The following is a 49,324-nucleotide window of genomic DNA, read 5'->3' as shown; positions in this document are numbered from 1 at the left end:
CGAGTGAGGGAACTCACGCCCCGGCAGACGCACCTTACCCTGAAGGAGGTAATTGCCAACCTCAACCCGCTGATCCGGGGATGGGGCAACTACTTCCGACTCGGGCACATGAAAGGACGCTTCGAGGTACTTGACCAGTGGATCCGGATGCGAATCCGGTCCATCTGGCTCAAACGAAAAGCACACCGTAGCTACAAAGCCAGCAGTGTGCTTTCGAATGAACGCCTGGAAGCTCTTGGGTTGGTATCCCTGCTTACCCTCTAGCCCAGCAGGTGTGAAATCTGCACCCCGGTGACGGGGGATGACGACTCACTCCCTGTTGTAGGGCTACGACCGGCGGAAGCCGGATGCGGGAAAACTGCACGTCCGGTTTGACGAGGGGGCGTTGGCCGAAAGGCCAGCCCCTACTCTATTTACGCCCGCCAGCGTACTTCGCGCCCTGCGTCGTCCACGTAGTCGATCTCCGCCGACTTCGCCCGCAGGTCGACCGACAGCCTGCAGCGCCGGTCGCCCTGCGCCCACTGGAGCCGCACCTCATGGGCAGGGGCGTCCAGCACCCAGAATTCCCCGCCGAACGCAGGGTATTCGTTCCGGAAGCGGATCAGCCGGAAGAGCCGCTGCACAACATCCTTCTGCACGGCCTCGGCGATCTCGGCCAGAGTGTAGTTGTGCCGGTTGGCCGCACGGTAGTCGCCGGTGGCCAGCACGGCCTCCTCGTCGTTCTCCCCGGCCAGGAGGCCCACGTAGTAGACCTGCGGCACACCCGGGGCGAAGAGCTGGATGGCGCGGGCGGCGATGTAGGCGTCGTCGTCGCGGCCCAGCACCTGGTAGTAGGTGCCGCCGATCTGGTGCACGTCGAAGCCGCCCTCGCCCTTGTGCCGGTCACCGACGATGCGGCTCACACGGGAGCCCCGGGCGATGCAGGTCTCCACGACCTGCCGGGCCTCCGCCAGGTCGATGAGCCCCTCCAGGTCAGGCAGCACGGGGATGCCGTCGTGGCAGTCGAGCATGGTGAACTGGCGGTGCGGGCAGACCTTCAGGTACGACGCCAGCCGCTCCCCGGAGCCCGTCAGCAGGGCGGAGAGCACCGTGAAGGGGAGGACGAAGTCATAGACCCAGAAGCCGCGCTCGGCCAGCTTCCGCTGCAGCGGCAGGGGCGCGTGCACCTCCGGCAGGAGCGCGATGCCCAGGGAGTCCGCCAGGCGCTTGATCTCGTCCAGCACGTCCCAGATCTCGGGCTCGACGAAGAAGCAGCTGGTGCCCAGCTTCTTCACCACGTAGCCCACGGCGTCGAGCCGCACGATCTTCACGCCGTTGGCGGAGAAGCGCGTGAACCAGTCCCGGAGCAGCTGCCAGGTCAGCGGCGAGCGGAGGTCGAGGTCGATCTGCTCCGAGGGGTCCTCCTTGCCGAAGGTGGTCCAGACCGAGATCTGCTCGCCCGTGTCCGCGATGGTGAAGGTGGAGTATGGCCGGGGCCGCCGGAGGAACATCCGGTCGATGTCGGCCTGCACGGGCCTGCCGTCGGGCCAGATCTTCTCCAGCGTGATGAAGAGGTCGGCCCACCGGGACGCGCGGCCGTGCCGCAGGAAGTCCTGGAAGTAGGGCGACCGCTGGGAGATGTGGTTGACCATCACGTCCACGAGGATGTCGTGGTGCCGGCCGATCGCCCGCACGTCGTCCCAGGTGCCGAAGGCGGGCTCGATCTCGCTGTAGGTCAGCGGGGCGAACCCCCGGTCGCCTGAGGAGGGGAAGGGGGGCAGGATGTGCACCCCGCCGCCGAAGAGGCCGGCGAGGTGCGTTTGAAGCACGTGGTTCAAGGCCTTGAGGTCGCCGCCCAGCGAGTCCGGATAGGTGATCAGTTGCACTCGGTTTTTCACAGGCATCGATTGCTGCTCCCTCGCGAGTTGCTATTAGGAAACAGTATAGCGCATACCTCGGGTTGCGGAAGGGCCCCCTGCGCGATGGAACCCGGGTTCTGCGTGCAGCCTCGCAGATCCCGAAGGCTGCGGACGTCTTAGACTTCAGCGGTCTGATGGCAATCCTCACGGCCGGGTCCATGGCCTCACGATCTGACTGCGGCGGACGGTGTGAACGAACGCTGATCATGCCGAAGAAGGCGGCCGTCAGGACGGGCAGGAGCAGCGCAAAGAGGAGTGCCATCCAACCACGGCGAAACTGTCGGGCAGTTGCCGTGTAAGTCGCTGCCAGCGCCTGCATCACGCTGCGCCTCCCCCGTCAGCCTGGAGCCGCCGGCCTCCCCGCTCTCGGACCGGGAGGAAGGTACTCCGCCTGGCCGCCGTTGGGCGCCGGGCCAGGGAGATCGCCGAGCAGCGCCTCATCACGGAGCGCACGGTGAAGGCGCACTTCACCGCGATCCTCACCAAGCTGAACGCGAGCCGCCGGGCCACGGAGATCGCCCGCGCGCCGGCGCAGGGACTCATGGGGTCCGCACGCTGAAGGGAGTGGTTGCATGAACACGGCATGGACGTACCTGGAGAAGCTCACCCGCTACCCGCACCGGGCGGTGGGGAGCCGGGAGGAGGCGGCCGCGGCCGAGGAGGCGGCGGGCTGGCTGCGCGCCATGGGCTACAGCGTGGAGGTGCAGCGGTTCCGCGCCCCCCGCGACACGCTCTACATCGGCCCGGCGGTCATCATGGCAGGGTACCTGGCTGCGGGGGCCCTCTCGTGGTGGCATCAGCCGTACATCGGCGTGCTGCTTGCCGTCGTGCTGCTGATTCCCCTGGTGGGTGAGATGTCGGGCAAGGGGCTCGACCTCGACGCCTACACGCCCAAGGTCACCTCCCAGAACGTGATCGCCCGCGCCCCCGGACGGGGCGACGAGCGGCTGACCGTGGTGGTCTCGGGCCACCTGGACACCCAGCACGCCACGTGGCTCTTCCACCCGCGGATCTCGCCCCACGTGCAGACCTACCTCAACCTGGCCTACGGGTCGCTGGGCGTCATGTTCGTCGGGCTGGTGCTCCGTGCGGCGCTTCCGTCGGCGGGCTGGCCGCGTCTGCTTCTGGCCGCGGGCGGCGTGCTGCTGGCGCTGCACGTCGCCTTCCTGCTCGCCTGCGCCTTCAGCGGCGGCTACATCAACGGGGCCAACGACAACACGACGGGCGCGGCGCTCACGCTGGCCCTGGCGGAGCACTTCGCCGCCAACCCGCTGCCCGGGGTCCGCTTCCACTTCGTGCTCACCGGGGCGGAGGAGGTGGGCACCCGCGGGATGAAGGCGTTCCTGCGCCAGCACCGCTACGACCCGGCGACCACGTACTTCATCAACCTGGACAACCTGGGCGGCGGCACCCTGACCTACCTGGAGGGCGAGGGGATGACGATCTACCACCGCTTCGGCGCCGACCTGGTGAGCCTCGCCCGCACCATGGCGGCCGAGCGGCCGGGCCGGGTGAAGGCGAAGCCCAACCTGCTGCTGCCCACCGACGCGATGATCCCCGCCGCCCAGGGGTACCAGGCGATCAGCTTCCTGGCCTTCCAGGGCGACGGATCGCTGCCCAACTACCACTGGTACACCGACACAATCGAAAACGTCGACCGTGAACTGGTGGAGTTCGCCGAGGGGTTCATGAAGGAGTACATCCGGCGGCTGGTCGCCGCACGGGCATGAAAAGAGGCCAGGGCGGTCTGCCGCCCTGGCCTCCGTCGTTCACCTACACCCTGAGGGCCTCGCCCATCTCCTTGAGGAGTACCGCCCGCTCGTCGCGCACCGCCGGGGCGCCGATGTTGAACCGGTCCAGCAGGGTCCGGATCTCCGCCAGCGAGCTGAGCCGGCCGATCAGCACCTGCACCAGCAGGCTGAGGCAGCTGCCCCGCGACATCGGCAGGCCGCGCCGGCGGTCGTCGCGGTAGATCTGGCGCGCCAGCGACCGCACCAGCTCCTGGGACTCCTCCAGGGCCGCCTCCAGGTCCTTGATGTTCTTCACGCCCAGGTGCTGCAGCTCCTCGACCCGAGCCTCAAGCACGGCCCTGGTGGGACCCATCAGCGGGCGGGAGCGCATCTGGGAGATCTCCGCATCCAGGGCCTGCACCAGCGGGCTGTTCCGGATGAACGTCTCCAGCGAGATCGGGTCCAGCGCGACGCTCTCCGGGTTGCGCTGCAGCTGGGCCACCACCCGGGTGGAGTAGAGCGTCAGCTCGTCCCGCAGAAGCATGAACTGGTCGTCGGCCAGCTCCAGCAGGCCGGCCAGCATCGAGAAGCGCCGCCGGAGGCTGTTGGGGATTCCGCCCGCCACCTTGTAGCCCAGGTCGTGCTCGATCTCCGCCCAGGCGTGCTGCAGGATGGAGCGCACCTGGATCTCGCAGCGCAGGCCGGCAAACTGGGCGTACTCGGGCTGCGCCAGCATCTCGGCGGGCAGAGAGCAGACCCGGTGGACCGATGAGTAGCCGAACCAGTGCGGGTCGTAGGGACGCTTGTCCTCGGAGTGGTCCAGGTCGACGTCCAGGTGCCGGTCGATCACGCGGACCACCCGGTCCACGTCGTCCGCGAAGTTGGTGACCACACGCAGGCCCAACAGGTCGGTTACCTCGGTGAGGTGCTCGTAGTCCTTGCCCGGGCGGGTCAGTTTCTCGGCCAGCGCGTCCGGGTCCTTGACGCGGTAGGTGATGGCGTTGATCGGGATGTTCCGCTCGCTGAGCAACGTGGTGAGCACCCGTTGCATGCACTGGCCGAACGCATGGTAGAGGGGCTGTTGCGACCGAAAGGCTTCCACCCATTCGCGTTGCTTGCCGTTCATGAGCTGCATCACTCCTCCACGCATCCGAGGTCCGCCAGTGGATGAGATTCACCAATATTGCCGAGACTCCTGCGCGCAAAAAGGGGGCGGTCCGATCTGGACCGCCAGAGTAGAAATAACACACAGAGGGGGTTCAACACAGCTTCAGTGTACCGTACCCGCGTTACAGGTCCGTAACAGAATCGCGACAAGCTCATGAAGTAACCTATGAACTGTTCGCGGCGTGTGAAACTGTTCGCGGCCCGCCCAGGCGCTGACTGCGACCGCAGAAAGTACCAGCCAATCCCGAAAGGGCTGCATGCTATACTGTTGATGTTCTCGAACATACTTGCGCGTTGAAGTACTTGGCGGCCACGAAGGGCGACTTCGTGGCTGCGATTTCTCCGCGGATCTCGAGGGGGGGTTCGGATATGAATCTGCGCCAACTGCGTTGGCCTGTAGTTCTGGCTGCGCTGGTGGTGACGCTGGGCGGGCTGTTCGGCGGCGGGCACCTGGTGAGGAGCCGCACGGTCGACCAGCCGCTGGCCGCTGCGCTCTCGGGCGTGGACGGGCTTGAGTCCTACCGGGTGGAGCGGGTTGGCGACATCCAGGAGATCGTCCTCCTTCCGGGCCCGGGGGCGGACCTGAAGGAGACTTACCGCGCGGCGGAGCGGCAGGTCCGCCAGATTCTGAAGGACGCCCCCCACGCCATCGTCGTCGCCGACCGGCGAGGCGAGAGTCTCTCCGCCGTGGCAGATCGGCTGGACCTGTACGTGGCGGAGGGCGTGGCGACCGGCGCCTATGCCGCGATGGCCGACCGGATCGCGGCCGAAGTGGCCCCGATCGGGGCGGAGGCCGAGGTCGCAGTGGACAGCCTGCGGGTCTACGTGGCCGTGCGGCTCGGCGATGAGTACCTGTACAGCGTGGTCGACCGGCCCGCACAGCGGACGGGCGCGGCTGCCGGAGGGGGTGCGGGCCAGTGAGGAACTTTCCCGTGAAGGAGGTCGCCCTGGGCGTCTCCGCCGCGCTGCTGGCCTACCTCGCGGTCAGCGGCGTCAACGTCCTCCCCGTGCTCTTCCTCGGCGGCCTCGTGCTGCTGCTCTACCAGACGGGGAGCCTGCGGAACCCGTCGGCTGCCCGGGTGGCAGCAGCCACTGCCGTCACCGTCCCCGACGTGCGCTTTGAGGACATCGGCGGGCAGTCCGGGGCGAAGAAGGAACTCCAGGAGGCCATCGAGTTCATCCGGAACCGGGAGCAGATCGCCCGCATGGGCATCCGGCCGCTGAAGGGCATCCTGCTCACGGGGCCGCCCGGCACGGGCAAGACCCTGCTGGCCAAGGCGGCCGCCCATCACACCGACTCCGTCTTCCTGGCGGCATCGGGCTCCGAGTTCGTCGAGATGTACGCCGGCGTCGGCGCGCAGCGGGTGCGCGACCTCTTCCGCCGGGCCCGGGAGACCGCCCGGAAGGAGCGCAAGGGCTCGGCCATCATCTTCATCGACGAGATCGAGGTGCTCGGCGCCCGGCGGGGCTCGCACAGCAGCCACATGGAGTACGATCAGACCCTGAACCAGCTCCTCACCGAGATGGACGGCATCGCCGTCGACGAGGAGGTGCAGGTGCTGGTAATGGGCGCCACCAACCGGGTGGATATGATGGACCCCGCGCTGCTGCGACCGGGGCGCTTCGACCGCACGGTGAGCGTGGACCTGCCGGATAAGGAGGCGCGCCTCGCCATCCTGCAGCTCCATACCCGGCAGAAACCGCTGGGCGCGGACGTGGACCTGGAGGCCATCGCCCGCCAGACCTTCGGCTTCTCCGGTGCGCACCTGGAGTCGCTGGCCAACGAGGCCGCGATCCTGGCGCTGCGCGAAGGCCTGGACGAGGTGCGGCAGCGCCATTTCGTGGAGGCCGTCGACAAGGTGATGCTGGGCGAGAAGATCGACCGCAAGCCGACGCAGGAGGAGAAGCGCCGGGTGGCCGTCCATGAGGCCGGCCACGCCCTGGTGGGCGAGTGGGTCGAGCCCGGCTCGGTGGCCACGGTGACGATCACGCCGCGCGGGCAGGCAATGGGCTACGTCCGCACCGGCCCCACCGACGACCGGTACCTGTACACCCGGCCCATGCTGGAGGGGCGCATCCGGGTGGCCCTGGCCGGCTTCCTGGCCGAGGAGCTCGTCTTCGGCGAGGCCTCCACCGGAGCTTCCAACGACTTCGAGCAGGCGACGCGGCTGGCGCGGCACATCGTCCACGCCGGGCTGAGCCCGCTGGGGATCGTCGACGCCCAGCACTCGGGCGGCGAGCTGGAGAGCGCGGTCGTCCGCCAGATCATCGCCGACCAGCGGGAACAGGTCACGTGGTTCCTGGCCGAGCGCCGCCCCGTGCTCGAGCAGGTGGCGGACACCCTGGTGGACGTCGAGGTCATCGACGGCGACCGGATCCGGCAGATCCTGGCCGACGCCCCGCCCCTGCCGCCGATCCACGGCCCGGCCCTGCCAGAGAGCGCATGACGCTCTCGTACATGACGGCTCCACACGCGGAGCGGCACCTGCAGGTGCCGCTCCGCCGCGCGTGCCCATTGTGGCCCGCTGCCCGTGGTGGAGAACGGCCGCAGCTGTCAATGCACTTCCGGAGGCTGCCAGGGCCTGGGCGACTGCTCCCGGGCTCCACTGAAGTCGGGGGGCTGCCACTCGGGAGGCACATCGGGGCTGACGCCGGGGCTGTTGCCGCCCCAAGGCTGCGAAGCGCCGTCCGGCGACCTCTGCCACCCGGAACGCCAGCCGGCCCCCTGCTGCTGGGCCTTCCGCTGGTCGGGCCCCTGCGGTTGCCCCTGGACCTGCCGCTGATCCTGTCCCTGCGGTTGCCCCTGGACCTGCCGCTGATCCTCTCCCTGCGGTTGCCCATGGACCTGCTGCTGATCTGGACCCTGCGGCTGCCACTGACCCTGCTGTTGGACCGGGCCCTGCGGTTGGTCCTGGCGCCTCCCCTGGCCCTGCGCCTGGCCCTGGCCCTGCTGCACCTGGCCCTGCCGTGGATCCTGTCCCTGCTGTCTACCCGGACCCTGCTTCTGGCCCGGGGCCTGCCCGCGGGGCTGCCGCTGCCCGGCGCCGGCGCCGGTGACCTTCTCCCTGAGTCCGGCCTCGGCCCGGGCCTCCCGGAGCACCGCCTCCATCTGCCGCTGGATGCGCTGGGTCTCCTCCAGCACGGTCTTCAGCTGCTTCAGATTGGCCTCCAGCTCCTCGGCCAGCTCCTGCTTTGCGGCGTGCAGGGCCGTGAGGATGTGGGCGGCGGCGTCGCCGTACATCTCCGGGGTCGGGTACTGTTCCCGCTGCTCCGGGGGCTGTGAGCCGCCCTGATCGCGCTGCCGCTGCGGGGTGCCGCCGTCTTGCCGGCCACCCGACGGTTGCTGACCGGCGTCACCGGCCTGCCGGCCGCGGGACTGTTGCTGCCGGTCGCCACCGCCTTGCTGGTTGCCAGCCTGCTGCTGCTGGCCGTCACCGGCCTGCTGACTGCCGGCCTGCTGCTGGCCACCGGACCGCTGCTGGGAAGCGCCATCCTGCGGCTGACCCGCCTGCCGCAGACCGCCGCTATCCTGCGGACCCCCAGACTGCTGCTGACGAGCACCACCGTCCTGCTGGCCACCGGCCTGCTGTTGGGCACTGCCATCCTGCTGTCCGGCCCACTGCTGCTGATGAGCTCCGCCGTCCTGCTGGCTGTTCCCCTGAGGTCCGCCCGCCTGGTGCTGCTTTCCGCTGCCGTTCTGGGGACCCGCAGACTGCTGCTGGCTGCCCTGGTCCGGTGGGCAGGCCGACTGCTGCTGGTTGTCATCCTGCGGCCCAGCAGTCTGCTGCGACCGCGCGCCACCGGCCTGCTGGCCGCCCGCCTGATCGTTTCCGTCGCCGCCCGCAGGGCGCACGGACCTGCGAACCGGCAGATGCCGAGGGTTGCGCTGCATGTGACCGCCTCCTCCGTTGACTACGCCTATTGGCTCTGCTGCTGCGCATCAGGGCCCATCCCGCCGCACTGACGCCGCTGTCTCACCCAGGAAGCCGCCAGCAGCAGTGCGGGTACGCCCAGCCCGAGACTGAGCGAGATGGGCGTCCAGATGTTGATGGAGAACTGATCTAACCAGTTCAGGTTGGGGACCAGGCTCATCAGGATGTGAGCCGTCAGCCCCAGGGCCGGGAGGATCTGGCGCTGGTTCTTCAGCGCCAGGGCGCACCCGGCGCCGCTGGCCGCCATCCAGAGGTGCGCGGAGACCTTGACCAGCATGCCCACCAGCCAGATCGCGAACAGGAGCACGTCCAGCCGCTCGACGAACTCGCCGATCGCGATCTGCTGCACCAGGGAATAGATCGGAAAGGAGAACTGGGCGACCAGCTGGTGTCCGAAGACCGTGATGGCCAGGGCGGTGAAGGCCGTCAGCATCAACGCGGCCAAGCCGGCGCCCAGCACCAGCGAACGCCCCACTCGCTCCTCCCGGTCCACCAGCGCCGCCACCGCCAGGAAGGACCAGGACTCGGCGAACCAGCCCATGGCGGGCCAGCTGGCCTGCAGGAGCTGCAGTGGGCTCCGCTCGTAGAGGGGGAGGAGGCGCAGCGGGTGGATCAGCCCGGTGAGCGTCGAGATGCCCAGCAGGATGACCATTACGGTGGCGAGGGCAAAGAGGTACGACAGCCGCGCCACGACCTCCACCCCCGAATAGGCCCCGTAGAGGGTGACCAGCAGGAAGGGCACGGACAGCGCCCAGGCCGGCGTGGCCGGCAGGATGGCCACGGGCGTCACCTCTACCACGTCCCGCAGGGTGGCGGCGGCAACCACGACGCTGAAAACGGAGACCATGAGCCCGACCAGGCGCCCGAGGACCGGTCCCAGCAGGTGCCGGGTCATCTGGGCCAGCGTCTGGTGCGGGTGGCGGCGGACGAGCAGGCCGAGCATCAGCGAAACCGGGAGGGCGGACAGGAGGAAGGCCACGGGCGGAGCAAGCCAGGCGCCGCTGTGCCCGAACTTGGCCATGCTGGAGGGCGCGACGAGCACCGCTGCGGTGAAGTGCATCGTGTAGGCGAGGCTCAGCAGCTGCTGCGAGCTGATCCGGGCCAGACCGCCGGTGGAGCCCTGTGATCGGGACCCTTGCGCCATCTCGCCTCCTCCTCCGGGTGCGCCGCCCCTTGCGCGTAAACTGCCGCTGCGCATCAGGTGCTCATCTCCCCCCGCCGGCGCCGCTGCCTCACCCACGAGGCCAGCAGCAGCAGGCCCGGTACGCCCAGCCCGAGGCTGATCGACAGGGGGGTCCAGGCTTTGGTGGAGAACTCGAAAAGCCAGGAAAGGCTGGGAATCAGGCTCATCAGGATGTAGGTGGCGAGACCCAGGGCCGGGAGCAGCGCGCGCTCGCTCTTGATCCCCAGGGCGTAGCCGCCGCTGCTCATCGCCACCCAGAGGTGCGTGGACGCCTTCACCAGCATGCCCATCAGCCAGATCGCCACCATAAGCACATCCAGCCGTTCCACGAACTCGCCGATGGCGATCTGCTGCACGAGGGAGTAGACCGGAAAGGTGAACTGCGCGACCAGTTGGTGACCGAAGACCATGATGGCCACCGCCGTGAGGGCCATCAGGGTGAACGCTGCGAGGGCGGCGCCCAGCACGAGGGCCCGCCCCGCCTGCGAGCTGCGGTCCGCCAGCACGGCCAGGGGGAGGAAGGACCAGGCCTCTGCGAACCAGCCGATGGGGGCCCAGACGGCCTGCAGGAGCTGCCCGGGGGTCCGCTCCCAGAAGGGGAGGAGCCAGAGCGGGTTCATCATCCCGGCCAGGGTGGCGAACACGAGCAGGATGATGAGGCCCTGGCCGAGGACGCAGAAGTAGGCCAGGCGGGCGAGCACCTCCACCCCCGAATACGCCCCGTAGACCGCCACCAGCAAGAAGGGCAGGGCCAGCGCCCACGCGGGCGTGGCGGGCAGGATCGCCACGGGCGTCACCTCCACGACGTCGCGCAGGGTGAGTGCGGCGATGACCAGGCTGAAGACGGAAATCGCCAGGCCCAGTATGCGCCCGGGCACATGCCCGATGAGGCCGCCGCTCAGCTCCGCAAGCCCCAGGCCCGGATGGCGCCGAACCAGCAGGCCGAGCATCAGCGAGACCGGAAGGGCCGCGAGGAGGAAGGCCACGAGCGGAGCCAGCCAGGCGCCGCTGTGCCCGAACTTGGCCAGGGTGCCGGGCAGGACGATCATCGCTGCAGTGAAGTGCAGCGTGAAGGTCAGGCACAGGAGCTGATAGTGGCTGATCTGCGCCCGCGTACGGGCGCAGCCTGCGCTGCGGGGCCGCTCTGCCATGTCGCGCCTCCTTCCGGTGTGCCGCCGCTCACCCCTCGGGCCCCGAGCGGGCCTGCAGCGGGTCGCTCATCAGACCGCTGGTCTCCAGGTCCAGGTGCACCGTCACGGTGACCGGGCTCTGCCGCCAGGTCTTCCCCCATTTCTCCACGCCCACCTCATGCCATACCGCCGGGTGCAGGGCCCGGATGCGCTCGCCGAAGAAGAGCGGGTCGACCTCCGCCTCCTGGAGCTTGCGGATGACCCGGAGGGTCAGGTCGTGGAGGTCCTGCTCGGCCCTGGCCAGCAGCTCGGCCCGCACGGACTCCTGCATGAGCGAGCGCGGGCACTGCATCTCCGAGACGCGCAGCCTGCCGTGGAGCGCCACGTTGTAGGCGGGCTGCTTGCCCTGCAGGGTCACCCGGGTCCGCACCGAGGCTCCCGTGATGCGGAAGGAGACGTCCTCGGCGCCAGGCTCCTCGCCGCAGGGGACGGTGATCACGCCTTCCCGGCCGTGCCCGCGCAGCCACTTGATCGCCCGCACCTCCTGCGCGTCCAGGTAGAGCGCCACCCGGTCCCCCCGCAGGATGGCGGCGCCGCCGAGGTGCGCCAGGTACTTCTGCCCCAGCTGAGCGGCATCGCTGCTCTCCACCAGCTCCACCACGGGAAGCATCGGTGAGCGGTAGTCCGTGGCCAGGGCGGAGAAGAACTCCCACAGGCGCATCTCAAGCCCGACGCGCGCCTGCGCGATCTCCGTCAGCGACTTGCTGACCAGCGCCTCCATGAGCGGCTCGGTCTGCAGCAGCGTGCGCACCGAACCTCGGGCCATCATGATCATCCCCTGCAGCCTTACTTCAGGCGCCCGCAGGATGAAGTCCAGCGTGTCGCCCAGGCCGTGTTCTGCCAGCCGTTCCCCCACGACGACCAGCAGGGTGTGGGTGAGGTTGACCCGCCGGGGCAGGTGCAGCTCGATCTGGCGGAGGATTCCGGCGAAGCTGCGGCCCCTTTCGCTGACCACGATCGTCTTGGGCTGAGACCCGTTGCCCTGTTGCTCCTTGCCCCCTCCTGCGGCCCCGGGGCCCGCCACCGCGAGGGTGACCTCGTAGATGGCGGGCTCGACCATGTCGATGCCCAGGGCGATCACCAGGGCCACGTCATTGAGCTCCCTGCGGCTCCAGCAACCGGAGAGGAGCGGGAGAAGAATCAGGAGGGCGATGACGCGCTTCACTCGGACCCCCCTTCCCGCTGATGGGGTTCGGGCTGGGGCTTCTGACCCTTGGCCGCCCTCCGGGTGTCCAGCTGCTCGATCATGGCCGGGCGCCGGGTGTGTGCCCAGTGCGGCAGGCGGAGGATCGTGTCGTCGCGGTCGACGGGCAGCAGCGGGCCGAACGGGGCCAGGTAGGGAACGCCAAAGGAGCGGAGGCTGAGCAGGTGCATCAGGAGGGCGGCGCCGCCCAGCGTCAGCCCGTAGACGCCGTACGTGCCCGCCAGCAGCAGCATCGGAAACCGCAGGATCCGGATGGCCAGCGACGTGGAGACGTCGGGCAGCATCAGCGACGCCAGGCCCGTCACCGCCACGGTGATGATCATGGGGGCGGAGACGATGCCAGCCCGGATCGCGGACTCGCCCAGGATCAGGGCGCCGACGATCGAGACCGACTGCCCCAGCTGTGTGGGCATGCGCACACCGGCCTCGCGGATGATCTCGAAGCCCAGTTCCATGATCAGCGCCTCCAGCACGGCCGGGAAGGGCACGCCCTCCCGGGCCGCCATGATTGAGAGCAGCAGGTTGGTGGGGATCATCTCGCGGTGGAAGGTCGTCATGGCGACGTAGAGAGATGGGCCGAAGAGGGCGACGAACGCGAACACGAGCCGGAGGATGCGGAGCAGGAAGACCGCCGGAAAGCGCTCGTAGTAGTCCTCGGGCGAGTGCAGCAGGTCGGCGAAGGTGGCAGGAGCGACCAGCACGTACGGGCTCCCGTCGACGATGACCGCACAGCGGCCCTCCAGGAGGCCGCCGGCCACCACGTCGGGCCGCTCTGTGGCCCTGATGAGCGGGAACATCGTCCAGGGCGTATCCTCGATGTATTCCATGAGCTGGCCGCTGTCGAGCACCCCGTCAACCTTCACCCGGCGGATGCGCCGCATCACTTCGTCGACCAGCGACTGCTTGCAGATCGTGGCGATGTAGGCGATGGCTACCCGGGTGTGGGTGAGCTCGCCGATGGTGATCAGGTCCAGGCGCAGGCGCGGGTCGCTGATGCGCCGCCGGATGAGGGTGGCGTTGACCTGCAGCGACTCGACGAACCCCTCGCGCGGTCCCCGGATGACCCGCTCGCTCTTTGACTCTTCGATTGCCCGCTTCGGCCCGCCGGGGAGGTTGATGGCCAGCGCCGTGTCCGACCCCGCGATGAAGACAAGCGTCCGCCCCTCGGCGATCCACTGCGCCGCCTGGTTGATGCTCCGAGTGTCGGTGGCATCCGGGGCGCTGGCCAGCCTGAGACGCACGTGCTCGGCCAGGTCGGTGCCTGTCGGGACCTGTCCCTGCGCCGGCTCCGGCGGATCGATGAGCCCCTTCAGGCTCCGCTCCAGAAGCTGGTCGTCGACCAGCGTCTCCAGGAAGACCGCCAGGGCCAAGGGACCGCCGCCGAGCTGCAGCTCGCGGTAGATCAGATCCTCGGACTGACCGAAGTAGAGGCCGATCACCGCCCGGACCTGCCCCAGGTCGCCGGGGACGGGCAGATGGCCGCTCCGCCGCAGCAACTCGAGGAGCTTGGTGCGGGCGTGCCCGGAACTGGCCGTCAGTCCGGCCAGACGTGCCTCTTCGGTCATGCCCAGGGAGCTCAGGTAGGCCGTGAGGTGCCGGGACTGTACGACCTCCCGCCGCTGCCGCAGGGAGCGGGAGGCGCCGCCGCTGTGCGCGGAAGCGCGATACCGCAACCTTCACCACCCCCGGATGCCGCTTGCGGTAGTATGCGCCCGCCGGATGGCACATCATGCCCGGCGCGCAGGAGAGGACCGGCAGCCCGGCGAACCCTCGGACGGAAGGGGATGGTGCGCGCGTGAACGCAGAGCTGGTATTCGTGGGTACCGAACTGCTCCTCGGCGAGATCCTGAACACCAACGCCCAGTACCTCAGCCAGCAGCTCTCGCTGCTGGGCGTGGACGTCTACCACCAGCAGGTGGTCGGCGACAACGCCGCGCGCCTCAGGGCGGTGCTCACCCAGGCCCTGGGCCGTGCGGACCTGGTGATCGCCTGCGGCGGCCTCGGCCCCACCGACGACGACATCACCCGCGAGGTGGCGGCGGAGGTTGCGGGCCGGGCGCTCAAGCTGGACGAGGGGCTGCTCCGGGGGCTCGAGGCGTGGTTCGCCACCCGCGGCCGGAAGATGACCGAGAACAACCGGCGGCAGTGCATGGTGCCTGAGGGGGCCAAGGTGCTGCCCAACGACCGGGGCACGGCGCCAGGGCTGATCATCCCGGCCCCGGGCGGGAAGGAGATCGTGCTGCTGCCCGGACCGCCGGGCGAGCTGCAGCCGATGTTCGCACGCCACGTCGTGCCGTACCTCACCGCCCGGAACGGCGGCAGGCCGATGCGCCTAGTCACCCGCACCCTGCGCTTCGTGGGCATCGGCGAGTCTGCCCTGGCCGACGGGCTGAAGGACCTGCTGGCCGGCCAGACCGACCCGACGATCGCGCCCTACGCCAAGACCGCCGAGGTCCACCTGCGCCTGGCCACCCGCGCCGCCGACCAGGCGGAGGGGCTGGCCCGCATCGCACCGGTGGAGGCGGAGATCCGCGCCCGGTTCGGCCGCTTCCTCTACGGGACCGACGACGAGGACCTGGCGGCCGCCGTGGGCCGGCTGCTGGCCGACCGGGGGCTCACGCTCGCCACGGCGGAGTCGTGCACCGGCGGGCTTGTGGCCAAGCGCATCACCGACGTGGCCGGCTCCTCGGCGTACTTCCGCATGGGCTTCGTCACCTACGCGAGCGAGGCGAAGGAGCGGTTCCTGGGCGTGCCCGCCGACCTGATCGCGGCGCACGGTGTCGTCAGCGAGCCGGTGGCCCTGGCCATGGCGCAGGGGGCCCTGGAGCGGGCGGGGGCGGACGTGGCCGTGGCCATCACGGGCGTCGCCGGACCGGGCGGCGGGACGCCGGAGACGCCGGTGGGCACGGTCTGCTTCGGCCTCGCCGCGCGCGGCGGGGCAGAGGACGGCCGCGGCGCGGGGGCGCTGCCCGGGGGGGCCTGGACGGAACGGCTGTGGCTGCACGGCGACCGCGAGGGGGTCCGGGAGCGGGCCGCGGTGCACGCCCTCGCCATGGTGCGCCGCTACCTCACCGGGCAGCTCGGATAGGGAGGCCGGAGGAAGGCGCCGGCCGGGTAAGACCTCCAGTGACGCTGTGCTTTGTTAAGCACTTTAACGGATCCACTTGACACCGCTCCCATGGATGCGGCAGAATAAAGACGGAAGCCGCTGGAAGGCGGCTCTCCGTTAGCCCACTTCGTTAAACATCTTTACGTAAGCTGGGGGTGTACGCTGTGCTGGTCGGACCGGAACTGATCCGGGCGATCAACAAGCAGCGGGTCCTGCGCCTCGTCCGCACAGCCGGCTCCATCTCCCGGGCCGACCTGGCCGAGCAGACCGGACTCACCCGGCCCACGGTCTCGGCCGTAGTGGCCGAACTGCTCGCCGAGGGCTGGGTGGAGGAGATCGGCACGGGCGAGTCGTCGGGCGGCCGTCCCCCGATTCTGCTGCGCTTCAACCCCAGGGCCCGCTGGGTGATCGGCGTCGAGCTCGGCGCCGGCCACGTGCGGGCGGTGCTGGCCGACCTGGCCGGCACCGTGGTTCACCGGGTCAAGGAGAGGGTGCAGTCGGCCGACCCCCTCTCGGAGGTCGGCCGGGTGGAGCGGGCCGTGCAGGAACTGCTCGGGCGGATCCCGCAGACCGGGGCACCGGTGCCGGTGGCCGGTGTCGGCGTGGGCATCACCGGTGTGGTGGACGCCGCCAGGGGCACCTGGCGCTACTCGCCGCACTACCAGGTGCGCGACCTGCCCGTCGGCGAGATCCTGCAGGAGCGGCTGGGCCTGCCGGTCTGGATCGAGAACGACGCCCGGGCCATGGCCTGGGGCGAGCGCTCCTTCGGCTGTGCCCGGGGTGTGGACAACCTGGCCTTCATCCGGGTGGGCGTGAGCATCGGCGCGGGCATCATCATCAACGGCCAGCTCTACGGCGGCGCCCACCAGGGCGCGGGCGAGATCGGCCACACCATCGTGGTCGAGCGCGGGCCCCGCTGCCGGTGCGGCAGCGACGGCTGCCTGGAGACCGTCGGCAGCGCCCTGGCCATCGCCCGCCGGGCGGTGGAGCGCATGGCCGCCGGCGAGGAGACCGCGATCCGGGACCTGTGCGGCGACGATCCTTCCCGGGTCATCGCGACAACGGTGATCCAGGCCGCCGATGCGGGCGACCGCGTGGCGCAGGAGATACTAGCTGAGGCCGGCCATTACCTGGGTCTGGGCATCGGCTCCATGATCAACCTGCTGAACCCTGCTATGGTCATCGTGGGCGGCGGCACCAGCCGGGCGGGCGACCACCTGATCAGCCCCCTGCGGGAGTCCGCGCTGGCCCGTGCGCTGCCAACCCTGCGGGAACGGGTGCAGATCACCCGGACCGCGCTGGGCGAGGATGCTGGCCCGCTGGGCGGGGCGGCCCTGGTCATCGAGAATCTCTTTCGCTCCCCCAACGTGGAATAGAAGCTGCTGCAAGAGGAGGAGGAACCTTCGATGACGATTCGGATCGGTATTAACGGTTTCGGCTCCATCGGTCGGCGTGTGCTCCGCATCATGCTGAAGCGGTCTGACATGGAGGTCGTGGCGATCAACGACCTGACCCCGCCGGCCACCTCGGCCCACCTGCTCAAGTACGACTCGAACTTCGGTATCCTGGACGCTGACGTCTCCGCCACCGAGAACAGCATCATCGTGAACGGCAAGGAGATCCGGGTCTACGCCGAGAAGGACCCCGCCCAGATCCCCTGGAAGAACCACGGCGTCGACATCGTGATGGAGTGCACGGGCCGGTTTACCAACAAGGAGGCGGCCGAGGTGCACATCACCTCCGGCGGCGCCAAGAAGGTGATCATCTCGGCCCCGGCGAAGAACGAGGACATCACCATCGTGATGGGCGTCAACCAGGACAAGTACGATCCCGCCAAGCACCACGTCATCTCCAACGCCTCCTGCACCACCAACTGCCTGGCGCCCGTGGTCAAGGTGCTGCATGAGAAGTTCGGCGTGGTCAAGGGCATGATGAACACCGTCCACTCCTACACCAACGACCAGGTCACCCTGGACTTCCCGCACAAGGACCTGCGCCGGGGCCGCGCCGCCGCCCTCTCCATCATCCCCACCACCACCGGCGCCGCCAAGGCCGTCGCCCTGGTCATCCCCGAGCTGAAGGGCAAGCTGACCGGCTTCTCGCTGCGGGTGCCCACCCCGACCGTCTCGGTGGTCGACTTCACCGCCGAGCTGGCCACGAAGACCACCGCCGAGGAGGTCAACGCGGCGCTCAGGGCCGCGGCCGAGGGCCCGCTGAAGGGGATCCTCGCCTACGAGGAGGCGCCGCTGGTCTCCGTCGACTTCAAGGGCAACCCCAACTCCTCGATCATCGACGCCCCGTCCACGCTGGTGCTGGACGGCAACCTGGTGAAGGTCATCGCCTGGTACGACAACGAGTGGGGCTACTCCAACCGCATGGTGGACCTCGCAGCCTACATCGCCGGCAAGGGTCTGTAATGCTACGTCGCCGCCCCCCATCGCTGCGGTGGGGGGCGGAATCTAGTTTCGGGAGGAGGTATGCCGATGCGCATCGCCCTCATTGCACACGACAACCGCAAGCAGGACATGCTGAAGTACGTGGCGGAGCACAAGTCGGCCTTCGAGGGGCATGAACTGTTTGCGACCGGGACGACGGGGAAGCTGATCGCGGAGCACACCGGCCTGCAGATCCACTGCTTCCTCTCGGGACCGCTGGGGGGCGACCAGCAGATCGGCTCCCTGGTGGCCACCGGCCAACTGGACATGGTGATCTTCCTGCGGGACCCGCTCACCGCCATGCCCCACGAGCCGGACGTGCAGGGCCTCCTGCGCCTCTGCGACGTGCGCGACATCCCGGTAGCCACCAACCTGGGCTCGGCCCGCATGTTCGCCGACGACCTCATGCGCCTGAAGAACGTGAAGTAAACGTGAAGTCATTGGAGGTAAGCACCATGCCGCTTGTTACCCTGCGTGAAGTCTGCGCCGATGCCGAGAAAGGCGGGTACGCCGTCGGCGCCTTCGGCGTGCAGAACCTGGAGACCATCCAGGGCGTGATTGAGGCCGCGGTCGAGGAGCGCTCCCCGGCCATCCTGATCGTCTCCGAAGGCGCCATCAAGTACGCGGGCCTGAAGCCCATCACCGAGATCATCAAGGCGCTGGCCGAGCAGGCGCCGGTGCCCATCGTCGCCCACCTGGACCACGGCCCGTCCTTCGAGATGGCCACCCAGTGCATCGTGGCCGGCTTCAAGTCGGTGATGGTGGACGCCTCGCACTACGCGTACGAGCAGAACGTGGCCATCACCCGGCAGGTGGTCGCCATGGCCCACGCCGTCGGCGCGACCGTGGAGGGCGAGATCGGCAAGATCGGCGGCGTCGAGGAGAACATCGTCGTCAGCGACGCCGAGGCGACCATGACCGAGCCCGAGGAGGCGGCCCGGTTCGTCCAGGACACCGGCGTCGACGCGGTGGCCGTGGCCATCGGGAACGCCCACGGCCTCTACAAGGGCGAGCCGAAGCTGGACATCCCCCGCCTGAAGCGCATCCACGACGCCGTCAAGGCCGTTGCGCCCGACTGCTTCCTGGTGCTGCACGGCGGCTCCGGCACGCCCGACCACATGATCCGCGACGCGATCGCGGCGGGCGTTTCGAAGATCAACATCGGCACGGAGCTGAAGCTCGCGTTCGTCGAGGGCATCCGGGAGACACTGGAGAAGAAGCCCGGGGTGGACGACCCGCGCCACCTGGTGGCCCCCGCCCGCCAGAAGGTGAAGGAGGTCACCCGGGCGAAGATGCGCCTCTTCGGCTCCTCCGGGCGCGTCTGATGCCCAGCGCCCCGACGCTGAGGCCCGCCCCTGGAAATGTGAGTCTTCGAACATGGCTCTTCACTACCAGGCAAGGGTGAGGTAAAATGTATTGAACATGGGTGTAGGGGCCTGGGAATGAGGAGAGATGAGATGGCTGAGACCAAGTTGACGTTCCGGGACCTGGAACTTTCGGAGAAGGTGCTCAAGGCACTGGACGATATGGGGTTTGAGGAGCCCTCGCCTATCCAGGAGCAGGCGATTCCCTCGCTGCTCCAGGGCAGGGACGTGATCGGCCAGGCGCAGACCGGCACGGGCAAGACCGCGGCCTTCGGCGTACCGATCGTCGAACGCTGGGATCCCAAGCTGCGGGCCGTGCAGGCGATCGTCCTCACGCCGACCCGCGAGCTGGCGATTCAGGTGGCCGAGGAGATCACCAAGATCGGCAAGTACGCGCGGGTGAAAACGATCGCCATCTACGGCGGCCAGTCCATCGAGCGGCAGATCCGTTCGCTCCGGTTCGGGGTCGACGTGGTCATCGGCACGCCGGGCCGCATCCTGGATCACCTGGGGCGCGGCACGCTGGACCTCTCCCAGGTGCGCATCGTGGTGCTGGACGAGGCCGACGAGATGCTCGACATGGGCTTCATCGACGACATCGAGAAGATCCTGCAGGCCACCCCTGCCGAGCGGCAGACCCTGCTCTTCTCGGCGACGATGCCGCCCGAGATCCGCCGGCTGGCCGGCCGCTACATGCGCGATCCCATCACCATCTCGGTGACGCCGCAGCAGCTCACCGTGCCGCAGATCGACCAGTACTTCTACGAGGTCCGGCCCTCGTTCAAGACCGAGGCGCTGACGCGCATCCTCGACATCGAGAACGTGGAGCGGGGCATCTGCTTCTGCCGCACCAAGAAGGGCGTCGACGAGCTGGTGGAGGCGCTGCAGGCCCGCGGCTACCAGGCCGAGGGCATCCACGGCGACATGAACCAGGCGCAGCGCAACCGCGTGATGAGCCGGTTCCGGGAGGGCTACATCGAGCTTCTGGTCGCGACCGACGTGGCGGCGCGCGGGCTCGACATCTCCGACGTCACCCACGTGTTCAACTACGATATCCCCCAGGACCCCGAGAGCTACGTCCACCGCATCGGCCGCACGGGCCGGGCCGGCCGCACCGGCACCGCCGTCACGCTGGTGACGCCGCGCGAGTTCCCGCAGCTCCGCCTGATCGAGCGGGTGATCAAGACGCGTCTGCAGCGCCGCCCGGTGCCGTCGCTGACTGACGTGGCCGAGAAGCAGCGGGAGCAGCTGAAGGAGAAGCTGATCAAGGTCCTCGAGGAGAACCAGCTGGGCGAGTTCAAGCAGATGGCCGAGGACCTGATGGCCGAGTACGACCCCAGCGACCTGGTCGCCGCCGCCCTGAAGCTGGTCTCCGGCGAGGGCAAGCCGTCCCAGGCGGCGGCCCAGACCGACTTCGGCGACACCGGCGCCGAGGCCGGTATGGTCCGCTTCTTCCTCAACGTCGGGCGGGCCCAGTCGATCCAGCCGGCCGACATCGTGCGCACCATCGCCCAGGAGGCCAACATCCCGGGCTCCGTCATCGGCCTGATCAACATCTACGACCGGTTTACCTTCGTCGAGGTGCCGAAGGATGTGGCCGGCCAGGTGATGCAGGCGATGCAGGGTGCGACGATCCGCGGGTACCAGGTGAACATCGAACCTGCCAAGCCGCGCTAGCGGGGCGGAACGCCGCGGCCCCTGACCGTTTTCGGACGGTCGGGGGCCGCCTTGTCCCTGTTTCCGGCCGCGTCGGGCCGGTACGATGGCAGGGGGGAGGTAATGAGATGGAGACCTGCTACATGATCCGGCTGACCCGCAAGCCGGGGTGCACGATCACGCCCGAGCTCCTGCAGGCCCACTACGCACACCTGCGGCGGCTGCAGGAGCGGGGGCAGCTGGTGCTCTGCGGGCCCTTCGCCGACCGCAGCGGCGGCATGACGATCATCCGGGCGGACTCCTTGGCCGAGGCGGAGGCCGTCGCGGCGGCAGACCCCCTGGTCTCCTCGGGCATGGAGGAGTGCGAGGTACGGGCCTGGGTGCTTACGGGAGGCGAGGGGCGGCCGCTCGAGAGCGGCTGAGGAGGCCGAAGACGGGCGTGAGGGGGACGGCAACCGCGGGTGCCGCCCCCTTAACGCGTTCCCCGCTCGGCCACGGAGGCCAGGAGGCTCTGGACCCACCGGTGCAGAGAGGCGCGCCGCCCGGCGATCTCTGCCCGGATGCGCTCTTGCTCGGCCTGCAGCGCCGCCATGCGGCGGGCGTGCTCCTCCTCCAGGTCGGCGATCTCCCGCGCCAGCACCAGCTCCTGGATGGGCGCCATCGCCTGGTGGCGGTCGAGCCCGGTGCGGAGCTGCTCCAGCCGGGTGCGGGCGTCGCGCACCTGCTCCTCCAGCGCCGCGCACTGCGCCTGCAGATCCGCCTCCTCGGCCTTCACCTGGTCGATAGCCTCCCGGAGCTGGCGCAGCTCCAGGGCGGACTGTTCCTCCTGCTCCCGCAGCCGGCGCTGGGCCTCGGACAGGGCGATTCCCCAGAGCGTCCGCCGCAGCCGGCGGTTGCCGGAATCCGGCATCAGCCCTCGCCCCCTTCCTGCTCCCGCAGGTACGCCTGCAGCTGGAGGAAGGGCTCCACCGCGGCCAGGATGCCCTCGGCGATCTGCCGCTCGAGGGCGATCCAGCTGTCGCGCTCGCGGCGCGCCGCTGCCAGGGCCGCCTCGCGGTCGGCGCGCTCCCGTTGGTGCCGCTCGAGCACCTCCCGGCGGCGGGCCTCGAACTCGGATTCCGATCGGGCGAAGGCCTCCAGCGCCTGGCGGATCTCCTCGTCCAGCCGGTCGCGCTCCGCCGTGAGCCGGTAGCGCCGCTGCCTCAGCTCGGCCGCACGCCCTGCGGCCTCGGACAGCCTGGCCTTCAGGATATCCACCTGCGCGCGGTGGGCGGCCTTGCGGGCCGCCAGCTCCGCCTCCAGGTCGGCAGGGTTGACCCCGATCGGGCTGCGCGGCGCTTCCATACAGCGATCTCTCCCGTAAGAGTGTTTCTCTACCTGTACACGAAGCGCTGGTGGCAGAGGTTCAGTCGAATACCATTCACACACAAAGCGGGTTTTCGAACGGATGTTCCGGTTTTCGTGCGCAGACTGAAGGAATCACGCCCCGGGGCGTCGAACCTGCGAAGAGAACCAGAGAACTGGCGGGGAGTTCCCCGTATCCGTGGGGGATGGCGATGATCCGGTGTTTTGCCGCGGTGGAGGTGCCGGCGCCGGCCGTACGGCGGGCGCTGGAGGGGGCGCAGGGGCGGCTGCGGCAGGCCCTGGGCCGCGACGCAGATCAGGTCAAGTGGGTGCCCTCGCACCAGTTCCACTTCACCCTGCGGTTCTTCGGGGAGATCGGGCCCGCCGACGTCGAGGTGGCTGCGGGCGCCCTGCGCCGCGCGGCGGCAGCCACCCGCCCCTTCCGGCTGGAGGTGGCGGGGCTCGGCGCCTTTCCCAGCCCTTCCCGCCCGTCCGTGCTGTGGGCGGGGACGGGCGAGGGGCGTGACCGGCTGGTGGCCCTGGCCCGGAAGGTGGAAAACGAACTGGCGGCGTGCGGCTTCGCCCGGGAGGCGCGGCCGTTCCTTCCCCACCTGACCCTCGGGCGGGTGCGCCGGGGGGCGGTGCTCCCCCGCTCACTGCAGGAGTGCCTGGCGGCGCCGGCGGTCTCCTACGGGTCGTGGCCGGTGGAGCGGCTGGTCCTGATGCGCAGCGACCTGATGCCGGCCGGCCCGCGGTACACGGTGCTGGCAGCGGCCGAACTGATGCGCGGGGAGTAGCCGCGCACAGGCTTGTCAGGCAGCGGTGGGTGGCCTATACTGAAGGCAGGCGGTTTGGCAAATATTGGCTGGGAGGATTCGGGACGAATGGCACTGGAAGCGGGAAAGCAGAAGGCCATAGAGATGGCCCTGGCCCAGATTGAGAAGCAGTTCGGCAAGGGTTCGATCATGCGGCTCGGCGAGCAGATGGCCAAGCTGAACATCGAGGTGATCCCCACCGGCTCCGTGGCGCTGGACGTGGCGCTGGGCGTCGGCGGCCTGCCCCGCGGCCGGATCACGGAGATCTACGGCCCCGAGTCCTCTGGCAAGACGACGGTGGCGCTGCACGTCATCGCCGAGGCGCAGAAGGCGGGCGGCGTGGCGGCCTTCGTCGACGCGGAGCACGCCCTGGACCCGGTCTACGCCAGGGCCCTGGGGGTCGACATCGACAACCTGCTGATCTCCCAGCCCGACACCGGCGAGCAGGCGCTCGAGATCACCGAGACGCTGGTGCGCTCCGGCGCGGTGGACGTGGTCGTGGTCGACTCGGTCGCGGCGCTGGTGCCCAAGGCCGAGATCGAGGGCGAGATGGGCGACTCGTTCGTCGGCCTGCAGGCCCGCCTCATGTCGCAGGCGCTGCGCAAGCTGACCGGCGCGATCTCCAAGTCCAAGTGCGTCTGCATCTTCATCAACCAGATCCGCGAGAAGGTCGGCGTGATGTTCGGCAACCCCGAGACCACGCCGGGCGGCCGAGCCCTGAAGTTCTATGCCACGGTGCGGCTCGAGGTGCGGAAGTCCGAGACCCTGAAGAACGGCCAGGAGGTGGTCGGCTCCCGCACGCGCGTCAAGGTCGTGAAGAACAAGGTCGCCCCGCCCTTCAAGCAGGCCGAGTTCGACATCCTCTACGGCCAGGGCATCTCCAAGGAAGGCAGCCTGATCGACATCGGCGTGGAGCTGAACCCGCCGGTCATCGTCAAGTCGGGCGCCTGGTTCTCCTACGGCGACCAGCGCATCGGCCAGGGCAAGGAGAACGCCCGCGAGTGGCTGAGGCAGCACCCTGAGGTGGCTGCGGAGATCGAGCAGAAGATCAGGGAGCGGCTGATGGTCGGGGCGGCGCCGGTCAGGTCGGCGACGGACGACGTCCCGGACTACGATGCGTGACCAGAGGGGGACCGGCAGCGCCGGTCCCCGCCGGCGTAAGGGGACCGGGCGCAGGCCGGTGGACCCGGAGGCGCTGCGCGCCGTCTCCGGCCGCATCACCGCGCTCGAGGAGCAGCGCGACCCCGAGCGGCGCTCGCTCTTCGTCGACGGCGAGTTCGTCCTGGGGCTCCACCTGGAGACCATCCTGCGCTGCCGCCTCAAGGTGGGCCAGGACGTGGACGGGGAAGCGCTCTGGCAGGCTTACGCCCTCGACCTGGAGAAGCAGGCCTGGGAAGCCGGGCTGCGGCTGCTGGCTGCGGCGCCCCGGACCCGGCGGGAGCTCGCCCGCCGGCTGGGCCGCACCTACCCGCCCGAGACGGTGGAGCGGGTTGTCGCGCGCCTGGCGGACGCAGGCTGGCTCGACGACCGCGCCTTCGCGGCCAATTACGTGCGGTCCCACCCGGACTTCGGTGCCCGGCGGCTGCTGGCCGACCTCGCCCGCAAGGGCGTGGACCGGGCTGTAGCCGCGGCGGTGGTTCAGGAGGAGCGGGGCGAGGAGGAGGCCGTGGAGCAGGCCCGTGCGGTGGCTGCGGCCCGCCTGAGGCGAATGGGCCAGGTGGACCGCCTGACGGCCGGGCGGCGGCTGGCCGGTTACCTCGCCCGGCGCGGCTTCGGCCCCGAGGCGGTGCGGGCGGCGCTGGAGCCGCTGCTGCGCGACCTGCCCGCCCCCGCCGTCCCCGGCCGCTCCGGCCTCCGCACCGCACCCCGGGGTGCGGGATGGCGCCGAAAACCCGGTGCGGCCCTGTATGGCGGGGAGGAGAGCGACGCATAATGAGGGTTACCTCCACATAAGATAGGCGTGGACAGGAGGTGGCCCAGGGGTGGACCGACCGGCAGCGCGGACGGATTGGCGGGCGGAGGCGGAGAGGGAGGCGATCGAGTCCTTTCAGGACCGGCACGGCAGCCTGGCGGACCGGGTGGAGCGGGTCCTGATGCGGCTGGTCGTGCTCGGGCTGGTCGTCCTCGGCCTCGCCCAGTCCCTGGGCCTGGGGCGGTTCGGCCTGATTTCGGCGCTGGAGGGGGTACCCGTCCAGGAGGTCAGCGACTGGATCCGGCGTTCCGGCCAATAAGGACGCAGAGGGGAGCGCACGCTGGGGCGCTCCCTTTTTGCACTCCTGTAGATCTGTGCCAGTTTGACGAAGCAATTCGGGTCTGCTAATCTAAGGAAGGGAGTCTCCGCCACCATGTACAAGTGCATATAGCAATGAGTTGCGCCCGCGCCGGATCCGACCGGATCCCGGCGACCGGGCGATTGGAGTGGTATCGTACCTTGACAGAGGCCAGCAGGCCCCGCGAACTCGTCATCGCCATGGACGGTCCTGCCGGCGCCGGCAAGAGTACGCTGGCGAAGATCGTCGCGCGCCGGCTCGGCTACCTCTACGTCGACACCGGCGCCATGTACCGGGCACTGGCGCTGAAAGCTCTGCGCCTGGGGATCGCCGAGACGGACCGGGAGGCGCTCGCCGCCATGGGGGCGACCACGGAGGTGCGGCTGGAGCGCACGGCCGACGGCGGCAACCGGGTTCTCCTGGACGGGGAGGACGTCACGGCCGAGATCCGCTCGCCCGCCGTCTCCGCCATCGTATCCCGGGTCTCGGCCGTCCCGGAGCTGCGTGCCCTGATGATCGAGCAGCAGCGGGCGATGGCCCGCTCGGGCGGCGTGGTCATGGACGGCCGGGACATCGGCTCCTACGTGCTGCCGGACGCCGACCTGAAGTTCTTCATCACGGCCTCGCTGCAGGAGCGGGCCCGCCGGCGACAGCTGCAGCTGCGCGCCGAGGGCCACCAGGCCGAGCTCGGGCAGGTGGAGGCCGAGATCGCCCGCCGGGATGAGCAAGATATGAACAAGGGTGCCCACTCGCTGATGCAGTTGCCGGAGTCGATCGTGATCGATACCACCGGCAAGGAGATTGAAGAGGTCGTCGCAGAAATCCTGGGCCACTGCCGGAGGGCGTAGCCATGTGGCTTTACGGTTTTGGCAAGGCCGTGGTGGGAACGCTCTACCACCTCATCTACCGCATCGAGGCGGAGGGGGTGGAGAACATCCCCGCCACAGGCGGCGTCATCCTCTGTGGCAACCACATCAACGCGCAGGACCCTCTGATCATCGGCATCGCCAGCCCGCGGCCCGTCTGCTTCATGGCCAAGGAGGAGCTGTTCCGGTCCGCCTTTCTGCGGTTTCTCATCCGGGGGCTGGGCGCCTTTCCGGTGAGGCGCGGCAGCGCCGACCGGGCCTCGCTGAAACACGCCCTCTCCCTGCTCGCCGAGGGCAAGTGCTTCGGCATCTTCCCTGAGGGAACCCGTTCGCCCACGGGCGAGCTGAAGAAACCTGAGCCGGGCACCGCCTACATCGCCCTGAAGTCGGGTGTGCCCGTCATCCCCGTGGGCATCACGTCCACCTACCGGCTGTTCAGCCCGGTCCGCATCCGGTTCGGGCCGCCGGTCGATCTCGAGCGGTTCCGCGACAGCAAGCTGAACGGCGCGACGCTGGAGCAGGCCAGCGAGGCCATCGCAGACGCCATCAGCCACCTGCTGGACCCGCCGGGCCTTCCCAGGGCCCAGGGCCGGGGATCGCCGTAGAGGGTGGAGTCAGGTTTGGGTAAGCCGCCGCCCGGGGCCGGTTATCATAATGCGAATCTGGAAGGTAATGTATGGTTCGAGTCGGTCGCGCCGGTGCCGCACCCGTTTCCGAGCCATCGAGGAGGTCTACGATCGTGCAGGAGTTTGACAACCAGGGTAGGGAGAACGAGACCATGGACGAAGCCCAAGCCCGCGCCGAAATGGAGGCTGCCCTGCGAGTGCCCAAGCCGGGCGAGATGGTCACGGGGCAGGTCGTACGCGTGAGCGAGGACTCGATCATGGTGGACGTCGGGTACAAGTCCGAGGGCATCATCCCGCTGAACGAGCTGTCCCACCGCCCGCTGCGCAGCGCGGAGGAGGCCGGGCTCAAGGTCGGCGACGAGGTGCAGGTGGTCGTCCTGAGCGTCGACGCCAAGGGCGAGGGCGGCCTGCGCATCAGCAAGCGCCGCGCCGACGAGCGCCTGGCCTGGGCGGAGATCGAGCGGAAGTTCGAGTCGGGTGAGGTCATCGAGGCCGAGGTGACCGAGGCCGTCAAGGGCGGCCTGGTCGTGGATCTCGGACTGCGTGCCTTCCTGCCCGCGTCGCAGGTAGACCGCGGCTTTGTGGCCGACCTGTCCAAGTTCGTCGGCCAGAAGATCCGGGCGAAGATCATCGAGCTGGATCCGCACAAGGGGCGCGTCATCCTCTCCCGCAAGCAGGTGATCGAGGCCGAGCGTGAAGCCCGGCGGAAGGCCTTCTGGGAGTCCGTCGAGGAGGGCGCGGTCCTGGAGGGCACCGTCAAGTCCCTCACCGATTTCGGCGCCTTCATCGACCTCGGTGGCGTGGACGGCCTGCTGCACATCTCCGAGATGTCCTACGGCCGCATCAAGCACCCCTCCCAGGTCCTGAAGGAGGGCGAGCAGATCAAGGTCAAGGTCCTGCGGCTCGACCGCGAGAAGGGCAAGGTCTCGCTGGGCCTGAAGCAGGTGCTGCCCGATCCCTGGGAGTCCGTGGCGGAGCGGTACCCCGAGGGTTCCATCGTCGAGGGCACCGTGGCCCGCCTGGCGACGTTCGGCGCCTTCGTCGAGCTGGAGCCCGGCGTTGACGGTCTGATCCATATCAGCCAGCTGGCCGACCGCCGGATCAACAACCCGGGTGAGGTCGTCTCCATCGGCCAGCAGGTGAAGGTCAAGGTCGTCGGCGTGGATGCCGAGAACCGCCGGATCAGCCTCTCGCTGCGTGCTGCTGAGGAGGAGCTGGCCGCCGAGGCGGTTGCCGCCCAGGTGACCCCGCTGGACGAGCTCACGGGCGAGGCGCCCCTGGAGGACGTGGCGGCCACCGAGAGCGAGACTCCTGCGGAGGCTGAGGCCCCCGCTCAGGCCGAGTCCGGCGCGGAGTCCCCCGCTGAGGAGAAGGCCGAGGAGTAAGCGTGTGACCCGGGCCCGGTCCCCCGTCGGGGGGCCGGGCTCTTTTTGCGCGGCTGGGGTGGGAACATCCAGAATCAGGGAAGCGGGTTCCAGCAAGGCAGGACTTCGGCCGGGGGGAGGCGAACATAGTTTCTGAGGTGGGAAAGCTTGTCCGGCAAACCGTTGATCATCGCCGAGAAGCCCTCGGCCGCCCAGGCCATCGCCGAGGCGCTGGGTGGTTTCCGCCGGCGCGAGGGCTATCTGGAGTCGTCCGATTACCTGCTCTCGTGGGCCGTCGGCCACCTGGTGGAGCTGCAGGCCCCGGAGGAGTACGATCCGCGCTGGAAGCGCTGGGCCATGGCCACCCTGCCGATCATCCCCGATGCGTTCCGCCTGAAGGTGCTGCCGCGGACCCGCGCGCAGTTTCAGGTGCTCGCCAGGCTCGGCAAGCAAGCACCTCGCCTGATCAACGCCTGTGACTCGGGCCGGGAGGGCGAGCTGATCTTCCGCTACATCTGCCAGGCAGCGGGGCTCCGCGCCCCGGTGCAGCGACTCTGGGTGTCGGCCCTTACGCCGGAGGCGATCCGGAAGGCCTTTGCCGAACTGCGCCCCCAAGCGCAGTACGACCGGCTCTACCAGTCGGCCCGCTGCCGGGCGGAGGGCGACTGGCTGGTGGGCATCAACGCCACCCGCGCCTTCACCGTGAAGTGGGGCGACCTGCTCTCCGCCGGCCGCGTGCAGACGCCCACGCTGGCGATGCTGGTCCGGCGGGAGCGGGAGATTGAGGCCTTCCGTCCGGAGCCATACTGGGAGGTGATCGCCGAGTTCGTGACGGCCGGCGGCCAGCGGTATGCCGGCAAGTGGTTCCGACCCGAGGGCGATCGGCTGCCGGACGCCCAGTCGGCGCAGGCCGTCGTGGAGCGGGTGCACGGGGCGCAGGGCGCCGTGGAGTCCTGCGAGGCGAAACCCGTCGCCGAGCGGCCGCCGCAGCTCTTCGACCTGACCAGCCTGCAGCGGGAGGCCAACCGGCGCTACGGGCTCACGGCGGCGGCCACGCTCAAGGCCGCTCAGGCCCTCTACGAGGCGAAGCACATCACCTACCCCCGCACCGACTCGCGCTACCTGGCCGCCGCGCTGGTACCGGAGCTCCCGCGGGTCGTGCGGGCGCTGGGCGGCCTGCCCGACCTGGCGTCGCTCGCAGCCGAGGCTGACGTGAAGCGGGTGCACCGGGGCAACCGCCGGGTGGTGGACGACGCCCGGGTCACCGACCACCACGCGATCATCCCGACCACCGACGTGCCCCGGGGCCTGGCCGGGGCCGAGGCCAGGATCTACGACCTCATCGCCCGCCGCTTCCTGGCCCAGTTCTACCCCGACGCCCGCTTCCTGGAGCAGGAGGTGGTCACCCGGGTCGGGCCCTATCCCGACCGGTTCCGCAGCCGGGGGCGGCAGGTGCTGGACCCGGGCTGGCGGCGGGTCGAGCCCGAGCCGGTCCGTTCCCGCCGCAGGGATCCGGAGGCCGGGGAGGAGGAGGACGCGCCGCAGGTGCTGCCTCCGCTGGAGGACGGCCAGCCCGTCTCCGTGGGTGCGGTGGAGAGCCGGGAGCGGACCACCCGGCCGCCGCGGCGGTACACCGAGGCGACGCTGCTTTCCGCGATGGAGTACGCCGGCCGCGAGGTGACGGACGAAGCGCTCCGGGAGGCGATGAAGGGCCACGGCCTGGGCACCCCGGCCACCCGGGCGGCGATCATCGAGCGGCTGAAGGAAGTGGGATACGTCCGGAGTGAGAAGAAGACCCTGCTCCCCACGCCCAAGGGGCGCCGCATGGTGGAACTGGTGGAGGCCGCAGGCGCCGCGGTGCTCCTCAGCCCAGAGCTGACCGGCGAGTGGGAGCGCCGCATCGCGGCGATCCAGGCCGGGGAGTACGACCCCGGGCGGTTCATGCAGGAGATCCGGGAGCTCACGGCCCAGGTGGTGGCGCAGGTCCGGTCGGCGCCTGGCGGCAGCCCCGTCCCGGCGGAGGGCGGGAGTGCTGCGCGCGTGCAGGTGAACGGCGCGGAGGCCGGGCCGGATGCCGCGCCGGACGAGGGGGATGCGCCGGACGTGCTGGCAGTGGCCTGTCCCCGCTGCGGCGGGGCGGTGCGCAAGGGAAGCCGGGGCTGGACCTGTGCGCGCGAGGGGTGCAGCCTGCGGGTCCCGGCCTACCTCTGCGGCAAGGTCGTGGACAGGAGCGTGGCGGAGGAGATCCTCACCCGCGGCCGGAGCCAGCTCATCAGGGGCTTCACCTCGCCCCGCACGGGCAGGAGCTTCGCCGCCTTCCTCGTCCTGAAGGAGAGCGGGGAGGTGGGCTTCGAGTTCCCGCCGGACCGGCCGCGGCGGCCGAGCGGGTCGCGGGCGGGAACGGCCGGGCGGACCCGCCGTACGAGGTCCCGGGCGGGCACCCAGGAGGGGAGAAGTCAGCATGAGTGAACGGCAGCGGCGCAAGCTCGACCACGTGCGGCTGGCCGTCGCCGGGCCCGGGGCGAGGGCCGGCGGCGCCGGCTGGGAGGACGTGCACCTGGTCCACCGAAGCCTGCCCGAACTGGCCACCCACGAGATCGATCTGCGCACGTCCATCTGCGGAGTCCCCCTGGCCAGGCCGGTCATGATCAATGCGATGACCGGCGGGGCGCCGGGCGTCACGGCCATCAACCGCGACCTGGCCGCCGCGGCGGCGGAGCTGGGCCTGGCGATGGCCGTGGGCTCGCAGACCGCCGGGCTGCGGGAGCCGGAGGTGGTGGAGAGCTACCGGGTGGTGCGGCGTGTCAACCCGCGCGGCGTCATCCTGGCCAACCTGGGCAGCGACGCCACGCCGGAGCAGGCGCGCGCCGCGGTCGAGATGGTGGAGGCCGACCTGCTGCAGCTTCACCTCAACGCCCCGCAGGAGCTGCGCATGCGGGAGGGCGACCGGGACTTCCGCGGGCGCCTGGAGCGCATCGCCCGCATCGTCCAGGAGCTTTCCGTGCCCGTCGTCGTGAAGGAGTGCGGCTTCGGCGTGTCGCGCGAGACGGCCCGGCAGCTCTACGAGGCCGGCGTGCGCGCCATCGACGTCTCCGGCCGGGGCGGCACCAACTTCGTCTGGATCGAGGACCGCCGGGCGGGCGTGGTCGAGGGCGACCCCGGGCTGGAGGGCTGGGGGCTGCCGGCGGCCTGCGCCCTGGCCGAGGTGGCGGCGCTGGACCTGTCCGGGCTGGAGCTGATCGCCAGCGGCGGCATCCGCCACGGCACCGACGCGGCCAAGGCCCTGGCGCTGGGCGCCCGGGCGGTAGCCGTCGCCGGGCCGGTGCTGGCCCGGCAGCAGCGGGAGGGCGCGGCGGGCGTGCGCGCCTACCTGGAAGGGCTGCTGGCCGACCTGCAGACGGCCTGCCTGCTCTGCGGCGCACGCGACCTCGCCGCGCTCCAGCGGCAGCCGGTTGTCATCACGGGCTTGGTGGGCGAATGGTGCCGCCTCCGGGGGGTGGACCTCGCCGCACTCGCCAACCGGTCGCAACCGTAGCCCTCCCCGTGTCGTCTCCTTACGGGGAGGGAAGATTCAGATGGAACATCGGGGTTCGGAGCAGAGCTGGCAGACGCTGCCGGGGCGGAGGCGGTGGGTTCGCCGGTACGCCTGGCTGGCCCTGCTGGTGCCGCTGTTGGCCTACGCCGCGGCGGTCGGGCTGGCGTACTGGCGCCCGCCCCTGCACTGGGACGGGTCGATGTATCGCATCCCCGGAAGCCCGTCCCTGGTCATGTACGAGGTGCTCAATCGCGGGCCGCTCCCGGTCGTGATCGAGTCCGTAGAGGTCGCAGGCGTGCTGCCGCCGGACGAGATCGCGGTCGTCCTGCCGGAGGCGTGGACCGTGTGGCGCCTGACCGAGGTCTACGCGCGGGGCGAGGGGGTGGAGCTCCTTCCGGAGACCGGCTGGCGCCTGGAGCCGACGCCGCCGCCGGCTCCGCTCGAGCATGCGCCCGGCGTCCTGCTGGTCTGGTACCCGACCGTCGACCTGCGCTGGCTGCACTGCCCCACCTTCCGGTACCGCTACCTGGGCTGGCCGATGGCCCTCCGGGGCCACTGCCGTAAAGCGCTGCGCGGCCCTGCGCTGCATGACGGAACCAGCGTTCCGCCCGACTGGGGGGAGTGGCAGAGCGCGGGTGGCGGCGTGCGCTACCGCCTGCAGCGGACCGAGGAAGACCTGTTCATCGAGCTGGCCCCGGAGCCCGGGCACACGCCAGGTGAGATCGTTCTCAACCACTTCCGGGAGGAGCCGGGCCGAGGGCGCGCCCGCTTCTGGTTCCGGCTGATCACGCTCACAGACAAACCGACCCAGGTGAGCCAGTTGATCAGCGTGCCGCTGCGCTGGGGTGAGCCGGACCCCATAGTGGAGTTTGAGATCATTCCTATCGAAGAGTGGCGGGAAATGGACTATGGCGAGAAAGGGTGACGCCGATGCAGCATGACCGGTCGTTCACACGGGTGATCCAGAAGCAGGTCGGCGCCAGATACCTGCTGTTCCTGCCCGAGGGTTACGGCGCCGATCCGGCGCAGCGGTGGCCGCTGATCCTCTTCCTGCACGGCGCGGGCGAGCGCGGCAGCGACCTCAGCCTGGTGAAGCGGCACGGGCCGCCCCGGCTGGCGGAGGAGCGGCCCGCGGACTTCCCGTTCATCGTCGTCTCGCCCCAGTGTCCGGAGGGGGAGACCTGGGATGCAGACGTGCTGCTGGCGCTGCTGGACGAGGTCTGCGCCACGTACGCGGTGGACGAGGAGCGCATCTACCTGACCGGGCTCTCCATGGGCGGCATGGGCGCCTTCGACCTCGCCCTGACCGCGCCGCACCGCTTCGCCGCCGTGGCCCCGATCTGCGGCGCGGGAAACCCCCTGCGGGTGCGCCCGGAGCACGCGGTCCTGCCCTTCTGGATCTTCCACGGCGACCAGGACGAGATCGTACCGCCCGCGATGTCGGCGCAGATGGTGGAGGCCCTGCGAGCCGTCGGCGCCCCGGTCAAGTTCACGCTCTACCCGGGGGTGGCGCACGATTCCTGGACCCAGACGTACGCCAACCCCGAACTCTACCAGTGGTTCCTGCAGCATCGCAGGCACGGCGCCGCGACGGCGTGAGCCCGCGCGGTCTTCGCCAGCCAGCGCCGCCGGCGCGCTGAGTCAGCGCCAGCCCCGCCACCCGGCGCCGCCCATGCGCACGCCCAGCACGCGTCCGTCCGTCTGATCCACCAGCACCTCGACCCGCCGGGGCTGCTCCCCGAGAGCCGAGGTGAACCGCACCAGGAGCCCCTCCCCGACCAGGTCCACCAGCGCGTCCGGCCTGAAGCGCTGGAGGCCCCGGGCGGCGGCGGGGCTCAGTCCTTCCAGCACGCGCGGGGCCGCGTGCGCCTCGTACCACGCCGCGACCTCCGGGTGCGCCGCGGCCGCCGCGATGGCCTCGGCGGGGCGGACGGGCAGGGGTCGGGCGCTGCAGCCGGTGAGCAGCAGCAGCCCCGTCAGGACGCCGATGGCGGCGTACGGCCGGGCGGCGATGTTCTGATCCCTTGGGACAGCCACAGGCATCACTCCCTCGTGCGCGGCGTCTTGACCCAGTGGCTCGGGCCCTTGCCGGCCGCCGCCAGCACGAGGGCGCTGAAGTAGGGCACCGGGAAGAGGAAGCCCGCCAGCGGCAGCACGAGGATCTGGCCCACGGCGCCCAGCTGCCCGAGCCACATCAGCGGCCGGCTGGTCGGGTCCACGTACCGCAGGTAGCGCAGCAGCAGGTAGACGGCAAAGGCGATGTAGAGGGCCGACATCATGTGGAGGCCGTAGCGCCACACCGGCGGCACCACGGTGGGGTCCACCAGCCCCATGGTCCAGAGGATGAAGACCGTGAGCGGCACCAGCGTCGCCGCCTGGTAGAAGAGCCACTGGGCCTGCCCCTTGAACCAGAGCGACCGCAGAAGACGCTGGCGCTGCTCCCGGGTACCGAGCTGCTCGGCGCGGATCTTGCGCATCACCTGCAGGTGGCCGCTGGCCCAGCGCAGGCGCTGGCGGTAGAAGCCCATGAACGTCGGCGGCGTCTGCTCGCTGGAGGGGTAAGGCAGGTACTCGGGCCAGGCCCGGGCCTTGAGCCAGGCGCGGGTTCCCAGCTCCAGATCCTCCGTGAGGGTCGAGGAGTCGAAGCCGCCGATCTCGTGCAGCAGGCGGGTCTCGACGAAGACGTTGGTGCCGCCCACGAAGGGGATGGAGCGGTAGACCACCGGCAGGTGCCACTCGTGGCTGATGGCCGTGAACAGGGAGGCCAGCTTGCAGAACGCGCCCATGTCGTACCAGTTGCGCACCTGGAAGACGGGGCCCTGGAAGATGCGGGGCAGCGGCGTGTCGGTCCGGCGGGCCTCCAGGACCCGGTGGGCCAGGTAGAGCATCACCCGGCTGTCGGGCCGGCTTTCGGCGTCGTAAAAGCCGCACCAGGTCGAGCGCCCGTCGATGAATCTCAGGGCCCAGTTCAGGGCCCGGCCCTTGGTGGAGGGCACGGTGACGCCCAGGCAGCGGCCGTTCAGCTGGCCGTCGAAGTCCACAGGCACCACCACGTGCCGGACCGCCGGCGCAGCGGGCCGGGCTGCGTACTCGGCCACCTTGCGCGCCATGATGTCCTGGGTGGTCGGGTAGACCTCCCGGTAGGCCGCGGCGAGGCGTTCCGCGAGCAGCGGGTCGGCGGCCAGCCGCTCCAGCCGCACCATCAGGTCTGCGGCCAGGGCGGAACAGAGCGACTGGATCAGCTCCCGCGTCAGCGAGTGGTGCGCCTGGGCGGCCAGCGTGGCCAGCCGGCGCCCCAGCGCCGCGCCGTCCTCGCCCCGCAGCGAGGCGAAGGCCACCGCGCAGGGTATCGCCAGCGAAAGCAGCGCCGCGTAGGCGCGCTGCAGCGGTTCCTGGCCCAGATCCGGCAGCCGGGACCGCAGCGTGCGCAGGAGGCGGTACTCGGGACTGCCCGCGCCCTTGCGCAGGAGGCGCAGCGCCGCTTCCCAGATGATGGGCCTGAGCAGCGGCGCGGGGATGCGCCGCAGGTGCTGGATTCCCTCGTCCGGGCCGAGCCGGCGGGCGGCCTCGCCGATGCCGTCCAGGGCCATGCCGGCGATGAGGGCCATCACCAGGCCGCCCGCGGTCGAGTCAGGCGCGGGCATCCTCCTTTCCCGCAGCGCGGCCACCGCATCCGCCACCGCGGTGCTGCGGCGCTGGGCGGCCGCCTGCTCCTCCTTCGCGTCGGTCACCACGAGCACCTCGTAGAGGTCGTGTGGATAGGTGAGGCCGGCCAGGTGATCCACTGTCCGCTCGATGACGTCGGCCTCGTTGCGTGCGGGGACGATCAGCGAGAAGCGCGGCAGCGCCTGCCCCATGCTCTGGGCCTGCTTGACCAGCCGATCCAGAGAGAGCTCGGGCCGGTGCCGCCAGTAGGTTACGTCTGCATAGCGCTTCCACCATAAGAGGCGCAGGAAAAGCCCAAAGAAAAAGAGGTGGAGTCCCACGGCCACCAGATAGACCCACTCTGCTGTGTCGAGCTGCATCAGGCGGGACCCTCCCACTGGGTGATGACAGCCTTTAGGTTGGCGATACCCAGTGGCGATTATGCTCCGCGGCCGCCCGCACCGAGGGCTTGGGGCAGGTATAGGATGGGCGCAGCGTGCGCAAGCTGATCCAATGACTGGCAGGACATGCAGGCCCTGTCGGATGGGAGGTGACGCCCTGTGATGCCCGTGAGCCCGATCCTGCTCCTCGTGCTGTTGGTGCTGGCCGCTTCCGGCTTTCTGACCGGCCCGCTGCGCCGCCTGGGCCTGACCCCGCGCTGGGGGCTGGCGCTCCTCGGTGCGATGCTGGCGGGCAGCCTGGTGGAGCTGCACCTGACGCCCCGCCTCACCCTCAATTTCGGCACGGGGCTGCTGCCGCTCTGCCTGGCGCTCTACCAGGTGCGGGCCATGCGCCGCTGGTGGGAGCCGGGGCTGGCGGTCGGCGGCGCGCTGACGGGGGCCGCCAGCCTGGCCGCGCTCAGCCTCTACTTCCCGCCCGGGCAGCCCACCGAACTGAACCTGTTCTACCTGGACGCTCAGTACCTCTACGCCACGGTGGCCGGCACGCTCGGCTGTCTGATCGGCCACACGCGCCCCGCCGCCTTCGCCGCAGCGGTGCTCGGCTCGCTCTTGGCTGACCTCTACCACTACTTCCGCTACGTGGCGGCCAGCCAGCCCGACGTGGTCTTCCGCCTGGCCGGCGGCGGTTTCCACGGCACGGCTCTGGTGGCGGGGGTGCTGGCGCTGACCCTGGCCGAGCTGCTGCACCGGCCGGGCGACGGCCGGCCCGCGTCCCCCGATCTGCCGGTCTCTTGACCGTTAATGGTCGTTCCTGGATAATGGGCTGGGCGGGGGTGACAGGCTGTCGTACCCCCGCGCACCATCCGCAGGCATCGGGGGAACACGCCTATGAAACCGATCGTAGCTATTGTGGGCCGGCCCAACGTGGGCAAGTCGACCCTTTTCAACCGACTGATCCAGAGCCGGCAGGCGATCGTCGAGGACCTGCCGGGGGTGACACGCGACCGCCTCTACGCCGATGCGGAGTGGAACGGGCGCACGATCACGCTGGTGGACACCGGCGGCATCCAGCTCGACAAGGACGGCGACACCATCGAAGCCCACGTGACCCGGCAGGCCGAACTGGCCATCCGGGAGGCGGATGTGATCGTCTTCGTGGTGGACGTCACCCAGGGGGTGACGGCGCCGGACCTGGAGGTGGCCGAGCGGCTGCGCCGCGTGCGCAAGCCGGTCATCGTCGCGGTGAACAAGGTGGAGAACCTGAAGCGCGAGGACGAGGCCCTGGAGTTCTGGTCGCTGGGGCTCGACCAGGTCATCTCGGTCTCCGCCGAGCACGGCATGGGGACCGGCGACCTGATGGACGCGATCGTCGCCGCCCTGCCTTCCGCCGTACCGGAGGAGCCGGAGGAGGGCGGCCCGGTCCGCGTGGCGGTCATCGGCCGGCCCAACGTGGGCAAGTCGTCGCTGGTGAATGCGATCCTGGGCGAGGAGCGGGTGATCGTCTCCGACGTCGCCGGCACGACCCGGGACGCCATCGACGTGCTGGTGGAGCGGGGCGAGGACAAGTTCCTGCTGGTCGACACGGCGGGCATGCGCCGCCGGGCGAAGGTGGAGCAGCCCGTGGAGCGCTATTCCGTGATGCGGGCCCTGCGGGCCGTGGAGCGGGCCCAGGTGGTGCTCGTCGTCGTCGACGCGACGGACGGCGTCACCGAGCAGGACCAGCGCATCGCCGGCTATGCGCACGAGAACGGCAAGGCGTGCATCGTGGTCGTCAACAAGTGGGACCTGGTGGAGAAGGACGACCGGACCATGGCCAAGAAGACCGACGAGGTGCGGGCGCGGCTGGCGTTCATGGACTACGCCCTCGTCCACTTCGTGTCGGCCAAGACCGGTGCGCGCGTGCACCGGCTCCTGCCGCTGATCAAGGAGGCGGCGGCCAACCACGCCCGGCGCATCCCCACCCGGGAGCTGAACGACCTCGTGCGGGAGGCCTATGCGCTCAACCCGCCGCCCTCCGACAAGGGCCGCCGGCTGAAGATCCTCTTCGCCACACAGCCCCACGTGAGCCCGCCCGGCTTCGTCTTCTTCGTGAACGACGCCGAGCTCGTGCACTTCTCCTACAAGCGGTACCTGGAGAACCGGCTGCGGGAGACGTACCGCTTCGAGGGCACGCCGATCAACCTGTACTTCCGCACCCGCGCCAAGGTGAAGCTGCCGGAGCGGCCCGGTCGCGTGCGGCGGGTGCTGGCCGGCGGCCAGACGCGGGCCATCCGGCGGGCGGCCCGCAAGCGTTCCACCGAGTAGGGGGCGCCGATTCTGCAAATTAGAACCTCCTACTAAAACCAGGAATAACCCAGCGGACGGCGAATCAGAGATGTGACCCGAATCGCCCATGGGAGGGGACGCGAGCGGTGACCGATCTGATCGTTGTAGGCATTATGGGCTACCTGCTGGGTTCGGTGCCGGTGGGCTTCCTGGTGGGGCGGCTGCGTGGCATCGACGTGCGCCGCTACGGCAGCGGCGCCACCGGCGGGACCAACGTGCTGCGCACCCTGGGCCCCTGGGCCGCGCTCTTCACGGTGGCGTGCGATATCGGCAAGGGCCTTCTGGCGGCCTACCTGGGCCAGCGCCTGGCGGGCGATTGGGGTTACGCCGTCGGGGGCTTCCTGGCCTCCCTGGGCCACTCCTACCCGGTGTGGCTCCGCTTCCGCGGCGGCAAGAGCGTGGCGACCAGCGGCGGCGTGGCGCTGCTGCACTACCCCCTGCAGGTGCTGCTGGGCATCCTGGCCGGGGCGCTGGCCGTGCTGCCCACCCGCTGGGTCTCCCTGGGGTCGCTGGTGGCCACGGCGGCCGTCGTCATCCAGGTCTTGGTAGCGGGTGCGCCCCTGGCGCACCGCCTGCTGGTGGTCGGCCTGGCCGTCGTCATCTACGTCCGGCACTGGGAGAACATGAAGCGCATCGCCGCAGGCACCGAGAACCGGCTCGGCGTGCGCGCCCAACCCCGGCCGTAGGCGGGTGCAAGGGGGGAGGCGCGTGGGTCTGCGGATCGCGATCCTGCCCGCCGGCACGTGGGGCACCGCCCTGGCGGTACCCGCGGCGGCGGGCGGCAACGTCGTCCGGCTCTGGCGGCGCACGCCCGGCTGGACGGAGCGGTGGGACAGGGGGCACCCGGCCTTGCCGGGGCTGCGCCTGCCCGGGAACGTGGAGGCGTGTGAGCGCCTGGAGGATGCGGTCGCTGGGGCCGATCTGGTGGTGCTGAGTCCCGCCGGCGCCGGATTGCGGGCCACCTGCCGGCTGGTGGGGCCGCACCTGCGCGCGGACGCCGTCATCGTCACCGTCACCAAGAGCATCGAGCCGGAGACGCATCTGCTGGTGCACCAGGTGGTGGGTGAGGAGCTGCCCGCGCACCGGGACCGGGTCGTGGCGCTCTCGGGCCCCAACTTCGCTCACGAGGTGGCGGCCGGCCTGCCCACCGGGACGGTGGCCGCCTGCCCCGACCTGGAGCTCGCCGACCGTGTCCAGGCGGCGCTGATGACAGACCGGTTCCGGGTCTACACCAACCCCGACCTGACCGGGGTGGAACTGGCCGGCGCCCTGAAGAACGTCATCGCCCTGGGGGTGGGCATCGCCGATGGGCTGCAGATGGGCGACAACGCCCGGGCGGCGCTGATCAGCCGCGGGCTGGTGGAGATGGCCCGCATCGGCCGGACCATGGGGGCGAACCCGCTGACGTTTGCCGGGCTCTCCGGACTGGGCGACCTGGTGCTCACCTGCACCGTTGACAGCTCCCGCAACCGGCGGGCGGGCCTCGCCATCGGGCGGGGGAAGAGCGCCGCCCAGTTCGTGGCCGAGACGGGCCTTACGGTGGAGGGCATCGCCACCACCCGGGCGGCCTGGCAGCTGGCGCAGAAGCTGGGCGTCCGCATGCCCATCACCGAGGCGATCTACCGCGTGCTGTACGAGGGGCTCCCGCCGCTGGAGGCGATGGCCCGGCTCATGGCCAGGCCCCGGGCCCACGAGCTGGAGGAGGTCGCCGAGGTGGAGGGGCCGATCGGGTAGCGGAGATATCGTGCGGCCCTGGGAGCGCGTAGTGCGCTTCCAGGGCCGCTTTGCGTCCGCAAGGGGCACCGGGCCGCCGGACACGCCTGCCGGCACCGGTCACCCTGGCCGGCCCCGGGGCGTAGGATGCCCGTGTACCCGTATGGGGGGTGCCTCGGATTGGACGCTGTGTCGCTTGTGCTGCTCGCCCTCGCCGTCAGCCTCGACTCGCTGATGGCGGGGCTCCTGTACGGCCTGCGGGGGCTCCGGCTGCCCTGGGAGGCCGCGGCCATCGTGAGCCTGGCCACCGGGCTGCTCCTCGCGGCCTCCATGGGCGCCGGGGGGATGGTGGCCGGCCGGCTCGCGCCGCAGCTGGCCCACCGGATGGGAGCTGCGATCCTGGCCCTGACAGGCATCTGGATTATCTTCCAGACGGTGCGGTCGCGGCCGGGGGCCGTGCCGCCCGCACGGGACCCGGCGCCGCTGCACCGGGTCTGGCGGCTGCGCCTGGGCTCGGTGGGCATCGTGGTGGAGATCCTGCGGGAGCCGGCGGCTGCGGACCTGGACCGCTCGGGGCACATCAACGCACACGAGGCCCTGCTGCTGGGCCTTGCCCTGGCCCTGGACTCGACGGCCGCGGGGCTGGGCGCGGCGCTGACGGGCTTCTCGCCGGTTGGCCTGCCCCTGGCCGCGGCCTGCGCCACGTTCGTCCTGCTGACGGCCGGCTCGCGCCTCGCCCACCGCCTGCCCCTGCGCCTGAACGGCCGGTGGGCCGCGCTACACGGGGTGCTCCTGACCCTGCTTGGACTGTACCGGATGCTTGGACGGTAGACATACCCTCCCGGGGCGCCTCATAGCATTAGCGGTAGGACACGGGACCCGGGCCACATTCTGAGTACGAATGCCGCGGCGAGTGTGCGGCCGCCCGGCGTCGCGGCGACCTAGGGAGGGTACTGGCGTGGAGAGGATCGACATCTTTGAGGACGTTGCGAGGCGGACCGGAGGGGACATCTACATCGGCGTGGTGGGCCCGGTCCGGACGGGGAAGTCCACCTTCATCCGCCGCTTTGCTGAGCAGGTCATCCTGCCCAACATCCCGGACGAGTACGAGCAGGCCCGCATCCGCGACGAGCTGCCGCAATCCGGCAATGGCAAGACGATCATGACCGTCGAGCCCAAGTTCGTGCCCGACGAGGCCATCGAGCTGACCATCGGCGAGGGGCTGACGGTGCGGGTGCGCCTGGTCGACTGCGTGGGCTACGCGGTCGAGGGCGCACTGGGCTACATGGACGAGCAGGGCTCCCCGCGCATGGTCCGCACGCCGTGGTTCGAGGGCGAGATCCCGTTCCACGATGCGGCCGAGATCGGCACCCGCAAGGTGATCGCCGAGCACGCCACCATCGGCGTGCTGATGACCACCGACGGGTCCATTACCGACCTGGCCCGGGGGAAGTACCTGGAGGCCGAGGAGCGGGTGGTCGCCGAGCTGCAGGCCCTGGGCAAGCCGTTCGTGATCGTGCTGAACACCACCCGGCCCTACGCGCAGGAGACGATGGAGCTGGCCGGCGAGCTCGAGGTGAAGTACAACGCACCCGTCATCCCGGTGGACGCCAGCGAGCTGACTCAGGACGACGTGCACCTCATCCTGGAGCAGGCGCTCTTTGAGTTCCCGGTGCGGGAGGCCAACATTGCCCTCCCGCGGTGGGTGGAGGAGCTCGACAGCTCCCACCCGGTGCGCGTGCAGTTCGAGGAGGCCATCGCCGAGGCGCTGCAGGGCATCCAGAAGATCCGCGACGTCGACGCCGCCGTCGAGCGGCTGGGCTCTTACGAGTTCATGGCGTCCGTCAACCTCAAGTCCATCGACATGGGCGCAGGCGTCGCCCACGTGGAGACCGAGGCCAGGGACGACCTCTACTATCAGGTGCTTGAGGAGATCACCGGCGTTCCCCTGGAGGGGAAGCACACCATGGTCCGCCTGCTCCGGGAGTACTCCGAGGCCAAGCGGGAGTATGACAAGGTGCGGGACGCCCTGGCCGACGTGAAAGCCACCGGCTACGGCGTGGTCACCCCGGACATCTCCGACATGATCTTCGAGGAGCCCGAGCTCGTGCGGCAGGGCGTGATGTACGGGGTGAAGCTGCAGGCCACGGCCCCGAGCCTCCACTTCATCCGGGCCGACATCACGGCCGAGGTGACGCCGATCATCGGCACGGCGAAGCAGGGCGAGGAGCTGGTGCAATACCTGCTCGACCGGTTCGAGGACGACCCGCAGCAGCTGTGGGAGTTCGACATCTTCGGCAAGTCGCTGCACGAACTGGTGCAGGAGGGGATCCGGGCGAAGCTGCACCGGATGCCGACCGACGCCCAGGTCAAGCTGCAGGAGACCCTCAGCCGGATCATCAACGAGGGCTCCGGCGGGCTGATCTGCATCATTATCTGAGTCGGGAGGGGGCCGGAGCGTTGATCGAAGTCAGGAGGGGGGCGGAGCCCCCCTCCCGACACCCACCCCCTGGCAGTTGCAGGTCTCGACGCCGATGAACCCCAACCTGTGGAGCCCGAAGGTGCAGGGCCTGAGTCGGATAGACCCCAGAATGCAGAGTCCCCGCCCGCAGAACCAGAAGCCGAGGAGACGCTGGGGCGGTTCGCAGCGCTGGTGACGGCGGGTGACACCGTCGTCAGAACCCGGGACGGGTCCTGGGTGATCACCGAGCTGTCGGGAACGAGTCGGCCGCGGCCGCTGTGAGCGCGACCGAGGCGGGCGGCGCCATCCGCCGTGAGGGGAGGCGCTGCCTGGCGAATGGGAACGGGAGGGGGCAATCCCCCTCCCGTCTCGTACTCAGACCGACAGCCTACTTCCTGATGATCAGTACCTTCCAGACATCGGGGCCCTGCTGCTCGTATTCCCAGTCGAACGTGCCGGGGCGCTCCGCGGCGAACTGGTAGTACAGGGGCTTGGGATCGTGGTCGTTCACGAGCCGCATCTGCCCGCCCGGGGGCAGGTTCTCGAAGGTCTCGAAGATGAGCGGGTGCCGGCGGAAGGGCGGGATCTCGCGCACATCAAGCTCCTTGACGTCCATCGGTGCACACCACCTTCATTGAGAGTCAGTCTCAATGATACCCGTGATGGATGAAGCTTAAGTGACGCGCGTCACCAATCGTCCTGGTCAACCCCAAGAGCTGCCCGCACAAGGGTGTGCCGCGCCACCCGTCGGTATGCGTGCTGGGTTGCTCCGTATCCGGCGCGGCGCTCAGGCTGCAGACGAAATCCGGGTGGTCCCTCGAGCGCTCTGTCCGCCGAGCCACGCTGAACTGACCACAGAGGGGGTGCTCACTCATGATCCGTCGAGGCTCGCTGCTTGCGCTCGGGATGACTGCCGCGCTCGCCATCCTGGTGTATGGATCCACAAGCCTGGCAACGGCTCAGTGGAGACTGAAGTCCGAACCATCCATCGCCGCAGGCCCGGATCTTCCTGCGGGGGCTGGTCACGGGACCGTTCACAGGTGAAGTGTCAGTGTTTCTACAGCCCACGGACCGCTCCGAATCAGGAGCGGCCCTGCCTCGTGATCATTCACATTTCAAACAGGCTGGAGATCGACTCGCCGGTGGTCACCCGGTCGATGGCGGCGGCCAGCAGGGGGGCGACCGAGAGTTCGGTCACCTTGGGCGGGAGGTCCTGGTGCGGAAGCGTGTTGGTCACCACCACCTCGTCGATCGCGCTCTGCTGCAGCCGCTCCAGGGCGTTGTCCGCGAAGAGGGCGTGGGTGGCGCAGACGTAGATGGCGGAGGCGCCCTGCTCGTGCAGCACCTCGGCGGCGGCCAGCAGGGTGGAGCCCGTGGCGATCTCATCCTCGAAGACGATGGCCTCCCGCCCCCGGACGTCGCCGATGAACGCCGTGATCGCTACGGTGTCCGTGTTGCCGTGCCGGTGCTTCTCCATGATCGCCAGCGGGATGTTCAGGGCCCGGGCGAAGGTCAGGGCCCGCTTGGCGGCGCCGGCGTCGGTGGCCACCGCCACCGGGGCGACGAGGCCCTTGGTGCGCATGTACTGGGCGAACAGCGTGGTCGCCGTCAGATGGTCGCAGGGGATGGAGAAGAAGCCCTGGATCTGCGGCGAGTGCAGGTCGATCGTCATGACCCGGTCGGCGCCCGCCGTGGTGAGCAGGTCTGCCACCAGGCGCGCCGTGATCGGGACGCGGGGTTGGTCCTTCTTGTCGGAACGGCCGTAGGGGTAGTAGGGGAGGACCGCGGTAATGCGCCCGGCTGAGGCCCGCTTGAGGGCGTCGATCATGATCAGCGTCTCCATCAGGTTCTCGTCCACCGGCGGGCAGGAGGTCTGCACGACGAAGACCTCGCGCTCCCGCACGTTCTCCTCGATCTGGACGAACAGGTTGTCGTTCTTGAACTTCATGACCTGAGCCCTGGCCAGCTCTACACCGAGGTGCTGACAGATCTCGCGCGCCAGATACCTGCTTGCCCGGCCAGAGAAGATCTTGCGACCGGCGATCACTTCCAGTATCCTCCCTTACTTCCCGTGAAAAAAGTCATAGGCATAGCCTTCGTGAAATGGGGGATGTTACCCTGCTGCCGCTAAGGCCGGGGAGTCCACACCGCGTCCGGCTATTGACAGCCGCAGCACCGGCATGTTAGTATCCTTCCTAAATCTGAGACAACTGCATATCGTACGCCGTCCCGACGGAGAACGCTCCGGCGGGCTCTTATCCAGAGAGGTGGAGGGAACTGGCCCGATGAAACCCGGCAACCCAGGGCGCCCGGTGGCGTCTGAAGGTGCCAATTCCACCGGCGGCTCACGCCGTCGGAAGATAAGAGAGCGGGCCAGAGCCAATGCCAGTTCATATCGGGCCGCTCCCTTATCGGGGGCGGCCTTGAGTGTTAGCGGCAAGTGTGCAAGGCGTCAGGGGAGGTAGTCGGTTCATGCAGTTCGTCCTGGGCGGAATCTCGTTCGTGGCGTTCATGGCGCTTGTCAGATGGGGGCTTGACATGAACTGGCCGCTGGCCGTCATCGCCGGCGCAGTCTGGTCGGTGGCCGTCACGTCGCTCGTGCGGGCTGCCCGCGACCGGCATCTGTCCCGGATCAGGATGAGCGGCTTCACCTGGCTTGCCGCGGTTCTGACGAACTTCGTCGCGCTGCTGGGCGTCCACGCGCTGGACCTGCCCACGCCTGAGTATAACTTCGCCGCCGGCATCCTCGTGCTCGCCGTCGGGGCCGCCAACGTTGCCCTGGGCATGCTCGGTGCGGCGGCGGTCGTGAAGCCGGAGAAATGAAGGGGGTGGACGGGTGGCTGCGGTGCCGGTTCCCACGCTGCTGTCGCACCGGCAGTACGCGCGGGTCGCGAGCTTTGCGGATCCCCTGGTCCTGGAGAGCGGGCGCACCCTGAAGGCGGTGACCCTCTGCTACGAAGTCTTCGGCCGGCTCAACCCCGAGGGCGACAACGCCATCCTCGTCTGCCACGCCCTCACGGGCGACAGCCACGTCGCCGGGCGCTACCGCCCGGACGATCCGAAGCCGGGCTGGTGGGACGATGCGGTGGGGCCCGGCAAGGCGCTGGACACCGAACGCTACTGCGTGATCTGCTCCAACGTCATCGGCGGGTGCCAGGGCTCGACCGGACCCGGCTCGGCCAACCCCGACACCGGCCGGCCCTACGGCCTCGACTTCCCCATCGTCACGCCGCGCGACATGGTGCGGGCGCAGGCCCGGCTTCTGGATCAGCTGGGCGTGCGGCGGCTGGTGGCCGTCGTCGGCGGCTCGCTGGGCGCCATGCAGGCGCTGGAGTGGGCCGCCACCTATCCGGACCGCATGCGGGGCGTCATCCCCATCGGCGGGGCCGGCCGTTTCCATCCGCAGGGCATCGCCTTCAACGAGGTACAGCGCCAGGCCATCCTGAACGACCCGGACTTCCGGGGCGGCCAGTACTACGGTACGCCGGGACCCGTGCGCGGGCTGGCGACGGCCCGGATGCTGGGCATGATCACCTACCGGTCCGACGAGTCCATGTGGACGCAGTTCGGCCGAGAGGTGCGCGGCGAGGGCAGCCCGCTGGACCGGGGATTCGGCGTGGCGTTCCAGGTGGAATCCTACCTGCACTACCAGGGCCAGAAGCTCGTGGAGCGGTTCGACGCCAACTCCTACCTCTACCTCACCCGGGCCATGGACCTGATGGACCTCGGGCGGGGCCGGGGCTCCTACGAGGCGGCACACGCCCTGATCCGGGCGAAGGTACTGGCCGTGGGCATCCGCTCGGACCTGCTCTTCCCGCCCTACCTGCAGCAGGAGACGGTCAACCTGGTGCGGGCGGCCGGCGGGTGGGCCGAGTACGTGGAGATGGACTCGCCGTGGGGGCACGACGCCTTCCTGGTGGACTTCCACCTGATCGAGGAGCCCATCCGGCGCTTCCTGGAGTCACTGGAGTACGACGATTGACGCATGGACGGGTTCGCGTGGCGGGTGTATAATCGACAGCGTTATTCCTCCATCTGTGCAAGGGAGGTGGGCTCATGGACGATTTGGGGAAAGCCGGCAAACGGCTGCTGCCGACCGCGAGGATGACGCGCGAAGCCCACCTCGGGGGTGAGTGAACCCGTTCAAGCACGCCAAAGCATAGAGGAGGAGAGGGCGCTCTTGGGTATTGTCGTGCAGAAGTACGGCGGCTCGTCGGTGGCCACCGCCGAGAAGTACCGCCGGGTGGCCAGGCGCATCGCCTGGCGGAAGCAGCAGGGATACGACCTCGTGGTTGTCGTGAGCGCCCCCGGCGACATGACCGACGACCTGATCGAGCGGGCGAAGGGCATCACGCAGCGCCCCTCGGCCCGCGAGATGGACGTGCTCCTTTCGACGGGCGAGCAGGTCTCCATCGCCCTGCTGGCGATGGCCCTGCACGAGCTCGGTGTGCCGGCCGTCTCGCTTACCGGCCCCCAGGCCGGATTCCGGACCGATGACAACCACCGGGCGGCGCGCATCCAGCACATTGACACAGCGCGGATCAAGCAGGAGCTGGCCGAGGGCAAGGTGGTCATCGTGGCGGGCTTCCAGGGGCTGGACGACCACGGCGACATCACGACGCTGGGGCGCGGCGGCTCAGACGCCTCGGCCATCGCCCTGGCCGCGTACCTGGAGGCGGAGGCCTGTCAGATCTTCACCGACGTCGACGGCGTCTACTCGGCTGACCCCCGGCTGGTGCCGACGGCCGGCCGCCTGGACGAGATCAGCTACGACGAGATCCTGGAGCTGGCCGCGGCCGGCGCACAGGTGATGCAGCTCCGCTCCGTGGAGCTGGCAAAGCAGTATGGCGTGGAGTTTGAAGTACTTAGCTCCCTCGCCCCGCTGCCCGATGAGGGCGGCGAGGAGCGGGGTACGAAGGTGGTGGCGCAGTTGAGCCCGAGCAACCCGCGCATCGTCTCCGGCGTGGCCGTGGACTCGAAGGTCGCCCACATCACGCTGGTGGGTCTGCCCGACCGGCCGGGCGTGGCCTTCCGGGTTTTCAAGGCGCTGGGCGACGCCCGGATCAACCTCGACATGATTGTGCAGTCCATCGGCACGGCCAACGGAGGCGGCCCGACGGCCGACATCTCCTTCACCTGCGCCCGGGACGACCTCGATCTGGCGCTGGAGGTCTGCAACAGCGTGCTGCCCGAGTTTCCCGGCGCCCGCGTGCTGTACGACACGGACGTGGCCAAGGTCTCCATCGTCGGCTCCGGCGTGGCGTCCAACTACGGCGTCGCCGCGAAGATGTTCGAGGCGCTGGCGGAGAAGGGGATCAACATCGAGCTGATCACCGGGTCCGAGATCAAGATCTCGTGCCTGGTGCGCGCCTCGCAGGCCGTGGAGGCCGTGCGGGCCGTGCACGACAAGTTCCAGCTGGGCAAGCTGGCGCCGGTGATGCAGTAACAGGGACGAGAGCGGTGCGGGCCTCCCTCCGGGGAGGCCCGCCGCTGCCACTGTACGCCCGGGCGTGCGGCCGCCGTGGAGGCGGCCGGGGCACCCGGAGACAGCAGGAAGATATGGCCTGCCTGCGGTAATACTCCAAATGGCGCGGAGATGGCGCGCCAGCATCACAGGAGGTGCGTAACATGAGTGACCTGCTGACGCCGGCGTCCCTGCTGGAGATGATGGAGGGCAACCGGCGGCTGACTTTGCGTGTGGCCGAGGCCTTCCCGGAGGAGAAGCTGTTCAGCTTCAAGCCGGCCGAGGCGCTGAGGCCCTTCGCCGACATGGTGAAGGAGTTCCTGGACATCGAAGAGGCCTACGTGCGGGGTATCGCCACGGGCGAGTGGGTGTTCGACGAGGAGAAGCGGGCCGGCATCAACACCAAGCAGGCGCTGCTTGCGGAGTGCGAGGCGGTGCGGCAGCGCACCCGTGAGCTGTGGCCCAAGATCACGGCTGAGCGCCTGCAGGCGGCGGAGGACGACGGCTTCTTCGGTCAGGGTGTGCAGACCAACCTGAGCCGCCTCATCTACGCCCTGGAGAACGAGATCCACCACCGGGGCCAGGGGTACATCTACCTGCGCATCCTCGGCATCGAGCCGCCGCCCTTCTACGTGCGGTAGAGAGAAGCGGGCCGACCGGGACGACCGGTCGGCCCGCAGTGCAATGCGCGGCGGCCTACGGCATCTTGGGCAGCAGGAAGAGCTCCGTGAGGCCGGATCCCGGGTAGCGCACTCCCCTGTAGATGAAGCCCTCCGCGTCCACGTGCACTTCCAGCGGCTCGCCGTTCACCCGGAAGGTGAGGGTGAAGGGTTCGACGGAGAGCGGATGGTACCCGGGAATCACCTGTGCGCCCACGAGCCGGCGCACCACGGTGTTCTTCCAACCGGTCATATCGCCCTTCCCGTCCACCTCCATCCGGTCGGCCAGGAAGAGGTAGGCCACGTCGGAGGGATCGAGCGGAGGAACGGGCAGGAGGCCCGCCGCCAGCCGGGCGACCTCTCCCCCGTGTACGGCCGAGCTGCCGCCCTCCCGCCGCAGGTACCGGTCGCCGCGGAGCCGAAGGGTCGCTCGCCAGTCCACTCCCTCCAGACGGATGGCGTACTGCGGGAATGGCGGGTCCAGCGGCTGGGGACCGGCGGCGTTGCTCGCCGGAAGCACCCCGGCGACCGCCTGGCGGAGCTGCTCGCGCTCTTCGGGAGTCAGCTCCCGCTCCATCCCGGGCAGGTCGACGAGTGCGAGGCGGACGGCGGCGGCCTCGCGCAGCGCCTGATTCAGCGACTCCGCCGAGAGCCGGAGGTGCTCGACGTAGGCGTACAGTCCCTGGTGGTACGGGAGCCGGTAGCGCATGTCGCCCAGGCGGAGTTCGTTGTTCCACACCTCCAGGGACAGGGACGACCCGTCGGGCAGGGTCGCCTCGATGCTCAGGCCGCGGTTGTCCGGTCCCCAGTCGGAGCGGGTCCCCTCTGACGCCCCGTCCGGCTCGATGCAGGGGAGCCAGGCCGTACTGGCCTGGCTCCCCTGCATCATTGTCTTTGGCACCAGCGTCCGGCAACCTCCCGTACCGGTTCGCGCTCCACGCATTCCAGGCGGTGTGCCGGTGTCACCC

49 protein-coding genes and 1 riboswitch (1 of these 50 cut by a window edge) are annotated in these 49,324 nt (G+C 69.7%); of the genes, 35 read left to right on the top strand and 14 right to left on the bottom strand.

Annotation, left to right across the window (positions count from 1 at the left end; genetic code table 11):
* A partial coding sequence (locus J2Z79_RS01365; protein ID WP_280953532.1) for a group II intron maturase-specific domain-containing protein occupies positions 1–264 on the top strand: 264 nt, incomplete at its 5' end.
* Between the two features lie 149 nt (positions 265–413).
* On the opposite strand, the gene gtfA is transcribed toward J2Z79_RS01365, so the two are convergent.
* Entirely contained in the window at positions 414–1,883 is a 1,470-nt protein-coding gene (gene gtfA, locus J2Z79_RS01360) for a sucrose phosphorylase (RefSeq protein WP_209465036.1), read from the bottom strand.
* 292 nt (positions 1,884–2,175) lie between these two features.
* Here gtfA and J2Z79_RS19235 point away from each other — a divergent pair, with 292 nt between their 5' ends.
* On the top strand, positions 2,176–2,457 hold the full coding sequence (locus J2Z79_RS19235) for a response regulator transcription factor (RefSeq protein WP_209465062.1): 282 nt from the start codon (positions 2,176–2,178) through the stop codon (positions 2,455–2,457).
* Positions 2,458–2,470: 13 nt separating this feature from the next.
* Positions 2,471–3,628, top strand: a complete 1,158-nt coding sequence (locus J2Z79_RS01350; protein ID WP_209465035.1) for a M28 family peptidase — start codon at positions 2,471–2,473, stop codon at positions 3,626–3,628.
* 43 nt (positions 3,629–3,671) lie between these two features.
* Here J2Z79_RS01350 and J2Z79_RS01345 read toward each other — a convergent pair whose 3' ends face one another.
* Positions 3,672–4,754 (bottom strand): GTP pyrophosphokinase, encoded by a 1,083-nt coding sequence (locus J2Z79_RS01345; RefSeq protein WP_209465034.1) that lies wholly within the window; start codon positions 4,752–4,754, stop codon positions 3,672–3,674.
* 410 nt (positions 4,755–5,164) lie between these two features.
* Between J2Z79_RS01345 and J2Z79_RS01340 the strand changes: the two genes are divergently transcribed.
* From J2Z79_RS01340 to J2Z79_RS01325, 4 genes are all read left to right on the top strand, one after another.
* On the top strand, positions 5,165–5,716 hold the full coding sequence (locus J2Z79_RS01340; RefSeq protein WP_209465033.1) for a hypothetical protein: 552 nt from the start codon (positions 5,165–5,167) through the stop codon (positions 5,714–5,716).
* Positions 5,713–7,242 (top strand): AAA family ATPase, encoded by a 1,530-nt coding sequence (locus J2Z79_RS01335; protein ID WP_342589392.1) that lies wholly within the window; start codon positions 5,713–5,715, stop codon positions 7,240–7,242. The genes J2Z79_RS01340 and J2Z79_RS01335 overlap by 4 nt, the downstream gene beginning before the upstream one ends.
* Positions 7,243–7,556: 314 nt before the next feature.
* Positions 7,557–8,078, top strand: coding sequence for a hypothetical protein (locus J2Z79_RS01330; RefSeq protein ID WP_209465032.1), 522 nt, complete (start codon positions 7,557–7,559; stop codon positions 8,076–8,078).
* Between the two features lie 39 nt (positions 8,079–8,117).
* A complete protein-coding gene (locus J2Z79_RS01325) occupies positions 8,118–8,759 on the top strand; it encodes a hypothetical protein (protein WP_209465031.1) in 642 nt (213 codons plus the stop codon).
* On the opposite strand, the gene J2Z79_RS01320 is transcribed toward J2Z79_RS01325, so the two are convergent.
* Genes J2Z79_RS01320 through J2Z79_RS01305 form a run of 4 tightly spaced genes read right to left on the bottom strand, consistent with a single transcriptional unit; the run spans position 8,714 to position 13,977 of the window.
* Positions 8,714–9,871, bottom strand: a complete 1,158-nt coding sequence (locus J2Z79_RS01320) for a GerAB/ArcD/ProY family transporter (protein WP_209465030.1) — start codon at positions 9,869–9,871, stop codon at positions 8,714–8,716. The genes J2Z79_RS01325 and J2Z79_RS01320 overlap by 46 nt on opposite strands.
* Before the next feature lie 53 nt (positions 9,872–9,924).
* Positions 9,925–11,061: a GerAB/ArcD/ProY family transporter gene (locus tag J2Z79_RS01315; RefSeq protein ID WP_209465029.1), complete on the bottom strand. Its 1,137-nt coding sequence runs from the start codon at positions 11,059–11,061 to the stop codon at positions 9,925–9,927.
* A 28-nt stretch (positions 11,062–11,089) separates the two neighbouring features.
* Entirely contained in the window at positions 11,090–12,265 is a 1,176-nt protein-coding gene (locus tag J2Z79_RS01310; protein WP_209465028.1) for a Ger(x)C family spore germination protein, read from the bottom strand.
* A complete protein-coding gene (locus tag J2Z79_RS01305) occupies positions 12,262–13,977 on the bottom strand; it encodes a spore germination protein (RefSeq protein WP_209465027.1) in 1,716 nt (571 codons plus the stop codon). The genes J2Z79_RS01310 and J2Z79_RS01305 overlap by 4 nt, the downstream gene beginning before the upstream one ends.
* Before the next feature lie 122 nt (positions 13,978–14,099).
* Here J2Z79_RS01305 and J2Z79_RS01300 point away from each other — a divergent pair, with 122 nt between their 5' ends.
* The 7 genes from J2Z79_RS01300 (at position 14,100) to J2Z79_RS01270 (ending at position 21,290) form a co-directional block, all read left to right on the top strand.
* Positions 14,100–15,392, top strand: a complete 1,293-nt coding sequence (locus J2Z79_RS01300; RefSeq protein WP_209465026.1) for a competence/damage-inducible protein A — start codon at positions 14,100–14,102, stop codon at positions 15,390–15,392.
* Between the two features lie 185 nt (positions 15,393–15,577).
* Positions 15,578–16,789 (top strand): ROK family transcriptional regulator, encoded by a 1,212-nt coding sequence (locus J2Z79_RS01295; protein ID WP_209465025.1) that lies wholly within the window; start codon positions 15,578–15,580, stop codon positions 16,787–16,789.
* A 30-nt stretch (positions 16,790–16,819) separates the two neighbouring features.
* On the top strand, positions 16,820–17,830 hold the full coding sequence (gene gap, locus J2Z79_RS01290) for a type I glyceraldehyde-3-phosphate dehydrogenase (protein WP_209465024.1): 1,011 nt from the start codon (positions 16,820–16,822) through the stop codon (positions 17,828–17,830).
* 66 nt (positions 17,831–17,896) lie between these two features.
* On the top strand, positions 17,897–18,277 hold the full coding sequence (locus J2Z79_RS01285) for a methylglyoxal synthase (protein WP_209465023.1): 381 nt from the start codon (positions 17,897–17,899) through the stop codon (positions 18,275–18,277).
* Between the two features lie 26 nt (positions 18,278–18,303).
* Positions 18,304–19,173: a class II fructose-bisphosphate aldolase gene (locus tag J2Z79_RS01280; RefSeq protein ID WP_209465022.1), complete on the top strand. Its 870-nt coding sequence runs from the start codon at positions 18,304–18,306 to the stop codon at positions 19,171–19,173.
* A gap of 132 nt (positions 19,174–19,305) precedes the next feature.
* On the top strand, positions 19,306–20,889 hold the full coding sequence (locus J2Z79_RS01275; protein ID WP_209465021.1) for a DEAD/DEAH box helicase: 1,584 nt from the start codon (positions 19,306–19,308) through the stop codon (positions 20,887–20,889).
* 107 nt (positions 20,890–20,996) lie between these two features.
* Positions 20,997–21,290, top strand: a complete 294-nt coding sequence (locus J2Z79_RS01270; RefSeq protein ID WP_209465020.1) for a YciI family protein — start codon at positions 20,997–20,999, stop codon at positions 21,288–21,290.
* A 50-nt stretch (positions 21,291–21,340) separates the two neighbouring features.
* On the opposite strand, the gene J2Z79_RS01265 is transcribed toward J2Z79_RS01270, so the two are convergent.
* Entirely contained in the window at positions 21,341–21,778 is a 438-nt protein-coding gene (locus tag J2Z79_RS01265) for a hypothetical protein (RefSeq protein WP_209465019.1), read from the bottom strand.
* A complete protein-coding gene (locus tag J2Z79_RS01260) occupies positions 21,778–22,212 on the bottom strand; it encodes a hypothetical protein (protein ID WP_209465018.1) in 435 nt (144 codons plus the stop codon). The genes J2Z79_RS01265 and J2Z79_RS01260 overlap by 1 nt, the downstream gene beginning before the upstream one ends.
* A 212-nt stretch (positions 22,213–22,424) precedes the next feature.
* On the opposite strand from J2Z79_RS01260, the gene thpR reads away from it, so the two are divergent.
* The 11 genes from thpR (at position 22,425) to J2Z79_RS01205 (ending at position 33,287) form a co-directional block, all read left to right on the top strand.
* Positions 22,425–23,009, top strand: coding sequence for an RNA 2',3'-cyclic phosphodiesterase (gene thpR / locus J2Z79_RS01255; protein WP_209465017.1), 585 nt, complete (start codon positions 22,425–22,427; stop codon positions 23,007–23,009).
* Positions 23,010–23,096: 87 nt separating this feature from the next.
* Positions 23,097–24,149 (top strand): recombinase RecA, encoded by a 1,053-nt coding sequence (gene recA, locus J2Z79_RS01250; RefSeq protein ID WP_209465016.1) that lies wholly within the window; start codon positions 23,097–23,099, stop codon positions 24,147–24,149.
* The gene (locus J2Z79_RS01245) at positions 24,142–24,960 is read left to right on the top strand and encodes a regulatory protein RecX (protein WP_209465015.1); all 819 of its coding nucleotides are present in this window, start codon (positions 24,142–24,144) and stop codon (positions 24,958–24,960) included. Before recA ends, J2Z79_RS01245 begins: the two co-directional genes overlap by 8 nt.
* A gap of 49 nt (positions 24,961–25,009) precedes the next feature.
* Positions 25,010–25,258: a hypothetical protein gene (locus J2Z79_RS01240; RefSeq protein ID WP_209465014.1), complete on the top strand. Its 249-nt coding sequence runs from the start codon at positions 25,010–25,012 to the stop codon at positions 25,256–25,258.
* Positions 25,259–25,458: 200 nt separating this feature from the next.
* Positions 25,459–26,145, top strand: a complete 687-nt coding sequence (cmk, locus tag J2Z79_RS01235; RefSeq protein WP_280953531.1) for a (d)CMP kinase — start codon at positions 25,459–25,461, stop codon at positions 26,143–26,145.
* A 2-nt stretch (positions 26,146–26,147) separates the two neighbouring features.
* Positions 26,148–26,768 (top strand): lysophospholipid acyltransferase family protein, encoded by a 621-nt coding sequence (locus J2Z79_RS01230; RefSeq protein WP_209465012.1) that lies wholly within the window; start codon positions 26,148–26,150, stop codon positions 26,766–26,768.
* 134 nt (positions 26,769–26,902) lie between these two features.
* Positions 26,903–28,174 (top strand): 30S ribosomal protein S1, encoded by a 1,272-nt coding sequence (gene rpsA / locus J2Z79_RS01225; RefSeq protein ID WP_209465011.1) that lies wholly within the window; start codon positions 26,903–26,905, stop codon positions 28,172–28,174.
* A gap of 147 nt (positions 28,175–28,321) precedes the next feature.
* The gene (locus J2Z79_RS01220) at positions 28,322–30,622 is read left to right on the top strand and encodes a type IA DNA topoisomerase (protein WP_209465010.1); all 2,301 of its coding nucleotides are present in this window, start codon (positions 28,322–28,324) and stop codon (positions 30,620–30,622) included.
* A complete protein-coding gene (gene fni / locus J2Z79_RS01215) occupies positions 30,615–31,688 on the top strand; it encodes a type 2 isopentenyl-diphosphate Delta-isomerase (protein ID WP_209465009.1) in 1,074 nt (357 codons plus the stop codon). The genes J2Z79_RS01220 and fni overlap by 8 nt, the downstream gene beginning before the upstream one ends.
* Before the next feature lie 40 nt (positions 31,689–31,728).
* Positions 31,729–32,613, top strand: a complete 885-nt coding sequence (locus J2Z79_RS01210) for a hypothetical protein (RefSeq protein WP_209465008.1) — start codon at positions 31,729–31,731, stop codon at positions 32,611–32,613.
* Positions 32,614–32,618: 5 nt separating this feature from the next.
* Positions 32,619–33,287 (top strand): carboxylesterase family protein, encoded by a 669-nt coding sequence (locus J2Z79_RS01205; protein WP_245301799.1) that lies wholly within the window; start codon positions 32,619–32,621, stop codon positions 33,285–33,287.
* A gap of 42 nt (positions 33,288–33,329) precedes the next feature.
* On the opposite strand, the gene J2Z79_RS01200 is transcribed toward J2Z79_RS01205, so the two are convergent.
* Both J2Z79_RS01200 and J2Z79_RS01195 read right to left on the bottom strand, forming a co-directional pair.
* Complete coding sequence (locus J2Z79_RS01200) at positions 33,330–33,725, bottom strand: hypothetical protein (protein WP_209465006.1); 396 nt, start codon at positions 33,723–33,725, stop codon at positions 33,330–33,332.
* 5 nt (positions 33,726–33,730) lie between these two features.
* Complete coding sequence (locus tag J2Z79_RS01195) at positions 33,731–35,713, bottom strand: glycosyltransferase family 2 protein (protein WP_209465005.1); 1,983 nt, start codon at positions 35,711–35,713, stop codon at positions 33,731–33,733.
* Positions 35,714–35,893: 180 nt separating this feature from the next.
* Between J2Z79_RS01195 and J2Z79_RS01190 the strand changes: the two genes are divergently transcribed.
* The 6 genes from J2Z79_RS01190 (at position 35,894) to spoIVA (ending at position 42,212) form a co-directional block, all read left to right on the top strand.
* Complete coding sequence (locus J2Z79_RS01190) at positions 35,894–36,529, top strand: hypothetical protein (protein WP_209465004.1); 636 nt, start codon at positions 35,894–35,896, stop codon at positions 36,527–36,529.
* A gap of 93 nt (positions 36,530–36,622) precedes the next feature.
* A complete protein-coding gene (gene der / locus J2Z79_RS01185; protein ID WP_209465003.1) occupies positions 36,623–38,038 on the top strand; it encodes a ribosome biogenesis GTPase Der in 1,416 nt (471 codons plus the stop codon).
* 107 nt (positions 38,039–38,145) lie between these two features.
* Positions 38,146–38,745: a glycerol-3-phosphate 1-O-acyltransferase PlsY gene (gene plsY / locus J2Z79_RS01180; protein ID WP_209465002.1), complete on the top strand. Its 600-nt coding sequence runs from the start codon at positions 38,146–38,148 to the stop codon at positions 38,743–38,745.
* Positions 38,746–38,767: 22 nt separating this feature from the next.
* Positions 38,768–39,793 (top strand): NAD(P)H-dependent glycerol-3-phosphate dehydrogenase, encoded by a 1,026-nt coding sequence (locus J2Z79_RS01175; protein ID WP_209465001.1) that lies wholly within the window; start codon positions 38,768–38,770, stop codon positions 39,791–39,793.
* Positions 39,794–39,961: 168 nt separating this feature from the next.
* Entirely contained in the window at positions 39,962–40,603 is a 642-nt protein-coding gene (ytaF, locus tag J2Z79_RS01170; protein ID WP_342589395.1) for a sporulation membrane protein YtaF, read from the top strand.
* A gap of 127 nt (positions 40,604–40,730) precedes the next feature.
* Positions 40,731–42,212 carry a stage IV sporulation protein A gene (spoIVA, locus tag J2Z79_RS01165; protein ID WP_209464999.1) on the top strand — a complete coding sequence of 494 codons (1,482 nt, stop codon included), beginning with the start codon at positions 40,731–40,733 and terminating at the stop codon, positions 42,210–42,212.
* Between the two features lie 409 nt (positions 42,213–42,621).
* Here the strand turns inward: spoIVA and J2Z79_RS01160 are convergent, their stop codons facing one another.
* Both J2Z79_RS01160 and J2Z79_RS01155 read right to left on the bottom strand, forming a co-directional pair.
* The gene (locus tag J2Z79_RS01160; RefSeq protein ID WP_209464998.1) at positions 42,622–42,849 is read right to left on the bottom strand and encodes a DUF2249 domain-containing protein; all 228 of its coding nucleotides are present in this window, start codon (positions 42,847–42,849) and stop codon (positions 42,622–42,624) included.
* Positions 42,850–43,341: 492 nt separating this feature from the next.
* Complete coding sequence (locus tag J2Z79_RS01155) at positions 43,342–44,280, bottom strand: ribose-phosphate diphosphokinase (protein ID WP_342589391.1); 939 nt, start codon at positions 44,278–44,280, stop codon at positions 43,342–43,344.
* 205 nt (positions 44,281–44,485) lie between these two features.
* A riboswitch (SAM riboswitch) is annotated at positions 44,486–44,600 on the top strand.
* 105 nt (positions 44,601–44,705) lie between these two features.
* Between J2Z79_RS01155 and J2Z79_RS01150 the strand changes: the two genes are divergently transcribed.
* From J2Z79_RS01150 to J2Z79_RS01135, 4 genes are all read left to right on the top strand, one after another.
* The gene (locus tag J2Z79_RS01150) at positions 44,706–45,056 is read left to right on the top strand and encodes a hypothetical protein (protein WP_209464997.1); all 351 of its coding nucleotides are present in this window, start codon (positions 44,706–44,708) and stop codon (positions 45,054–45,056) included.
* 13 nt (positions 45,057–45,069) lie between these two features.
* Positions 45,070–46,215 (top strand): homoserine O-acetyltransferase MetX, encoded by a 1,146-nt coding sequence (metX, locus tag J2Z79_RS01145; RefSeq protein WP_209464996.1) that lies wholly within the window; start codon positions 45,070–45,072, stop codon positions 46,213–46,215.
* A gap of 198 nt (positions 46,216–46,413) precedes the next feature.
* Entirely contained in the window at positions 46,414–47,679 is a 1,266-nt protein-coding gene (locus J2Z79_RS01140) for an aspartate kinase (RefSeq protein ID WP_209464995.1), read from the top strand.
* Positions 47,680–47,861: 182 nt separating this feature from the next.
* Positions 47,862–48,338: a DinB family protein gene (locus J2Z79_RS01135; RefSeq protein ID WP_209464994.1), complete on the top strand. Its 477-nt coding sequence runs from the start codon at positions 47,862–47,864 to the stop codon at positions 48,336–48,338.
* Between the two features lie 55 nt (positions 48,339–48,393).
* On the opposite strand, the gene J2Z79_RS01130 is transcribed toward J2Z79_RS01135, so the two are convergent.
* Both J2Z79_RS01130 and J2Z79_RS01125 read right to left on the bottom strand, forming a co-directional pair.
* Positions 48,394–49,257: a hypothetical protein gene (locus J2Z79_RS01130; RefSeq protein ID WP_209464993.1), complete on the bottom strand. Its 864-nt coding sequence runs from the start codon at positions 49,255–49,257 to the stop codon at positions 48,394–48,396.
* Positions 49,258–49,318: 61 nt separating this feature from the next.
* On the bottom strand, positions 49,319–49,324 hold the 3' portion of the coding sequence (locus tag J2Z79_RS01125) for a cytochrome d ubiquinol oxidase subunit II (protein WP_342589390.1). The gene runs 1,008 nt beyond the window's last position; only the last 6 of its 1,014 coding nucleotides appear in the window; the start codon falls outside the window, past its right edge — the gene reads right to left on this strand; the stop codon is at positions 49,319–49,321.

Source organism: Symbiobacterium terraclitae (assembly GCF_017874315.1).
Taxonomy (GTDB): Bacteria; Bacillota; Sulfobacillia; order Symbiobacteriales; family Symbiobacteriaceae; genus Symbiobacterium; species Symbiobacterium terraclitae.
This window is presented reverse-complemented; position numbering and strand designations above follow the sequence as displayed.

Coding starts and splice junctions, on each gene's coding strand:
- gtfA (WP_209465036.1), bottom strand. CDS start 1,883: ATGCCTGTGAAAAACCGAGTGCAACTGATCACCTATCCGGACTCGCTG.
- J2Z79_RS01350 (WP_209465035.1), top strand. CDS start 2,471: ATGAACACGGCATGGACGTACCTGGAGAAGCTCACCCGCTACCCGCAC.
- J2Z79_RS01345 (WP_209465034.1), bottom strand. CDS start 4,754: ATGAACGGCAAGCAACGCGAATGGGTGGAAGCCTTTCGGTCGCAACAG.
- J2Z79_RS01340 (WP_209465033.1), top strand. CDS start 5,165: ATGAATCTGCGCCAACTGCGTTGGCCTGTAGTTCTGGCTGCGCTGGTG.
- J2Z79_RS01320 (WP_209465030.1), bottom strand. CDS start 9,871: ATGGCGCAAGGGTCCCGATCACAGGGCTCCACCGGCGGTCTGGCCCGG.
- J2Z79_RS01315 (WP_209465029.1), bottom strand. CDS start 11,061: ATGGCAGAGCGGCCCCGCAGCGCAGGCTGCGCCCGTACGCGGGCGCAG.
- gap (WP_209465024.1), top strand. CDS start 16,820: ATGACGATTCGGATCGGTATTAACGGTTTCGGCTCCATCGGTCGGCGT.
- J2Z79_RS01285 (WP_209465023.1), top strand. CDS start 17,897: ATGCGCATCGCCCTCATTGCACACGACAACCGCAAGCAGGACATGCTG.
- J2Z79_RS01280 (WP_209465022.1), top strand. CDS start 18,304: ATGCCGCTTGTTACCCTGCGTGAAGTCTGCGCCGATGCCGAGAAAGGC.
- J2Z79_RS01275 (WP_209465021.1), top strand. CDS start 19,306: ATGGCTGAGACCAAGTTGACGTTCCGGGACCTGGAACTTTCGGAGAAG.
- J2Z79_RS01270 (WP_209465020.1), top strand. CDS start 20,997: ATGGAGACCTGCTACATGATCCGGCTGACCCGCAAGCCGGGGTGCACG.
- J2Z79_RS01265 (WP_209465019.1), bottom strand. CDS start 21,778: ATGCCGGATTCCGGCAACCGCCGGCTGCGGCGGACGCTCTGGGGAATC.
- J2Z79_RS01260 (WP_209465018.1), bottom strand. CDS start 22,212: ATGGAAGCGCCGCGCAGCCCGATCGGGGTCAACCCTGCCGACCTGGAG.
- thpR (WP_209465017.1), top strand. CDS start 22,425: ATGATCCGGTGTTTTGCCGCGGTGGAGGTGCCGGCGCCGGCCGTACGG.
- recA (WP_209465016.1), top strand. CDS start 23,097: ATGGCACTGGAAGCGGGAAAGCAGAAGGCCATAGAGATGGCCCTGGCC.
- J2Z79_RS01245 (WP_209465015.1), top strand. CDS start 24,142: ATGCGTGACCAGAGGGGGACCGGCAGCGCCGGTCCCCGCCGGCGTAAG.
- J2Z79_RS01230 (WP_209465012.1), top strand. CDS start 26,148: ATGTGGCTTTACGGTTTTGGCAAGGCCGTGGTGGGAACGCTCTACCAC.
- fni (WP_209465009.1), top strand. CDS start 30,615: ATGAGTGAACGGCAGCGGCGCAAGCTCGACCACGTGCGGCTGGCCGTC.
- J2Z79_RS01210 (WP_209465008.1), top strand. CDS start 31,729: ATGGAACATCGGGGTTCGGAGCAGAGCTGGCAGACGCTGCCGGGGCGG.
- J2Z79_RS01205 (WP_245301799.1), top strand. CDS start 32,619: ATGCAGCATGACCGGTCGTTCACACGGGTGATCCAGAAGCAGGTCGGC.
- J2Z79_RS01195 (WP_209465005.1), bottom strand. CDS start 35,713: ATGCAGCTCGACACAGCAGAGTGGGTCTATCTGGTGGCCGTGGGACTC.
- der (WP_209465003.1), top strand. CDS start 36,623: ATGAAACCGATCGTAGCTATTGTGGGCCGGCCCAACGTGGGCAAGTCG.
- J2Z79_RS01160 (WP_209464998.1), bottom strand. CDS start 42,849: ATGGACGTCAAGGAGCTTGATGTGCGCGAGATCCCGCCCTTCCGCCGG.
- J2Z79_RS01150 (WP_209464997.1), top strand. CDS start 44,706: ATGCAGTTCGTCCTGGGCGGAATCTCGTTCGTGGCGTTCATGGCGCTT.
- J2Z79_RS01135 (WP_209464994.1), top strand. CDS start 47,862: ATGAGTGACCTGCTGACGCCGGCGTCCCTGCTGGAGATGATGGAGGGC.